This is a genomic window from Inquilinus sp. NPDC058860 (genome assembly GCF_042743185.1).
Taxonomy (GTDB): Bacteria; Pseudomonadota; Alphaproteobacteria; order DSM-16000; family Inquilinaceae; genus Inquilinus.
In genome coordinates this window covers 1-55,831 of record NZ_JBHYMS010000005.1, presented here as the reverse complement: position 1 = coordinate 55,831, position 55,831 = coordinate 1, and the positions used below count along the sequence as shown (strand labels likewise).

General features: G+C 70.1%; 51 protein-coding genes and 1 riboswitch (1 of these 52 cut by a window edge). Of the genes, 29 read left to right on the top strand and 22 right to left on the bottom strand.

Features of this window, described 5'->3' with window-relative positions:
- The 15 genes from ACFW16_RS05105 to ACFW16_RS05035 form a co-directional block, all read left to right on the top strand.
- A protein-coding gene (locus ACFW16_RS05105) for a hypothetical protein (RefSeq protein WP_380302511.1) crosses the window boundary here: on the top strand, positions 1–155 show its final stretch. 238 nt of this gene lie to the left of the window's left edge; only the last 155 of its 393 coding nucleotides appear in the window; the start codon falls outside the window, past its left edge; the stop codon is at positions 153–155.
- Positions 156–314: 159 nt separating this feature from the next.
- Positions 315–2,312, top strand: coding sequence for a PhoX family protein (locus tag ACFW16_RS05100; protein ID WP_380302510.1), 1,998 nt, complete (start codon positions 315–317; stop codon positions 2,310–2,312).
- A gap of 173 nt (positions 2,313–2,485) precedes the next feature.
- Positions 2,486–2,884: a hypothetical protein gene (locus ACFW16_RS05095; RefSeq protein ID WP_380302508.1), complete on the top strand. Its 399-nt coding sequence runs from the start codon at positions 2,486–2,488 to the stop codon at positions 2,882–2,884.
- Positions 2,885–3,371: 487 nt separating this feature from the next.
- Positions 3,372–6,284, top strand: a complete 2,913-nt coding sequence (locus ACFW16_RS05090; protein ID WP_380302506.1) for a phosphoenolpyruvate carboxylase — start codon at positions 3,372–3,374, stop codon at positions 6,282–6,284.
- A gap of 57 nt (positions 6,285–6,341) precedes the next feature.
- The gene (locus ACFW16_RS05085) at positions 6,342–6,623 is read left to right on the top strand and encodes a type II toxin-antitoxin system ParD family antitoxin (RefSeq protein WP_380302504.1); all 282 of its coding nucleotides are present in this window, start codon (positions 6,342–6,344) and stop codon (positions 6,621–6,623) included.
- The gene (locus tag ACFW16_RS05080) at positions 6,620–6,937 is read left to right on the top strand and encodes a type II toxin-antitoxin system RelE/ParE family toxin (protein WP_380302502.1); all 318 of its coding nucleotides are present in this window, start codon (positions 6,620–6,622) and stop codon (positions 6,935–6,937) included. The genes ACFW16_RS05085 and ACFW16_RS05080 overlap by 4 nt, the downstream gene beginning before the upstream one ends.
- 148 nt (positions 6,938–7,085) lie before the next feature.
- A complete protein-coding gene (gene pepN / locus ACFW16_RS05075) occupies positions 7,086–9,731 on the top strand; it encodes an aminopeptidase N (protein ID WP_380302500.1) in 2,646 nt (881 codons plus the stop codon).
- Positions 9,732–9,895: 164 nt separating this feature from the next.
- Complete coding sequence (gene cydD, locus ACFW16_RS05070; RefSeq protein WP_380302498.1) at positions 9,896–11,623, top strand: thiol reductant ABC exporter subunit CydD; 1,728 nt, start codon at positions 9,896–9,898, stop codon at positions 11,621–11,623.
- A complete protein-coding gene (gene cydC / locus ACFW16_RS05065; protein ID WP_380302496.1) occupies positions 11,620–13,371 on the top strand; it encodes a thiol reductant ABC exporter subunit CydC in 1,752 nt (583 codons plus the stop codon). Before cydD ends, cydC begins: the two co-directional genes overlap by 4 nt.
- Before the next feature lie 257 nt (positions 13,372–13,628).
- On the top strand, positions 13,629–14,045 hold the full coding sequence (locus tag ACFW16_RS05060) for a YbaN family protein (RefSeq protein WP_380302494.1): 417 nt from the start codon (positions 13,629–13,631) through the stop codon (positions 14,043–14,045).
- 70 nt (positions 14,046–14,115) lie between these two features.
- Positions 14,116–14,796 carry a winged helix-turn-helix domain-containing protein gene (locus ACFW16_RS05055; RefSeq protein ID WP_380302492.1) on the top strand — a complete coding sequence of 227 codons (681 nt, stop codon included), beginning with the start codon at positions 14,116–14,118 and terminating at the stop codon, positions 14,794–14,796.
- Complete coding sequence (locus tag ACFW16_RS05050) at positions 14,783–16,240, top strand: sensor histidine kinase (RefSeq protein WP_380302490.1); 1,458 nt, start codon at positions 14,783–14,785, stop codon at positions 16,238–16,240. Before ACFW16_RS05055 ends, ACFW16_RS05050 begins: the two co-directional genes overlap by 14 nt.
- 65 nt (positions 16,241–16,305) lie before the next feature.
- Positions 16,306–16,409, top strand: a riboswitch (guanidine-I (ykkC/yxkD leader).
- A 96-nt stretch (positions 16,410–16,505) separates the two neighbouring features.
- On the top strand, positions 16,506–17,570 hold the full coding sequence (locus ACFW16_RS05045) for a putative urea ABC transporter substrate-binding protein (RefSeq protein ID WP_380302488.1): 1,065 nt from the start codon (positions 16,506–16,508) through the stop codon (positions 17,568–17,570).
- A 16-nt stretch (positions 17,571–17,586) separates the two neighbouring features.
- Positions 17,587–18,408: an ABC transporter permease gene (locus ACFW16_RS05040; RefSeq protein WP_380302487.1), complete on the top strand. Its 822-nt coding sequence runs from the start codon at positions 17,587–17,589 to the stop codon at positions 18,406–18,408.
- A complete protein-coding gene (locus tag ACFW16_RS05035; protein WP_380302485.1) occupies positions 18,405–19,193 on the top strand; it encodes an ATP-binding cassette domain-containing protein in 789 nt (262 codons plus the stop codon). Before ACFW16_RS05040 ends, ACFW16_RS05035 begins: the two co-directional genes overlap by 4 nt.
- 74 nt (positions 19,194–19,267) lie before the next feature.
- Here the strand turns inward: ACFW16_RS05035 and ACFW16_RS05030 are convergent, their stop codons facing one another.
- The 6 genes from ACFW16_RS05030 to ACFW16_RS05005 all read right to left on the bottom strand — a co-directional run bounded on the left by ACFW16_RS05030 (position 19,268) and on the right by ACFW16_RS05005 (position 24,702).
- Positions 19,268–19,741, bottom strand: coding sequence for an SRPBCC family protein (locus tag ACFW16_RS05030; RefSeq protein ID WP_380302483.1), 474 nt, complete (start codon positions 19,739–19,741; stop codon positions 19,268–19,270).
- On the bottom strand, positions 19,738–20,064 hold the full coding sequence (locus ACFW16_RS05025; protein ID WP_380302482.1) for an ArsR/SmtB family transcription factor: 327 nt from the start codon (positions 20,062–20,064) through the stop codon (positions 19,738–19,740). The genes ACFW16_RS05030 and ACFW16_RS05025 overlap by 4 nt, the downstream gene beginning before the upstream one ends.
- A gap of 82 nt (positions 20,065–20,146) precedes the next feature.
- The gene (locus ACFW16_RS05020; protein ID WP_380302480.1) at positions 20,147–20,992 is read right to left on the bottom strand and encodes a carbohydrate ABC transporter permease; all 846 of its coding nucleotides are present in this window, start codon (positions 20,990–20,992) and stop codon (positions 20,147–20,149) included.
- A complete protein-coding gene (locus ACFW16_RS05015; RefSeq protein WP_380302478.1) occupies positions 20,992–21,945 on the bottom strand; it encodes a carbohydrate ABC transporter permease in 954 nt (317 codons plus the stop codon). The genes ACFW16_RS05020 and ACFW16_RS05015 overlap by 1 nt, the downstream gene beginning before the upstream one ends.
- A gap of 2 nt (positions 21,946–21,947) precedes the next feature.
- Positions 21,948–23,198 carry an ABC transporter substrate-binding protein gene (locus ACFW16_RS05010; protein ID WP_380302476.1) on the bottom strand — a complete coding sequence of 417 codons (1,251 nt, stop codon included), beginning with the start codon at positions 23,196–23,198 and terminating at the stop codon, positions 21,948–21,950.
- Positions 23,199–23,244: 46 nt separating this feature from the next.
- Positions 23,245–24,702: an alpha-glucosidase/alpha-galactosidase gene (locus ACFW16_RS05005; RefSeq protein WP_380302474.1), complete on the bottom strand. Its 1,458-nt coding sequence runs from the start codon at positions 24,700–24,702 to the stop codon at positions 23,245–23,247.
- 97 nt (positions 24,703–24,799) lie between these two features.
- Here ACFW16_RS05005 and ACFW16_RS05000 point away from each other — a divergent pair, with 97 nt between their 5' ends.
- Positions 24,800–25,729, top strand: a complete 930-nt coding sequence (locus ACFW16_RS05000; RefSeq protein ID WP_380302473.1) for an AraC family transcriptional regulator — start codon at positions 24,800–24,802, stop codon at positions 25,727–25,729.
- Here ACFW16_RS05000 and ACFW16_RS04995 read toward each other — a convergent pair.
- The 3 genes from ACFW16_RS04995 to ACFW16_RS04985 form a co-directional block, all read right to left on the bottom strand.
- Positions 25,726–27,039 carry a hypothetical protein gene (locus ACFW16_RS04995; protein ID WP_380302471.1) on the bottom strand — a complete coding sequence of 438 codons (1,314 nt, stop codon included), beginning with the start codon at positions 27,037–27,039 and terminating at the stop codon, positions 25,726–25,728. The two genes, ACFW16_RS05000 and ACFW16_RS04995, sit on opposite strands and share 4 nt — an antisense overlap.
- 173 nt (positions 27,040–27,212) lie before the next feature.
- The gene (locus ACFW16_RS04990; protein WP_380302469.1) at positions 27,213–29,345 is read right to left on the bottom strand and encodes a glycoside hydrolase family 3 N-terminal domain-containing protein; all 2,133 of its coding nucleotides are present in this window, start codon (positions 29,343–29,345) and stop codon (positions 27,213–27,215) included.
- A 125-nt stretch (positions 29,346–29,470) separates the two neighbouring features.
- On the bottom strand, positions 29,471–31,048 hold the full coding sequence (locus ACFW16_RS04985; protein WP_380302467.1) for a DegQ family serine endoprotease: 1,578 nt from the start codon (positions 31,046–31,048) through the stop codon (positions 29,471–29,473).
- A gap of 429 nt (positions 31,049–31,477) precedes the next feature.
- Here ACFW16_RS04985 and ACFW16_RS04980 point away from each other — a divergent pair, with 429 nt between their 5' ends.
- Positions 31,478–31,633, top strand: a complete 156-nt coding sequence (locus ACFW16_RS04980) for a hypothetical protein (protein ID WP_380302465.1) — start codon at positions 31,478–31,480, stop codon at positions 31,631–31,633.
- 34 nt (positions 31,634–31,667) lie between these two features.
- Here the strand turns inward: ACFW16_RS04980 and ACFW16_RS04975 are convergent, their stop codons facing one another.
- Together ACFW16_RS04975 and ACFW16_RS04970 are read right to left on the bottom strand one after the other, a co-directional pair.
- Positions 31,668–32,162: a hypothetical protein gene (locus ACFW16_RS04975; RefSeq protein WP_380302463.1), complete on the bottom strand. Its 495-nt coding sequence runs from the start codon at positions 32,160–32,162 to the stop codon at positions 31,668–31,670.
- Positions 32,163–32,546: 384 nt separating this feature from the next.
- Positions 32,547–35,057, bottom strand: coding sequence for an FAD-dependent oxidoreductase (locus ACFW16_RS04970; protein WP_380302462.1), 2,511 nt, complete (start codon positions 35,055–35,057; stop codon positions 32,547–32,549).
- Positions 35,058–35,255: 198 nt separating this feature from the next.
- On the opposite strand from ACFW16_RS04970, the gene ACFW16_RS04965 reads away from it, so the two are divergent.
- Positions 35,256–36,242: a D-2-hydroxyacid dehydrogenase gene (locus ACFW16_RS04965; protein WP_380302460.1), complete on the top strand. Its 987-nt coding sequence runs from the start codon at positions 35,256–35,258 to the stop codon at positions 36,240–36,242.
- Positions 36,243–36,488: 246 nt separating this feature from the next.
- Here ACFW16_RS04965 and ACFW16_RS04960 read toward each other — a convergent pair whose 3' ends face one another.
- A complete protein-coding gene (locus ACFW16_RS04960; protein WP_380302458.1) occupies positions 36,489–37,172 on the bottom strand; it encodes a hypothetical protein in 684 nt (227 codons plus the stop codon).
- 210 nt (positions 37,173–37,382) lie between these two features.
- Here ACFW16_RS04960 and ACFW16_RS04955 point away from each other — a divergent pair, with 210 nt between their 5' ends.
- A complete protein-coding gene (locus tag ACFW16_RS04955) occupies positions 37,383–38,369 on the top strand; it encodes an aldo/keto reductase (protein WP_380302457.1) in 987 nt (328 codons plus the stop codon).
- Positions 38,370–38,379: 10 nt separating this feature from the next.
- On the opposite strand, the gene ACFW16_RS04950 is transcribed toward ACFW16_RS04955, so the two are convergent.
- Together ACFW16_RS04950 and ACFW16_RS04945 are read right to left on the bottom strand one after the other, a co-directional pair.
- A complete protein-coding gene (locus tag ACFW16_RS04950; protein ID WP_380302744.1) occupies positions 38,380–39,558 on the bottom strand; it encodes an aminotransferase in 1,179 nt (392 codons plus the stop codon).
- 100 nt (positions 39,559–39,658) lie between these two features.
- Complete coding sequence (locus ACFW16_RS04945) at positions 39,659–40,072, bottom strand: winged helix-turn-helix transcriptional regulator (RefSeq protein ID WP_380302455.1); 414 nt, start codon at positions 40,070–40,072, stop codon at positions 39,659–39,661.
- A 90-nt stretch (positions 40,073–40,162) separates the two neighbouring features.
- On the opposite strand from ACFW16_RS04945, the gene ACFW16_RS04940 reads away from it, so the two are divergent.
- Together ACFW16_RS04940 and ACFW16_RS04935 are read left to right on the top strand one after the other, a co-directional pair.
- Positions 40,163–40,804: a flavodoxin family protein gene (locus ACFW16_RS04940; RefSeq protein ID WP_380302453.1), complete on the top strand. Its 642-nt coding sequence runs from the start codon at positions 40,163–40,165 to the stop codon at positions 40,802–40,804.
- 101 nt (positions 40,805–40,905) lie between these two features.
- On the top strand, positions 40,906–42,117 hold the full coding sequence (locus ACFW16_RS04935) for a lytic murein transglycosylase (protein WP_380302451.1): 1,212 nt from the start codon (positions 40,906–40,908) through the stop codon (positions 42,115–42,117).
- Between the two features lie 193 nt (positions 42,118–42,310).
- Here the strand turns inward: ACFW16_RS04935 and ACFW16_RS04930 are convergent, their stop codons facing one another.
- A complete protein-coding gene (locus ACFW16_RS04930; protein WP_380302449.1) occupies positions 42,311–42,622 on the bottom strand; it encodes a DUF736 domain-containing protein in 312 nt (103 codons plus the stop codon).
- A gap of 374 nt (positions 42,623–42,996) precedes the next feature.
- On the opposite strand from ACFW16_RS04930, the gene ACFW16_RS04925 reads away from it, so the two are divergent.
- The 3 genes from ACFW16_RS04925 (at position 42,997) to ACFW16_RS04915 (ending at position 45,576) form a co-directional block, all read left to right on the top strand.
- On the top strand, positions 42,997–43,641 hold the full coding sequence (locus tag ACFW16_RS04925; protein WP_380302447.1) for a response regulator transcription factor: 645 nt from the start codon (positions 42,997–42,999) through the stop codon (positions 43,639–43,641).
- A gap of 94 nt (positions 43,642–43,735) precedes the next feature.
- Positions 43,736–44,290 (top strand): hypothetical protein, encoded by a 555-nt coding sequence (locus tag ACFW16_RS04920; RefSeq protein ID WP_380302445.1) that lies wholly within the window; start codon positions 43,736–43,738, stop codon positions 44,288–44,290.
- A complete protein-coding gene (locus ACFW16_RS04915; protein WP_380302443.1) occupies positions 44,287–45,576 on the top strand; it encodes a sensor histidine kinase in 1,290 nt (429 codons plus the stop codon). The genes ACFW16_RS04920 and ACFW16_RS04915 overlap by 4 nt, the downstream gene beginning before the upstream one ends.
- Here ACFW16_RS04915 and ACFW16_RS04910 read toward each other — a convergent pair.
- The 3 genes from ACFW16_RS04910 to ACFW16_RS04900 form a co-directional block, all read right to left on the bottom strand.
- On the bottom strand, positions 45,568–46,131 hold the full coding sequence (locus ACFW16_RS04910) for a GNAT family N-acetyltransferase (RefSeq protein WP_380302441.1): 564 nt from the start codon (positions 46,129–46,131) through the stop codon (positions 45,568–45,570). The genes ACFW16_RS04915 and ACFW16_RS04910 overlap by 9 nt on opposite strands.
- 78 nt (positions 46,132–46,209) lie before the next feature.
- On the bottom strand, positions 46,210–47,304 hold the full coding sequence (locus ACFW16_RS04905; RefSeq protein WP_380302439.1) for an ABC transporter ATP-binding protein: 1,095 nt from the start codon (positions 47,302–47,304) through the stop codon (positions 46,210–46,212).
- Positions 47,305–47,461: 157 nt separating this feature from the next.
- Entirely contained in the window at positions 47,462–48,610 is a 1,149-nt protein-coding gene (locus ACFW16_RS04900; protein WP_380302438.1) for a trans-sulfuration enzyme family protein, read from the bottom strand.
- Positions 48,611–48,699: 89 nt separating this feature from the next.
- Between ACFW16_RS04900 and ACFW16_RS04895 the strand changes: the two genes are divergently transcribed.
- From ACFW16_RS04895 to cysW, 5 genes are all read left to right on the top strand, one after another.
- Entirely contained in the window at positions 48,700–48,897 is a 198-nt protein-coding gene (locus ACFW16_RS04895) for a DUF3553 domain-containing protein (protein WP_380302436.1), read from the top strand.
- Between the two features lie 260 nt (positions 48,898–49,157).
- Positions 49,158–50,219 carry a sulfate/molybdate ABC transporter ATP-binding protein gene (locus tag ACFW16_RS04890; RefSeq protein ID WP_380302434.1) on the top strand — a complete coding sequence of 354 codons (1,062 nt, stop codon included), beginning with the start codon at positions 49,158–49,160 and terminating at the stop codon, positions 50,217–50,219.
- An 18-nt stretch (positions 50,220–50,237) separates the two neighbouring features.
- Positions 50,238–51,233: a sulfate ABC transporter substrate-binding protein gene (locus ACFW16_RS04885; RefSeq protein ID WP_380302432.1), complete on the top strand. Its 996-nt coding sequence runs from the start codon at positions 50,238–50,240 to the stop codon at positions 51,231–51,233.
- Between the two features lie 13 nt (positions 51,234–51,246).
- Entirely contained in the window at positions 51,247–52,101 is an 855-nt protein-coding gene (gene cysT, locus ACFW16_RS04880) for a sulfate ABC transporter permease subunit CysT (protein ID WP_380302430.1), read from the top strand.
- Entirely contained in the window at positions 52,085–52,984 is a 900-nt protein-coding gene (gene cysW / locus ACFW16_RS04875) for a sulfate ABC transporter permease subunit CysW (protein WP_380302428.1), read from the top strand. Before cysT ends, cysW begins: the two co-directional genes overlap by 17 nt.
- A gap of 97 nt (positions 52,985–53,081) precedes the next feature.
- On the opposite strand, the gene ACFW16_RS04870 is transcribed toward cysW, so the two are convergent.
- The 4 genes from ACFW16_RS04870 to ACFW16_RS04855 form a co-directional block, all read right to left on the bottom strand.
- Positions 53,082–53,381: a putative quinol monooxygenase gene (locus ACFW16_RS04870; protein WP_380302426.1), complete on the bottom strand. Its 300-nt coding sequence runs from the start codon at positions 53,379–53,381 to the stop codon at positions 53,082–53,084.
- 61 nt (positions 53,382–53,442) lie between these two features.
- Complete coding sequence (locus tag ACFW16_RS04865) at positions 53,443–53,982, bottom strand: cytochrome b (protein WP_380302424.1); 540 nt, start codon at positions 53,980–53,982, stop codon at positions 53,443–53,445.
- Positions 53,979–55,082 (bottom strand): catalase family peroxidase, encoded by a 1,104-nt coding sequence (locus tag ACFW16_RS04860; RefSeq protein ID WP_380302422.1) that lies wholly within the window; start codon positions 55,080–55,082, stop codon positions 53,979–53,981. The genes ACFW16_RS04865 and ACFW16_RS04860 overlap by 4 nt, the downstream gene beginning before the upstream one ends.
- A 93-nt stretch (positions 55,083–55,175) precedes the next feature.
- On the bottom strand, positions 55,176–55,670 hold the full coding sequence (locus ACFW16_RS04855; RefSeq protein WP_380302743.1) for a RidA family protein: 495 nt from the start codon (positions 55,668–55,670) through the stop codon (positions 55,176–55,178).
- Between the last annotated feature and the right edge of the window lie 161 nt (positions 55,671–55,831).

The window sequence follows — 55,831 nt, the reverse complement described above, 5'->3', positions numbered from 1 at the left end:
GGCCGGAGGCCGGGGCCGCGATCGCCCGGATGGTCGCCAAAGCCCGGCCGGTCGAGGCCCGGCTCGGCGGCCGGCCGGCGCTGCTGTGCCCGCTGGCGGACGACACCGGCGCGATCAGTGCCGCACTGGCCGGGCTGGCACCACCGGAGCGCTGATCCCGCCGCGGAATTCCACCACCTCGCATCGTCCCGGCCCGTCTCGCCCGGGTTCATCGAACCGTCATCGATCTGAAACAAATCGAACATTACGGATCGGTAAGGTCCGCCCCGGATTCGAAGCCCGCCGCCACGGCAGCCAGCCCAGAGGGGACCGAGATGGACCAGGATTCCAGCCTGTCGCGCGTTCAGCGCTACGAGCAGCAGGACGACCGCAGCAGCAACCTCTCCGACAACCCGACCATGGGCGATATCGTCAACGCCCGCTTCGGTCGGCGCGGCATGCTGCGCGGCGCCCTGGCGGTCTCGGCGATCAGCGCGGTGGCGGGCCCGGCGGCGTTCCTGTCGAACAGCCGCCCGGCGCAGGCGACCGCCCCTTCCCGCTTCGTCTTCGACGAGCTGGAGGCCGGGGTCGACGCCAAGCACCATGTGGCGGCCGGATACGATGCCGACATCCTGATCCGCTGGGGCGACCCGGTGGCCAAGGGCGCCCCTGCCTTCGACGTGCAGAAGCAGACGGCGGCCGCACAGGAGAAGCAGTTCGGCTACAACAACGACTACATCGGCTACGTGCCCCTGCCGCTCGGCTCGAATTCGAGCGACCACGGCCTGCTGGTGGTGAACCACGAATACACCGACGCCGCGATCATGTTCCCCGGCCTCGCCGACGAGAAGGGCGAGTTCGAGCTGTCGAAGCAGACCAAGGAACAGGTCGACATCGAGATGGCCGCGCACGGCCAGTCGGTGATCGAGGTCAAGCGCGGCGCCGACGGCAAATGGGCGGTGGTGGCGGACAGCCCCTACAACCGCCGCATCTCCGCGCTCTCGACCGAGTTCCTGGTGACCGGCCCGGCGGCCGGCCACGACCGCCTCAAGACCAAGGCCGACCCGACCGGAACCAAGGTGATCGGCACGATCAACAACTGCGCCGGCGGCACCACCCCCTGGGGCACCACGGTGCATGCCGAGGAGAACTTCAACGGCTATTTCGGCGGCGAGCTGAAGGACGACCATCCGGAGGCCCGCAACTACAAGCGCTACGGCATGGGCGAGGCGGAATACGCCTGGAGCCTGCACCATGACCGGTTCGACCTGGTCAAGGAGCCGAACGAGGCCAACCGCTTCGGCTGGGTGGTCGAGATCGACCCGACCGACCCGAACTCGGTGCCGAAGAAGCGCACCGCGCTGGGCCGCTTCAAGCACGAGGGTGCCGAGAGCATCGTCGCCAAGGACGGCCGGGTCGTCTTCTACGCCGGCGACGACCAGCGCTTCGACTACCTGTACAAGTTCGTCACCGCCGGCAAGTTCGACCCGAACAACCGGGCGGCGAACATGGACCTGCTGGACGAGGGCACGCTGTACGTCGCCAAATTCGACGCCGACGGCAAGGTCGCCTGGATGCCGGTGGTGTTCGGCCAGGGCCCGCTGACCGAGGCCAATGGCTTCAAGAGCCAGGCCGACGTGCTGATCGAGACCCGCCGCGCCGCCGACCTCCTGGGCGCCACCAAGATGGACCGGCCGGAGGACGTGCAGCCGAACCCGGTGAACGGCAAGGTCTACGTCATGCTGACCAACAACGACCGGCGCAAGGCCGAGCAGGTCGACGCCGCCAACCCGCGGCCGGAGAACAAGTTCGGCCACATCGTCGAGATCACCCCGGCCGATGGCGACCACGCCGCCACCGGCGGCACCTGGGACCTGCTGGTGAAGTGCGGCGACCCCAGCGTCGCCGAGGTCGGCGCCACCTTCCATCCCTCGACCACCAAGAACGGCTGGTTCGGGTCGCCCGATAATTGCGAGATCGACGCCGACGGCCGGCTGTGGATCTCGACCGACGGCAACAACTACAAATACAGCGGCCGCGCCGACGGCATCTGGGGGCTGGAGACCGAGGGCGAGGCCCGCGGCACCGGCAAGCTGTTCTTCCGCGTCCCGGTCGGCGCCGAGATGTGCGGTCCGAAGATCACCCCGGACATGACCGCCTTCTTCGTCGCGGTGCAGCATCCGGGCGAAGGCGGCAAGGAGTGGCCGGAATTCGGCCGCGCCAGCACCTTCGCCGACCCGTCGACCCGCTGGCCGGACTTCCAGGACGGCATGCCGCCGCGCCCCTCGGTGGTGGTGATCACCAAGCAGGGCGGCGGGAAGATCGGCGCGTAAGTCGCTGAAAAGAAGCGTCATTACGAGTGTAGCCAAGCAATCCAGGCAGAGGCTCAAACCTCCCCGCCCCGGCGGGGAGGTTTTTTGTCGCCGGCCGGCGCTCCATCTTGCGGATAAGCGGGACCCTATCGATAGTGGCGCGGGTTTCGCGAGACGATCGGACCACACGGACCATGAGACGCCTGAACGCGGCCGCCGCGGCCGCCATCATCGCCCTGCTCGGGCTGATCAGCGCCGCCCGGGCGCAGAGCAACGACCTGTATGTGCTGGGCATCGCCCTGTTCGTCGCCTGCATCGGCATCGTCATGCTGCTGGTCAAGCAGCATTTCGACGCCCGGGAGGAGCGGCCGAGCCGCGCCTTCCTGCCGAGCGAACCGGAGTCCTGCTTCGCGGTGACCTTCCTGCTCGGCCTCCTGGCCGTGGTCGGGCTGGTCGCGGCGACCTCGCCCGAGCTGTACCGGGTCGGGCTCGGCGTCTTCGTCATCAGCGTCATCGGCGCCGGCGCGGCGCTGAAACGGGGCTATGACCTGATCGACCGCGGCCATGGCCGAGGTCACGCAGACGCGCATTGAAGCCATGCGCTGCGACGGCCGGTCGCGGCCCCGGCGGACGCCCCCGGTTGCTTGACAATTTCGAATTCGCCCCCAAATCCATACTGCGGCCGGCGATGGTTCGTCCCCCCAGCCATCGCCAAGATCCTCCGATGGGATCGAATTAGCCGTCAGCCGGGCCGGACGCTCCCTCCCCTCCGAGCGGATCGGACCCAGGCGAAGAACGGCCCCGGCGCTTCCCCCCGCGCCGGGGCCACTTCTTTTTCTGCTTCAGGATTCAGCCGCAACGCATTGGATCCGAAGGAATTTTCTGGAAAGGCGTACCTGCCGTCAAGTCGGGTGCTTTCGTTTTCTGTCGCCGATCGGCCGATTTCCTTCGCCAAAGCGATTGACAACCCCTTCGCAGCGCAACATGGATGCGTCACGCACCTGCAGCATCGCGGCTGCCGCACGGGGAGGCACCATGCCGGATACGCGCCAAGCCACGCCTCGGCCGGAGGATCGGACGATGCCCCTCGCCCGCGAGCTGACGCAGCTGCTGAAGCGCTACGAGAAGTCCCAGCGCGAGGATCCCTTCGCCAACCCGATCCAGCACCTGGCGCTGGAGCTGTCGCGACGCCTGGCCGACGGCAAGCTCGACTACCGCGACATCGAGGCGCTGATCGGCCATCTGACGATCGAGGGCTTCAGCCACCGCGCCGCCCGGCTGGGCCGCTATGTCGGCGAGACCGCGCCCGAGGCCAATGACGCGACGCTGCGCGCGCTGTTCCACCGGCTGGCGCAGGACGAGGCGGGCAATGCCGTGCCTTTCGCCGCCTTCCGCCAGCGGGTCGAGAGCGAGGCCTTCGGCGCCGTCTTCACCGCACACCCGACCTTCAACCTGTCCGGCGCCCTGATGGCCGACCTGGCGGCGCTGGCGGTCGGCCGCAGCGCCGACGGCGCGCCCCTGACCGAGGAGGCCGGGGCCGCCCTGCTGGCCCGCGCCGCCGCGGTCGAGCACCGGCCGGACGAGGATCTGAGCCTGGCGCGCGAGCACGCCCTGTCGCTGGACGCCATCGCCAATGCCCGCGCCGCGCTGGGCCGGGCCTGGGGCATCCTGCTGGACGTCACCCGCGACGCCTATCCCGAGGACTGGCGCAGCCTGACGCCGCGGCTGGTCACCCTGGCCTCCTGGGTCGGCTACGATCTGGATGGCCGCTCGGACATCCGCTGGACCGACACGCTGCACAAGCGCCTGCTGGTCCAGGCGGCGCAGCTCGACCATTACCTGTCCGAGGTGCGGGCGATCCGGCCGCAAGTGCCGCGCGGCGCCGCCGACCTGCTGGAGACGCTGGACCTGCTGGAGAGCCGGGTGGCGCTGGCCATCGCCCAGATCCGGGACGAGGTCGCCGCCTTCGCCGTGGCCGATCCCGGCTCCGCCGCCGGGCGCGAGCAGATCCGCGTGATCAGCCAGCGCATCCATGCCGGCCAGGCGCTGCGCCTGACCGAATCCGCCAGCCTGATCGCGATCGTCGACCGGGCGCTGGAGCGCACCGACGACCCCGGCCTGTCGCGCCGCTTCTGCCTGCTGCGGGCCGAGCTGGCGACGCATGGGCTGGGCGCCGCCCACACCCATGTGCGGATCAACGCCACCCAGGTGCACAACGCCATCCGCAAGGCGGTCGGCATGGTGTCCGACCCGAACGACCCGCGCTACCGGCAATCCTATCTCGACCGGCTGAACGCGCTGCTCGACGCGGTCGAGCCGGTGACGGTCAATTTCGGCTCGCTGCTGGCGGAGCGCACCTCGGTCAAGCGCCTGTTCATGCTGCTGGCGCAGATGCTGAAGTACAACGACCGGTCGGCGCCGATCCGCTTCCTGATCGCCGAGAGCGAGAGCGCGCTGACCTGCCTGACCGCCCTCTACTACGCCCGGCTGTTCGGGGTCGACGGCATGGTCGACATCTCGCCGCTGTTCGAGACCGAGAAGGCGCTGGAGAACGGCAGCCGGATCATCGAGCAGCTGCTGGAGAACCCGCATTACCGCGCCTATGTGCGGCGGCGCGGCCGGGTCTGCGTCCAGACCGGCTATTCCGACGCCGGGCGCTATCTTGGCCAGACCCCGGCCGGCGCCTCGATCGAGCGGCTGCGCCTCCGGCTGACCCGGGTGATCGCCAAGGCCGGGCTGCCGGACGTGCAGCTGCTGATCTTCGACACCCATGGCGAGTCGATCGGCCGCGGTTGCCATCCGGGCGGCATCGCCGACCGGCTGTCCTATGTCGACCCGCCGGCGACCCGGGCCTTCATGGCCAGCCAGGGCGTCGGCTTCAAACAGGAGGTCAGCTTCCAGGGCGGCGACGGATACCTGTACTTCGCCCATCCCGACATGGCCTATGCCGTGGTCACCCGGATCCTCGAGCATATCCTGGCCGAGGTGGACGACACCCATGACGGCAAGACGGGGGATGACCCGTTTTACGACGAGGCCTCCTATATCCGCGAGTTCTTCACCACCGTGAAGGAGTTCCAGGTCCGGCTGATGCAGAGCCGCGACTACGGCGTGCTGCTGCAGGCGCTGGGCCCGAACCTCCTGTTCCCCTCCGGCAGCCGCGCCACCAAGCGGCAGCACGAGGACCCGAGCGAGCTTGACCACGCCATGCCGTCGCAGCTGCGCGCCATCCCGCACAACGCGATCCTGATGCAGCTCGGCCTCCTGGCCAACAGCGTCGGCGGTGCCGGCGCTGCCATCGCCAAGGACCCGGAGCGGTTCCGCGAGCTCTACGCCGCCTCGCCGCGGTTCCGGCAGCTGATCGGCATCGTCACCTATGGCGCCTCGGCCAGCAACCCGGCGGCGATGCGGTCCTATATCGACGCGCTCGACCCCGGCTCCTGGATCACCCGCGCCGCCGCCACCGGCGACCGCGAGCTGGCGGACCGGATGGTGGCGCTGTCCGGCCATCTCGAGCCGATGCCGGTGTACGAGCGGCAGAGCCGCGTCTTCCGCGCCCTGCACAAGGATTTCATCCTGCTGCGCGACGGGCTGGACGGCGTCGCCGGCGAGGCGCCGCATGTCGACGCGGCCAGCCGCGACGCGCTGGCCGTGCTGCACGCGGTGCGGCTGGCGCTGATCCAGGAGATCTTCCTGCTGGCGATGCGGATCCCGGAATTCTCCAGCCGGCACAACCTCACCCTGAAGCAGGTGATCGCCCGCGTCCTGCATCTCGACGTGCTGCCGGCGGTGCAGTCGCTGGAGGAGATCTTCCCGCTGACCGAGGACACCATAGCGGTGGCCGATTTCGGCGAGGCCGCGACCTACCGCTCGGACGAGAGCCAGAACTACCAGTTCGAGAACGAGCGGATCTTCCGCCCAATGCGGCAGCTCTACCGCCTGGTGCGCCGGGTCTCGGCCGCGGTGGTGCACCGCACGGGGTTCTTCGGATAGACAGGCAGCCAGGGCGACGGTATGATAATATCATACCGAACGTCTCGAGGAGGCCGCATGTCCGCCACCGAAAAACGCACCTTCAGCTTGCCGGCCGAGCAGGCGGCCTTCATTGACCAGCTTGTTGCCTCGGGCGCCTATGCCACGAGCAGTGAAGTGATCCGTGCAGGCCTGCGCGCTCTCCAGGAACGCGATGCCGCCGTGGAGCGCTGGCTGCGCGACGAAGTGGTGCCGGTCTACGACGCCTGGAAGGAGGACCCTTCTAGAGTCATCCTGATCGACAAGGTGTTCGACAGTCTCCGCGCGCATCACGCCGCCCGCCTCAAGGGGAAGGAGTGAAGCGCCGCCGCGTCGTTCTGTTGCCGGAAGCGCAGGCGGACCTGCGATGGATATACGATACCGTCGATCATGCCGCAGGCCCCGTCACGGCTATGCGCTTTGTCGAGCGCATCGAGACCTATTGCCGTGGCTTTGACTACGCCTCGAAACGCGGCACCCTCCGGAACGATCTGCGGCCTGGGCTTCGCATTGTCGGTTTCGAGCGCCGCGTGACCGTGGCCTTTGCTGTGGAAGCCGACGACGTAGTGATCTTCCGCTTGTTCTATGGCGGCGCCAACTGGGAGGCCGAGCTGGCCGAGGGTGGCGAGAGCTGACCCTGCCCGTTTCGGCGCGCCGCGCCGGAGCATTCGTCTTCAGGCAGACGGGCCGCACGTCGGCAGCGCCCCCGACCGCTCCCCCATTCCACCGCCGGCCGCACTGGTCTAGACAGGAGGCAACAGCTTCTCCAGCGGCCGAGATCCGATGACCGATTCCACCAGCGCCCCGCGCACCGTCCGCCTCGCCGACTACCGCCTGCCCGATTTCCTGATCGATACGGTCGACCTGCATTTCGACCTGCGCGAGGACGGGGCGACGGTGCGGTCGCGCCTGATCATGCGGCGCAACCCGGCGACCTCCGACCCTGCGGCGCCGCTGGTGCTGGACGGCCAGAACCTGAAGCTGACCGCGATCGCCCTCGACGGCGAGGCGCTGGGCGCCAACCGCTATTCGGTCGATGCCGAGCACCTGACCCTGCCCGGCCTGCCCCAGTCCTTCACCCTCGAGATCACCACCGAGATCGAGCCGCAGAAGAACACCTCGCTGCAGGGGCTCTACACCTCCGGCGGCAATTTCTGCACCCAGTGCGAGGCCGAGGGCTTCCGCCACATCACCTACTATCTCGACCGGCCGGACGTGCTGGCCCGCTACACCACCACCATCGTTGCCGACAAGGAGAAGGTCCCGGTGCTGCTGTCCAACGGCAACCCGGTCGGTTCCGGCGAGGTGGAGGGCGGCCGGCACTGGGCGAAGTGGGAAGACCCGTTCCCCAAGCCGTCCTACCTGTTCGCGCTGGTGGCCGGCGACCTGGTGGCGGTCGAGGACAGCTTCACCACCCGGTCCGGTCGCGAAGTCGCGCTCAGGATCTTCACCCGACGGGGCGACGAGACCAAGGTCGGCCACGCCATGCGGTCGCTGAAGGCGTCGATGGCCTGGGACGAGCAGGTCTACGGCTTCGAATACGACCTCGACCTGTTCATGATCGTCGCCGTCTCCGACTTCAACATGGGGGCGATGGAGAACAAGGGCCTGAACATCTTCAACACGGCCCTGGTGCTGGCCAGCCGCGAGACCGCGACCGACGGCGACTTCCAGCGCGTCGAATCCGTGGTGGCGCACGAGTATTTCCACAACTGGACCGGCAACCGCATCACCTGCCGCGACTGGTTCCAGCTGTCGCTGAAGGAAGGCCTGACCGTCTTCCGCGACCAGGAGTTCTCGGCCGACACGAACAGCCGGCCGGTGCAGCGCATCGCCGATGTCCGCCGCCTGCGCGCCATCCAGTTCCCGGAGGATGCCGGCCCGATCGCCCATCCGATCCGGCCGGAGAGCTATATCGAGATCAACAACTTCTACACGCCGACGGTGTACGAGAAGGGCGCGGAGGTCATCCGCATGATCCACGCCCTGCTCGGGCCGGAACGCTACCGGAAGGGCATCGACCTCTATGTCGAACGCCATGACGGCCAGGCCGCGACCTGCGAGAACTTCGTCGCGGCGATGGAGGATGCCAGCGGCGTCGACCTGAAATTGTTCCGCCGCTGGTACTCCCAGGCCGGCACGCCGGAGATCGCGGTCGAGGAGGAATGGGCGGCCGGCCGCTACAGCCTCACTCTCAGCCAATCGACCGCGCCGACGCCGGGCCAGGCGGACAAGCAGCCGCTGCACATTCCGGTCGCGGTCGGCCTGCTCGACGCCCAAGGCCGCGACCTGCCGGTGCGGCTGGCCGGCGAGGCGGAGGCCAAGCCCGGCACCCGGGTGCTGTCGCTGACCGAGGCCCGCCAGCGCTTCACTTTCGAGGGGCTGGCCGAGCGGCCGGTGCCGTCGCTGTTCCGCGGCTTCTCCGCCCCGGTCAAGCTGGCGCCGCAGCCGCGCGAGCGCCTGGCCTTCCTGTTCGCCCATGACATCGACCCATTCAACCGCTGGGAGGCCGGCCAGCAGCTGGCGGCCCAGCTGCTGCTGGAGGGCGTCGCCGCCCGCAAGGCCGGGCGCGAGTGGCGGCTGGATCCGGATTTCGTCGCCGCCGTCGGCCGGCTGCTGGAGGACCCGGCGCTCGACGCCGCCTTCGTCGCCGAGGCGATGGCGCTGCCGAGCGAATCCTTCCTGGCCGACCAGATGGCGGTGATCGACGTCGAAGGCATCCATGCCGTGCGCGAAGCGGCGCGGTCGGCGATCGCCACCGCGCTGCGCGGTCGGCTGCTGGCCGTGTATCAGGCCAATGACGACCAGGGGCCGTTCGACGTCTCCGCCGCTGCCGTCGGCCGGCGCGCGCTGAAGAACGCCTGCCTCGGATATCTCGGCCTGCCGGAAGGCGATGCCGAGGCGACCGGGCTGGTCCTGGCCCAGGCGCGGAGCGGCGGCACCATGACCGACGTGCTGGCGGCGCTGACCGTGCTGCGCGACCGCGACATCCCGGAGCGGAAGGAGGCCCTGGAGGCTTTCTATGCCAAATGGCAGGACGAGCCGCTGGTGGTCGACAAGTGGTTCGCGCTGCAGGCGACCTCCGCCTTGCCCGGCACGCTCGACGCCATCAAGGCGCTGACCCGGCACCCGGCCTTCACCCTGCGCAACCCGAACCGGGCGCGGGCGCTGATCTCCAGCCTGGCCATGGGCAACCCGCTGCACTTCCATGCCGCGGACGGCTCCGGCTACGCCTTCCTGGCCGACCAGGTGCTGGCTCTGAACGGCCCGAACCCGCAGCTGGCGGCGCGCATCCTGGTGCCGCTCGGCCGCTGGCAGCGCCACGAGCCCGGCCGGCAGGCGGCGATGAAGGCCGAGCTGGACCGCATCCTGGCGGCGCCCGATCTGTCGCGCGACGTCTACGAGATCGCGGCGAAGAGCCGGGCTTAGGGCACGGGGCATCAAACCAAGGAACAGGGGGAGGACGATCCGGATGACGCTATGGTCCGAGAGCCATTCCCCCGCCGCGGCGCGAAACAGCTGCTTCATTTCGTGCCGTTGACCGGACCGGGCTGGCGCCCTACCTCGCCTGCAGTCACTGGAGCACCGATCCCTTGGCCCCTACCCCGCCCCGCCCGTCCTCGACCGGCCAGATCGACGACCGCGCCGCCGGCCGCTGGCTGAAGCGGCAGGCCGGGCTGGCGCGCCGGCCGATCGGCCTGACCGCGGCGGCCGGGATCGCCCAGGGCCTGTGCGGCGTCGCCCAGGCCGGGCTGATCGCGCTGATCCTGCAGCGCGTGGTGATGGAAGGCGCCGGGCTGTCCGACCTCTGGCCGCTGTTCGCCGCCCTCCTGGCCGCGGCGCTGCTGCGGGCCGGCGCCGCCTGGGCCTGGGAGGCGCTGGGGGCCGTCGCGGCGACCCGGGTCAAGACCCGGCTGCGGCGGCGGATCCTGGACCGCGTCCACGCCCTGGGGCCCGCCTGGCGGGCGGAGCGGCAGACCGGCGATCTCGCGGTCACGCTGATCGAGCGGATCGAGGCGCTGGACGGCTACTACGCCCGCTTCCTGCCGCAGAGCCGGGTGGCGATGGTCCTGCCGGTCCTGATCCTGGCCGCGGTCTATCCGGTCGACTGGGTGTCCGGCGTGATCCTGACCGTCGCCGGGCCTTTCGTGCCGCTGATGATGGCGCTGATCGGCATGAAGGCGGCGGATGAGAGCCGCAAGCAGTTCCGCACCCTGGCGCGGATGAGCGCCTATTTCCTCGACCGGCTGCAGGGGCTGGCGACGCTGCGGCTGTTCGGCCGGGCCGAGGCCGAGGTCGAGGGCATCGCGCTGGCCGCCGACGCCTTCCGCGACCGCACCATGCGGGTGCTGCGCATCGCCTTCCTGTCCTCGGCCAGCCTGGAGTTCTTCGCCTCGGTCGCGGTCGCGGTCGTCGCCACCTATGTCGGCCTCGGCCTGCTCGGCCATATCGGCTGGGGCACCGCGCCGGAGCTGACCCTGTTCAGCGGCCTGTTCGTGCTGCTGATGGCGCCCGACTTCTTCCAGCCGCTGCGGATGCTGGCGGCCTATTACCACGACCGGGTGGCCGCGATCGGAGCCGCCGAGGGCCTGGCCGAGGTGCTGGACACGCCGGACGAGGCCCCCGCCGGCGGCCGGCCGATGCCGCAAGGCGACCTCGACATCGTGTTCGAGACCGTCTCGGTCGCCTTCGACGGCGGCACCCGCAGCGCCGTGCGGGGCGTCAGCCTGCGGATCGCGCCGGGCGACCATGTCGCCCTGGTGGGCATGAGCGGCGCCGGCAAGTCGACCCTGCTGTCGCTGCTGCTGGGCTTCCGCCGGCCGGATGCCGGCCGGGTGCTGGTCAACGGCGTCGACCTGGCCGAGATCGACCCGGAGGCGCTGCGCCGCCGCATCGCCTGGATCGGCCAGGCGCCGGTGCTGTTCCACGGCACGCTGCGCGACAACATCCGGCTGGGCCGGCCCGAGGCCGACGATGCGGCGGTCGAGCGCGCCGCGGCCGAGGCCCGGGTGACGGAGTTCGCGGCGGCGCTGCCGCAGGGCCTGGACACGCCGGTCGGCGAACGCGGTGTCGGCCTGTCCGGCGGCCAGGCCCAGCGCGTCGCCCTGGCCCGCGCCTTCCTGAAGGATGCGCCGCTGGTGTTGCTGGACGAGCCGACCGCCGCACTCGACCGCGACACCGAGGCGGAAATCCTGGAGTCGATCCGCCGGCTGGCCCGTGGCCGCACCGTGGTGGTGGCGACGCACAGCCCGGCGGCGATGGCGATCGCCGACCGCCGGATCCTGCTGGACCAGGGCCGGGTGCAGGCGGAGGCGGCATGATGGATCGCCGCGACCGCCCCCTCCTCGCCATCCTGCGCCTGGCGCGACCGCAGCGGCGGAAGATGGTGCTCGGCCTGCTGCTCGCCGTCGTCACCGCCCTGTCGGGGCTGGGCCTGCTGGTGCTGTCGGGCTGGTTCATCGCCGCCTCGGCCGTGGCCGGTGCCGTGGCCGCGACCGCCGTGGCCTTCAACTTCGCCAGCCCGTCGGCCGGCATCCGCGGCCTGGCCGTGCTGCGCACCGGGTCGCGCTATGCCGAGCGGCTGGTGACGCATGACGCCACCTTCCGCTTCCTGGCGGGGCTGCGCGTCTGGCTGTTCCGCGCCGCCATCCCGCTGGCCCCGGCCCGGCTGGAGGAACAGCGCGGCGGCGACCTGCTGAACCGCATGACCGCCGATGTCGATTCCCTCGACGCCGTCTATCTGCGGGTGATCGTGCCCGCCGTCGTGGCCGTCCTCGCGGTGCTGCTGGTCGGCGGCGTGCTGCTGTGGCTGGACCCGGCCGCGGCGGCGATCGTGGTGGCGCTGGCGATCTTGGTCGGCATCGCCTTGCCCTGGGCGATGCAGCGGATCGGCGCCCCGGTCGGCCAGGCCATCGCCCTGGCCACGGCGCGGCTGCGCACCCGCATCGTCGAGGGCGTGCAGGGCTTGGCCGAGCTGAAGGTCTATCAGGCCGACGGCCGCCATGCCGAGGCGGTGCTGGCCGAGAACGAAGAGCTGATGGCGGCGCAGCGCCACATGGCCCGGTTGTCCGGCGTCTCGACCGCCCTGTCCGGCTTGGCCGGACAGCTGGCGGCTCTGGCGATCCTGGCGCTGGGCGTCGCCGGGGTCGCCGCCGGGGTGCTGCCGGGGCCGGCCGTAGCGTTGATGATGCTGGGCGCGCTGGCCCTGTTCGACGCGCTGGTGCCCCTGCCGCTGGCCTTCCAGAACCTCGGCCGCACCCGCGCCGCCGCCCGCAGGCTGCTCGATTTCGCCGGGCTGGCGCCGCTGGTGCGCGACCCGGAGGCGCCCGCCCCGGCGCCGGACGGAAACACCCTTATCCTGTCCGGCGTGTCCTACCGGTACCGGCCGGGCGACCGGCCGGCGGTGCGTGACATCGACCTGGAGCTGCCGGAAGGCCAGCGGGTCGCGCTGGTCGGCCCGAGCGGCAGCGGCAAGAGCACGCTGACCGCCCTGATCCTGCGCTTTCGCGACCCGGACGAGGGCACCGTCACCCTGGGCGGCGTCGACCTGCGCCGCCTGCCGCAGGCCGAGATCTGGCGCCGTATCGCCTATCTGTCGCAGCGCAGCCAGATCTTCGCCGGGACGATCCGCGATAACCTGCTGATCGGCGACCCGGATGCGTGCCCGGACCGGCTGGCCGCCGCTGTCGAGGCTGCCGGTCTTTCCGCCTGGGTCGCGGCGTTGCCCCGCGGCCTCGACACCTGGGTCGGCGAGGCCGGGGTCCAGGTCTCCGGCGGCCAGGCGCGGCGCATCGCCCTGGCCCGCTGCATCCTGAAGGACGCGCCGATCCTGGTGCTGGACGAGCCGACCGAGGGGCTGGACGGCGACACCGAGGCGCAGGTGATCGAGGCGCTGGAACGGCTGACCGCCGGCCGCACCACGCTGGTGATCACCCACCGCCCGGCGCTGATGCGCCTGGCCGACAGCGCCGTGCTGATGGCCGAGGGCCGGATCGCGGTGCAGGGCGTGCCGGCGGAGATTCTCGACGCCGCCCTGCCGGGGCCGGCGAAGCGCCATGCCGCGGTCTAAACCGCATATCCCGCCCTCCTTGCGTTCTGCGTCGCCTTGCGGTGAGTCGAATGAGGGCGCGGGCCGCGAAGAGCGTATAGGGACATACGGTCGAGCGGCCCGCGCCCGCAGGCGGCCGCCGCAAGGCGACCCTCCGGGCCGGTTGAACCTGCCGGCTGGGGGCGTCGAACGGCTTGCGCGATGCATCACATCGCGCTGCGCCGCTCTCCTGCCCAGCCGGCAGGTTGAACCGGCGCAGAACACAACGAGGGCGGGATATGCGGTTTAGCCTCAGACGGATCGGGGTCCTGGGCCCGACCACGCTGCGGCTGGTGCTGCAGCTGTTCGGTACGCTCTGCGTCGTCGCCGGCGTCATCGGGCTGTTCGTGCCGCTGTGGCCGACCACGATCTTCATGATCCTGGCGCTGTGGGCCTTCGCCCGCTCCTCGCCGCGGCTGCACAACTGGCTGCTGACCCACCCCCGCTTCGGCCCGACGCTGCAGGCCTGGGAACGGCACGGCGCCATCCCGGCCTGGGCCAAGCTGCTGGCGGTGGTCAGCCTCGGCGCCAGCCTGGCGCTGGTGGTGGTCGCGGTGCATTCGCGGGTGGTGATCGGGATCGTCGCCGCGTTCTTCGCGATCCTGATCCTCTATATCCTGACCCGGCCGAACGCCGCCCCAGACCACAAAATCTAACCGGAGGATGGGCCGGCCATGACATGCTTGTCATTTCCGAACCGCCCCGCCTCGTCGTAAGGTCAGGATCATGCGAATCCTCGTGATCGAAGACGACGCCCAGGCCGCGCAGTACCTGACCAAGGGGCTGCGCGAGAGCGGATTCGTCGTGGACCATGCGCCGGACGGGCCGCAGGGGCTGTTCCTGGCGACCAGCGAGACCTATGACGCGATGATCGTCGACCGCATGCTGCCGGGCATGGACGGCCTGCTGATCGTCGAGACCATCCGGCGCAACGGCAACCAGACGCCGGTCTTGTTCCTGAGCGCGATGGGCCAGGTCGACGACCGGGTCCGCGGCCTGCGCGCCGGCGGCGACGACTACCTGACGAAGCCCTATGCCTTCACCGAGCTGCTGGCCCGGCTGGAGGCGCTGCTGCGCCGCGGCATCGCCCCCGCGGCGGCGCAGACCGAGCTGCAGATCGGCGACCTGAAGATGGACCTGCTGTCGCGCAGCGTCACCCGGTCCGGCCGCAAGATCGACCTGCAGCAGCGCGAGTTCCAGATCCTGGAGTACCTGATGCGCCATTCCGGCCAGGTGGTCACCCGGACCATGCTGCTGGAGAATGTCTGGAACTATCACTTCGATCCACAGACCAACGTGATCGACGTCCATATCAGCCGGCTGCGGCAGAAGATCGACCGGGACTTCGACACGCCGCTGCTGCAGACCGTGCGCGGCGCCGGATACTGCCTCCGTGCATCTGATTAGGGTCCTTCGCAGCTCCACCTTCCGCTACGCGATCATCTATATGCTGGTGTTCGGGGTGTCCGTCGCCGGCGTGATGGGGTTCGTGTACTGGCAGACGGTGCGGGTGATCGGCTCGCAGACCGACGACACCATCCAGGCCGAGATCACCGGACTGGCCGAACAATATCGGCAGTTCGGCCTGGTCGGCCTGATGCGGATCATCCGCGAGCGCAGCCAGGCCGCCCCGGGCCGGCGCGGCCTGTACCTGCTGGCCGACCGCAACTACAACCGGATCGAGGGCAACCTGTCGTCCTGGCCGCCGATCGCCCGCGGCGCCTCCGACAGCACGGTCGATTTCCTGGTGGCGACCGAGGTGGGCGAAAACGCCAGGCCCCAGGTGGCGCGGGCCCGCACCTTCCAGCTGATCGGCGGCTTCTACCTGCTGGTCGGGCGCGACATGACCGAGCGCACCGATTTCACCAAGCTGATGACCGATGCGCTGATCGGCGGCCTGATCCTGACCGCCGTGCTGGGCATCGCCGGCGGCATCCTGATGAGCCGCAGCCTGCTGGCCCGGATCGAGGGCATCAACCGCGGCACCGAGGACATCCTGCAGGGGGACCTGACCCGGCGCATGCCGGTGCGCGGCAACCGCGATGAGTTCGACCGGCTGGCGACCAGCCTGAACGCCATGCTCGACCAGATCGACGGGCTGATGACCGGCATGCGCGGCGTCGCCGACAACATCGCGCACGATTTGCGCAGCCCGATCTCGCGGCTGCGAAGCCGGCTGGAGGTCTCGCTGATGAGCGAGGCCGACGCCGACGGCTTCCGCCGGGCGATGGAGGATGCGATCCGCGAGGCCGACGGCATCCTCGCCACCTTCAACGCGCTGATCGAGATCGCGTTGGCCGAAGCCGGGGCGGTGCGCGACCGGTTCAGCCCGATCGAGCTGTCGGCGCTGGCCGGCGATGCCGGCGAGCTGTACGGCCCGGTGGCAGAGGACAAGGGGCAGACCCTGACGGCCGAGATCGAGCCGGGCGTGACCGTGCCCGGCAACAGCCATCTGCTGGCCCAGGCCGTGGCCAACCTGCTGGACAACGCCATCAAGTACACGCCGGAGGGCGGCCGGATCACGCTCGCCGTCCAGCGCGACGGCGAAGGCGCGGTGCTCGCCATCCGCGACACCGGCCCCGGCATCCCGGAGGAGGCGCGCGGCCGGGTGCTGGACCGCTTCGTCCGGCTCGACGCCAGCCGCAGCGCCCCGGGCGCCGGGCTGGGCCTGTCGCTGGTCTCGGCCGTGGCGCGTCTGCACCGGGCGACGCTGTCGCTGACCGACAACGCGCCCGGCCTGCACGTCGCGATGCGCTTCCCCCAGCTGGCGCCGGCCGGACACCGCGAACTCCAGGACACTGCCCAAAATTCGGGCCTGGCGGGCAAAATCACGTCATCCCATTCATTCTGACCGGCCGCACTCCGCGCGATCCGTGCCGCGACCCGGCTGGCACGGCCCTTGCTTCGCTGCAGACCGTGCAGAGCGTCTAGGGTTCCGGTCGCGTGGCGATGCTGGTCCGAGAGACGCACTTCGGCCCGGCGACGGGCGGGAGACACGGCGGGGCAAAAACCCGGGAGGTCACTGCACGGGTTCGCCGCCGCGGACCGGCCTCCCATGCGCGGCGAACCTCCTTGTGGCGAAACCGGCCGATGGCCGTCCAAGCGAGGAGTTTCCGATGCCGTTGCCGAGACTTGCCGCCCTCCTGCTCACCGCGATCGTCGCCCTGTCCGCCCCGCAGGCCGAGGCCGCGCCGAAGAAGAGCTTCGACGTCGCCTGGACCATCTATGTCGGCTGGATGCCGTGGCCCTATGCGGCCGAGACCGGCATCGTCAAGAAGTGGGCCGACAGATACGGCATCACCATCAACGTGGTGCAGATCAACGACTACGTCGAATCGATCAACCAGTTCACAGCCGGCAAGTTCGACGGCGTGACCCTGACCAACATGGACGCGCTGACCATCCCGGCGGCCGGCGGGGTCGACACCACGGCGCTGATCGTCGGCGACTTCTCGAACGGCAATGACGGCATCGTCTCCAAGACCGCCGGCAGCGTCGCCGCGCTGAAGGGCGAGAGCCTGAACCTGGTCGAGTTGTCGGTGTCGCATTACCTCCTCGCCCGGGCGCTGGACAGCGCCGGGCTGTCGGAGCGCGACGTGAAGGTGGTCAACACCTCCGACGCCGACATCGTCGCCGCCTTCAAGTCGCCGGATGTGGCCAGCGTCGTCACCTGGAACCCGCTGCTGGCCGAGGTGAAGTCGGAGCCCGGCGCCACGCTGCTGTTCGACAGCAGCAAGGTGCCCGGCGAGATCATCGACCTGATGGGCGTCAACACCGAGACGCTGAAGGACAACCCCGATTTCGGCAGGGCGCTGGTCGGCATCTGGTTCGAGACCCTGGCGCTGGTGACCGACCCCGGCGAGAAGGGCCGGGCGGCGCGCGAGGCGATGGCGAGGCAGTCCGGCACCGACCTGGCCGGCTTCGAGGCGCAGCTGGCGGCGACCCGCCTGTTCGCCGACCCGAAGGAAGCGGTGGCGTTCAGCGAGAGCCCGGAGCTGGTGCGCACCATGGACCTGGTGCGCGGCTTCTCCTTCGACCACGGCCTCCTGGGCGAAGGGGCGCGCAGCAAGGACGCCGTCGGCATAGCCTTCGCCAAGGGCGAGGCGCTGGGCGACGCCGGCAACGTCAAGCTGCGCTTCGACCCGTCCTTCATGGCGCTGGCGGCCGACGGCAAGCTCTGACGCGCGGCTGACCGCCATGCGCCGCGCCATGAACATCGCGCCGGGCCGCGGCAGCCGCCTGCTGCTGGCGCTGCTGCCGTTCCTGATCCTCGCCTGCATCTATGTGCTGGGGTCGGCGGAGCGCCGCGCCGCTAACCCGGACGACAAGCTGCTGCCGCCGGTCGCCCAGATGGCGGATACCGCGGCGCGGCTGGCGACCGAGCCCGACCGCCGCACCGGCGAGATCACGCTGCTGGCCGACACCGCGGCCAGCCTGCAGCGCCTGGTCATCGGCCTCTTCGTCGCCACGCTGATCGGCCTCGCCCTCGGCACCGCGCTCGGCATCCTGCCGCTGGCGGACGCGACGCTGGGGCCGCTGGTCGCGGTCCTGTCGATGATCCCGCCCATGGCGCTGCTGCCGATCCTGTTCATCGTCTTCGGCCTGGGCGAACTGTCCAAGGTGGTGCTGATCGTGATCGGCATCGCCCCGTTCCTTGTGCGCGACCTGGCGCTCAGCGTCGGCGCCATCCCGCGCGAGCAGCTGATCAAGGCGCAGACGCTCGGCGCCTCGACCTGGCAGATCGTGCTGCGGGTGGTGCTGCCGCAGATTCTGCCGCGGCTGATCGAGGCGCTGCGCCTGTCGCTGGGCCCCGCCTTCCTGTTCCTGATCTCGTCCGAGGCGATCGCGGCGGACAGCGGCCTCGGCTACCGCATCTTCCTGGTCCGCCGCTACCTGGCGATGGACGTGATCCTGCCCTATGTCGCCTGGATCACGCTGCTGGCCTTCCTGATCGACCTGGCACTGGCCCGCCTGGCCCGCGGCGCCTTCGCCTGGGCCTATGACGGGGGCCGGCGATGAGCGCCATCGCCGTCCGCGACCTCTGGGTCGAATACGGCGACCAGATCGTACTGGAGGCGATCAACCTCGACATCGCCTCGGGCGCCTTCGTCACCGTGGTCGGCCCGTCCGGCTGCGGCAAGAGCACCTTCCTGCGCCTGGTGCTGGGGCAGGAGCGGCCGAGCCGCGGCCGGCTGCTGCTCGACGGCACGACGCTGCCGGACGAGCCGGGCCCGGACCGCGGCATCGTGTTCCAGCGCTATTCCGTGTTCCCGCATCTGACCGTGCTGGGGAATGTCCTGGCCGGCTTCGAATTCGGCGGCAGCCCGGTGATGGGCCGCCTGTTCGGCGCCGCCCGCCGCCGGGCGGTTGGGGAGAGCGAGGCGCTGCTGGCCGCGGTCGGCCTGGCCGCCCATCGCGACAAGTACCCGAGCGCCCTGTCCGGCGGCATGCAGCAGCGGCTGGCCATCGCCCAGGCCCTGGCCAAACGCCCGAAAGTGCTGCTGCTGGACGAGCCCTTCGGCGCACTCGACCCCGGCACGCGGCTGCAGATGCACGCGCTGCTGAAGCCCTTGTGGCGGCAGCACGGCATGACGGTGATCATGGTCACCCACGACCTGAAGGAGGCGTTCGGGCTCGGCACCCGCCTCCTCGCTTTCGACAAGCTGCGCCACGACCCGCAGGCGCCCGGCCGCTACGGCGCCCGGGTGACATACGACCTCGACCTCACCCGCAAGCAACCCCTGCCCATCGCGACGGCGGCGCCGCCCGCCGAAGCCCTCGTCCCGCAAGGAGCGACGCCATGACCGCGTCCTGGCCGACCCGCCTGAAGGCCCTGCGCGCCCTCGTCTACCGGCTGCTGAAGGCCCGGGCCGAGCGGCTATAGCCGCCCGGCGAAATCCTGCCGGATCGCCTCGACCAGCCCGTCGAAGGCGGCCTCGGTGCCGCCGACGCGCTGTCGGCGGGCGCCGTCGCCGCCGCCGAGGAACGCCGCCTGCTCCGTGAACCTCATCCGGCTCCGCGCGCCGGCCGGGACCAGCTCGACCGTCGCCAGTGAGGCCGAGACCCGCTGGCCGCCGAAAGTCATCTCATAGGCGTAGATGATCCGCTGCCCGGCGACGATATCGAGGTAATGGGCCCGGAAGGTCATCTCCTGCCCGTCGGGCATCCGCCAGCGCTTGGCCTCGATGCCGCCGGCCCGGAAGTCGAACAGGTCCTCGAGCACGGCCCAGTCGGGATGGCAATCGGTCCAGCGCCGCTTCAGCTCCGGCTCCGACCAGAAGCGGAAGGCATGGACGGGGCTGCCGGGCAGCTCGCGCTCGACGACGAAGGTGTGATGGTCGACGGTGGTCACGGTTCCTCCTCGGGGATCTCGCGCATCGCGGCGTCCAGGCGGTCGAAGGCGGCGTGCAGGGCGGCCTCGCGGTCCCGCACCCAGTCGGCGATCACGGTCAGGGCGGCGGGCTGCAGGCTGTAGGTGCGGGCGCGGCCGGCCTTGCGCGACACGACGATGCCGCTGTCCTCCAGCACCCGAAGATGCTTGACCGCCGAGGGCAGCCGCATCCCCGCCGGCTCGGCCAGCTGCTTGACCGTCGCCGGGCCGCGGCTCAGGCGTTCGGCCATGCTCCGCCGGTTCGGGTCGGACAGGGCGACGAAGATGCGGTCGAGGTGCTGCATGCCTCAGCCCAACAGTTTCCTTGCATGGAAACTATTCGAAGGCGATCCCGAAGGCAACAACAGTTTCCGCCCTTGGAAACTATCAGCCCTTCACCGCCCCGGCCGACAGGCCCTCGACCAGGAAGCGCTGGAGATAGACGAAGCCGAGCGCGATCGGCACCACGGCGAGGACGGAGGCGGCCATCAGCCCGCCCCAGTCGGTCAGGTGCGAACCCTTGAACAGCATGATGCCGGGGGTCAGGGTCCGCCGCGCGTCGCTGTTGATCAGCACATAGCCGAACATGAACTCGTTCCAGGCGGTGACGAAGGCGAAGACTGCGGTGGCGAAGATGCCGGGCGCCGAGACCGGCAGCAGCACGCGGAGGATGAAGCCGGTGCGGGAGCAGCCGTCGATCTCCGACGCGTCCTCCAGCTCGCGCGGCACGGCGTCGAAAAAGCCCTTCAGCATGAAGGTGCAGAGCGGGATGGTGAAGGTGCAATAGACGATGATCAGCGCCGCATAGGTCGACAGCAGGCCGAGGCGCTGCATCAGGATGTAGAGCGGCACGAGCAGCAGCACGCCCGGGATCATCTGCGACAGCAGCAGCGCCCCGCCGACCAGGCGCGACAGCGACAGGTACGCCCAGCGGCTGAGCGCATAGCTGCAGAACACCGAGATGGTGATGGTCAGGATGGTCGATCCGGCGGCGACGATCAGGCTGTTGCGGAAATAGGTCAGGAACTCGCTGTCCAGCAGCACCCGGGTGAAGTTCGACAGGGTCGGGGCGTCGATCCAGAAGCTGGGATCGGCGCTGCGCACCTCCGCCACCGGCTTCAGGGCCGTGTCGATCATCCACAGGAACGGGAACAGGCTGTAGGCCGCGAACAGGATCAGCGTGCCGTAGGTCAGCACGCTGCGCAGCGACCGCTGGGAGGCGCCGACGACCATCAGCCCTCCCGCCGGCGCCGGGCGACGCCGTAGTGGTAGACGAAGAACAGGCTGGCCAGGAACGCCATCGACATCGAGGCCACGGCGCAGGCGGCGCCGACGTCGAAATCCTGCATGGCGTAGCGGTAGATCATGATCGGCAGCGTCTCCGACGCGTTCAGCGGGCCGCCTTCGGTCATCACCCAGATGAAGTCGAAATTGATCGCGGTCCAGACGATGTGGATGAAGATCAGCGTCAGCGACACGGTGCGCAGATGAGGCAGGGTGATCACCCGGAAACGGCGCCAGGCCCCTGCCCCGTCCACCGCCGCGGCCTCGTGCAGCTCGCGCGGGATCGCCTGCAGCGCCGCCAGCAGGCTGAGGGTGTAGAAGGGATAGCTGCGCCAGATGTTGACGAAGGTGACGGTCAGCAGCGCCGTGTCCATCTGGCCGAGCCAGGGATAGGGCGCGTCGAGCAGGCCCAGCTTGACCATCCAGATGTTCAGGATCCCGTAGTCGGGCGTCAGCATCCAGGTCCAGTTCAGCCCGGCGACGGCGATCGGGATCACCCAGGGGATGATGATCAGGCCGCGGAAGATGGCGCGGGCCCTGACCGGCTGGGCCAGCGCGACGGCGGAGGCGAGGCCGAGCGCGTATTCGCCAGCCACCGACAGCCCGGTCCAGATCGCGGTGTTCCAGAGCGCCGGCAGGAAATCGCCGTCCTCCCACACCGTCAGGTAGTTGTCCCAGCCGGCGAAGCCGGTGACGGAGGGGTTGACTAGGTTGACGTAGCGCAGGCTGTCCCACAGCACCCGCAGCAGCGGATAGGCGACCAGCACCAGGACCAGAATCCCGGCCGGCGCCAGGAAGACCAGCGCAGTGCGCCGGATCCGGGCGGCGCGGGTCGGCGCCCGGCCCGTGGCCCGGAGGGGGAGGATCGGCGCCCGGGCTGCGGCTTCGGCGGCGGCCTTCATGCCTAGGACGAGCTCAGCTCGCCGGACTGGCGCAGGGCGCGGTTGACCTGCTTGCCGAGCCAGGCGGCGACCTCGGCCGGGTCCTCCTTCTTCAACAGCACCCGGCCGATCGATTCCTCCATCGCCCGGGTGATCTGGCCCAGCGCCACCGGCGGGAAGACCACGCCGGTCGGCGCCAAGGAGGAGAAGCCCTCGCCCCACACGCCGGGGCTGACCACATCCTTGCGCACCGAAGTCGTCGGGCGCCCCGCCGCCTGGTAGTCGCGGCCGGTCATGAAGGCGGCAAAGGCCCAGACCTCTTTCGGGTGCTGCGTCGACTTGTAGAGGAAGAAGGGATTGATCTCGAAGAAGGTCGCCGGCTTCAGCCTGTACGGCGGCGGCGCCACCTTGACGTCGGCCATGCTCTCGGGATTCTGCTGGGCGCGCGACTGCATCCAGGCGCCGTCGACCGCCATGGCGTATTTGCCGAGGGCGAAGTTGCTGTCCTCCTGCTCCCAGCCCCAGCCGGCGGCTTCGGGCTGCATCGCGCCCTCGTCCAGCAGGCGGCGGTAGAAGGCGAAGACCTCGGTCGCCCGCGCCAGCTCCGCCGGGTCGTCGGCCCAGCTGTTCTTGTAGCCGCCGTCCGGCTGGCGCCGGGCGATGGCGACGTCGTTCTGGGCCAGGTACATGATCAGCTCCTGCGGCGCCCGCACGCCGGTGCCGGCGATGCCGAAGCCGTATTGCCCGGTGGCCGCCTTGACCTTGGCGGCCGCCGCGATCAGCTCGTCCCAGGTCTTCGGCGGCGCCGCGATCCCGGCCTTCTTGAGCATCTCCTCGTGATAGAGCAGCGCCCGGATGCCGAGGTAATGCGGCATCGCCATCAGCTTGCCGTCGATGGTCAGCGCCTCGATCACATTGGGGTGGATCCCCTCGCGCCCCGGCCAATCAGCGGCGTAAGGCGTGAGGTCGAGCAGCGCGCCCATGCGGTACAGCTCGCCGAACCATTCCGCCAGGCCCCAGCTGATGTCGGGCGCGTCGCCGCCGGCCACCGCCGTCACCAGCTTGTCGTGCAGGGCGCCGAAGGCGATGTTCTGGGTCTCGATCCTGATGTCCGGATGCGCCTGCTCGAAGGCGGCGATCTGCGCCTGCATCGCCTTGGCGTCGGGCTGGGCGGGGTCCCAGGCCACCCAGAAGCGCAGGGTCACCGGCTCGGCCACGGCCGGCAGCGCCAGCAGCAGCCCCGCCAGCACGAGCACGATCTTCGTCAACCTCATGGTCGCCTCCCCTCATTGATGCTCCGCCGGGGCGTTGATCGCCCGGCTAGTTCGCGACTTTGGCCCGGGCCTCGCGCAGCTGGTCGACGCTGCGCACCGACAGGCGGGCGGCGCCGCCCCAGTCGCGCGTCGCCACGCCGCCGCGGGCCAGACGCTGCCGTGCGCCGTCGACGGCATGGGCGTATTGCGGCAGCCATTCGGCCTGGGCCACCAGCAGCTCGTCCACCATCTGCCAGACCTCGTCCGGGTTGCAGACGGCGCCGACCAGCGGATCGTGCAGCACGGCCAGGCGCAGCAGGTCGAGGTCGCCGGTGACCGCCGCCTGCACCGCCATGCGCTGGACGTTGACCGAAGCGCTGCAGGTCGCGGCGCAGCCCAGCGGCAGATCCAGCCCCGCCGCCATGTTCAGGCCGAAGCGGTCGACGAAGCCCGGCGTCTCGACGATGCAGTCCTGCGGCAGGTTGGTGATCAGTCCTTCGTTGCGCCGGTTGAAATGGCCGCGATAGACCCGGCCGGTCTCCAGCGCCTCGATGATGTAGCTGCCGTGCTCGTCGGAGCGGCGGTAGTCGGAGAGCGGCGCCCCGGCCTCGGACAGCCAGCGCGGGAAGTCGGTCTCGAACCAGTTCCGCTGCTCGGTGCAGTGGCGCAGATAGCCGCCGGTCTCGCCGTTGATCCAGTTCGACAGGTCGATCCAGCGGTTGATCTCATCCGGCCGCTTCCGGTACCAGGGCAGGTATTCGCTGAGATGGCCGTTGCTCTCGGTCGAATAGCAGCCGAAGCGGCGCAGCACGTCGATCCGGACCTTCTCCTCCTGGCTGTAGCGCGGATGGCGCTCGAACGCCTCCAGCAGCTCCGCCGCCTCGATCTTCCGGCCGTGGAAGCGGATGTCGATGTACCAGGTCTGGTGGTTGATGCCGGCGCAGATATAGTTGACCTCGCGCGGATCCTCGGCGCCCAGCACCTCGGCGATCTGGTGCCAGCCATGCTGCACGCCGTGGCACAGACCGATTGTGTTGGCGACGCCGCCATGCTCGATCGCGGCCCAGGTGTTCATCGCCATCGGGTTGGCATAGTTCAGGAACCACGCCCCCTCCTCCGCCTCCGCCCGGATGTCGCGGCAGAAATCGAGGATCTGCGGGATGTTCCGCTGGCCGTACAGGATGCCGCCGGCGCAGATGGTGTCGCCGACGCATTGGTCGACGCCGTATTTCAGCGGGATCTCGATGTCGCCGGCGAAGGCGCTGAGGCCGCCGATGCGGACGCAGCTGATGACGTAGCGCGTGCCCGCCAGCGCCCGGCGCCGGTCCAACGAGGTGGTGACCTTCGCTGGCAGGCGGTTGGCCTCGATGTCGCGGCGCAGGATCTGCGCCACCATGTCGAGATTGTCGACGCTGATGTCGTGCAGCGCGAATTCGGTGTCCTGCAGCTCCGGCACCTTCAGCATGTCGCGCACCAGCTTCCGGGTGAAGCCGACGCTGCCCGCGCCGATCACGGCAACCTTCATCGCATCCTCCCGGAGCCTGCCCGGCCCCTCGGCAAGCAGTTTCGTGCTATGGTCTATGAGGCCGGGAAAACCAGCGAAAGAGGAATTTCGTGCGATCATGGGGCATTCCATGCTGTCGATGCTGCGCGACCGCGCTCCGGGCGGGGTCTCGGTGGTGTTCCCGAAGGACCGGTACCGGCTGCACGCCATGGTCACCAGCGCCGGCTACGACCGCTGCACCGACCCCGGCTACGACTGGCACGGGCTGAGGCGCGGCGACGCGCCCTTCGTGCTGCTGCAGCACACGATCGGCGGCCGCGGCCATCTGCGGGTCGAGCGCAAGCGCTGGGAGCTGCGGCCGGGCCAGACCATGCTGCTGCGCTTCCCGCACGACAACCGCTACTGGCTGGGCCGCAACCCGGAATGGGAGTTCTTCTGGCTGTGCCTGAACGGCCGCGAGGTGCTGCGCGTCTGGCGCGAGGTCATGGCCGCGCACGGCCCGGTGGTGACGCTGCCGGAGGCCGCGGTCGAGCGGCTGGCGGGCTCCTGCCTGTCGGCGCTGCAGGGCGAGGCCGGCAGCCCGGCCCGCGCCTCCGCCCTCGCCTATGGCGCGGCGATGGGCCTGGCCGAGGAGCTGCTGCCCTGGGGCGAGATGCCGGCGGATTCGCCCCGGCCAGCGGCGATCGAGCGCGCCGTGTCGCTGTGCGCCGGCCAGCCGGCCGAGCGGATCGACGTCGCCCGCATGGCCAAGGCCGCGGGCTACAGCCGCTATCATTTCAGCCGGGTCTTCGCCGCGCATGAGGGCACGACCCCGGCGCGCTACCTGCTGCGCCTGCGCATGGAGGAGGCGGCGCGGCTGCTGCATATCGAGGAGGCGCCGGTCAAGGTGATCGCCCAGCGCTGCGGCTTCGACGACGCCAACTACTTCGCCAAGGTCTTCCGCCGCTTCTACGGCATCGGGCCGCGCGACTTCCGGCGCAGCGGCATGTATGCCGGGGCGGTGCGGGCCGGCCGGGGGGCAGAGGCCGACCCGCCGCCCCCGGCTTAGCCGGCGTTGCCGCCGCCGGCGATGGCGGAGGGCTTGCCGCCGACCGGGATGTCGAGGCCCTGCTTCAGGCTGTTCAGGTAGAATTCGCGGATGCGGCCGTTCTCCGGGTCGCTGACGAAGGCGCTGTTGCCGATGATGGCGACGGTCGGGGCCGGCGTCGCCGCGTCCCAGGCGCAATCGAAGGCCGGAACGGCATCGAACTCCGCCACCGCCTTCCACTCCGGCGCGATCTCGTAGACGCGCAGCTTGCCGTCCTGGGTCAGGTTGACGACGCGCTTGCCGTCGCCGGTCACCTCGTATTGGCAGACCGCCTGCCCGCCGGGGATCTGGAACACATCCTCGGCGGTCAGCGTCTCGGCCTTCGGATCGATCCTGAGCAGCGCGGCGAAGGGACGCCCCTGGTCGCCGCCGTAATTGGCGACCAGGTGCTGGCCCGTCGGGCCGGCCTTGATCGTGCTGGCGCGGCGGCCGTCGGGATAGGCGAGCTTGCGCGCATCCCACGCCCCATCCAGCCCCGGGCCTACGACCAGGACGCCGCCGTCGCTGGCGGCGTCGCCTTCGATCCGGGCGTTGCAGCCGAAGACATGGACGTCCTGCAGCCCGGCATGGCCATGGAACTCCTTGCAGGAGCGGTCCGGGTCCGCCGTGTCGTTGAAGGACGCGACGGCGGTCCAGCCCTGCGCCTTGTCGAGGATCTGGAAGCCGTTCGGCCGCGACGACACCGTCTTGTCGTCGCCCTTCGCATAGGCCTCTTTCGACACCGAGACCAGGAACCGGTCGCCGCCGAGCGGCACGGCGATGCCGTGCTGCGGTGCGGGCGCCGGCCAGACGGTGGTCTCGACGGTGTCGTCGTCCAGCGCGTCGAGCCGGATCGCCACCACCTTCGGGTCGCTCTCGCCGAGCCAGGGGCGCTGCCCGTCGTAGAAGACGGTCAGCCAGCCCTGCTCCGACACGACATGGGACGGCTTGTCGCCGGTGAGGGTCAGGTCGAGCAGCTTCACCTCGCCCTTCTCGATGTCGAAATGGTCCTCGTGGGACTCGTAGAACAGGCCGCTGTCCAGGACCCGGATGGTGCCGGATTCGTCGCCCGTGCGGATCACGACGAAGCGCCCGCCCTCGGTTCCGATCAGCGTCGGATCGGCCTTCGACACCTCGAAGCTGTGGGTCACCTTCGCGGTGTCGAGATCGAGCACGCTGACGACGGGCTTCTCGTGATCGGCGAAGACCAGGCGCCCACGCGACACGGCATGGTCATGGGCGGAAACGGCATGGGCGGACAGCGCGGTCAGCAGCGCCGCGGCGGCGGACAATCGGGTTCCTGTCATATCGGGTCGGCCTCGTCTGAAATTCGTGATTTGAATTTATGTTATATCATAACACAACAAGGCAGCAAGACGCGGCGGTGCTCGCGATGACGGTTCTGTCGGGCGGAATCAGTCCATCGTAGGTTGGGTTCGCGCCAGCGAACCCAACCTACGAGATCTCAGACCTCGACCCAGATCGTCGCCGACAGCAGCTCGGGCCGTTCGGCCTTGGTGCCGACCAGGATCTCGATGTCGCCGGCCTCCAGCGCCGGCGTCAGGTCGAGGCCCGGGAACTGCAGCGCCGCGGCCGCCAGCGGCAGGCGCAGCAGCTGCTTCTGGCCGGGGGCCAGCGCCGCCTTGGCCATGCCCTTCAGCTCCAGCAGCGGCCGGGCCACGCTGGCGACGGGGTCGCGGGTGAACAGGAACACCGTCTCCTCGCCCGCCACCGTGCCGCTGTTGGTTACGGCGACCTCGACCGTCAGCGTCTCGCCCGGGCGCAGCACCGGGGCGGAGATGCGCAGGTCGCCGAGGGCGAAGCGGCTGTAGGACAGGCCGTGGCCGAAGGGGAATTGCGGCGTCGACGGCAGGTCGATGTATTTGCTGGTGTAGTGCTGGTCCGGGTCGGTCGGGCGGCCGGTGTTGCGCTCGCCGAAGAAGATCGGCACCTGGCCGACATCGCGCGGCCACGTCACCGGCAGCCGGCCGGACGGGTTGACCGCGCCGGTCAGCACGTCGGCGACGGCGTGGCCGGCCTCGTGGCCGAGGAACCAGGTGGCGGCGACCGCCGCCGCGCGCTCGAACAGCCAGGGCAGCATCAGCGGCCGGCCGGAGGTCAGGAGCGCCACCACCGGCACGCCGAGGTCGAGCACCGCCTCGGCCAGGTTGCGCTGCAGGCCCGGCAGCCCGGGGCGGGCCCGGCTGGCCGCCTCGCCGCTCATGATCGCCGCCTCGCCGAGGCACAGCAGCACGATCTCGGCGCCGCGCGCGGCCTCGACCGCTGATGCGATGCCGGCGTCGCCCCCGGTCTCGATCTCGGTGCCGGGGACATAGGCGATCTCGGCCTGCGGCAGGGCCGCCTTGATGCCCTCGAGGATGGTCACCGCCTCCTCCCACCGCCCGGCACCGGCCCAGGAGCCGAGCATCTCCGACCGCGCATCGGCCAAGGGGCCGATCACGGCGATGCGTTTGGCCGACGGCGCCAGCGGCAGCACGCCCTTGTTGGTCAGCAGCACGATCGACTTCGCCGCCGTTTCGCGCGCCAGCCGCCGCCGCTCCGCCGCATGGAAGGCGTCGGGCACGGCGACCACACGGCGATACGGGTCGTCGAACAGGCCGAGCCGCTGCTTCAGCCGCAGCACGCGACGGACCGCGCCGTCGATCTGATCCTGTGTGACCAGGCCGCGCTGCAGCGCCGTCGGCAGGCCGGCGGCGTAGGCGCCGCTCATCATGTCCATGTCGATTCCGGCCTTCAGCGCCAGCGCCGCGGCCTCGACCGCATCGGCGGCGACGCCATGGGCCAGCAGCTCCATGATCGCGTTGTAGTCGCTGATCACCGCGCCCTCGAAGCCGAGCTCGCCCAGCAGCGTGCCGCGCAGCAGAACGGCATTGGCCGTCATCGGCACGCCGGCGACGTCGTTGAAGGCCGGCATCACCGCGGCCGCCCCGGCGGCGACGGCGGCGGCGAAGGGCGGCAGATAGACCTCGCGGATCGCCCGGTCCGACACGTCGGCCGAGTTGTAGTCGCGGCCGGCGAGCGCGGCGCCATAGGCGAGGTAGTGCTTGGCGCAGGCCGCCACCGCATCGGGTGCCGTGAGGTCGGCGGTCTGGTAGCCGCGGACCTTGGCCTCGGCGATGCGGCTGGCGAGCCAGGGATCCTCCCCCGGCCCCTCGGAGATGCGGCCCCAGCGCGGATCGCGGGCGATGTCGAGCATCGGCGAGAACACCAGGTCCAGACCGTCCTCCGCCGCCTCCATCGCCGCCTCGCGCGCCGTGCGCTCCCACAGCTCGGGCGAGAACAGCGCCGCCTCCGCCAGCGGGATCGGGAAGATGGTGCGGTGGCCGTGGATGACGTCGAAGGCGAAGAGCAGCGGGATCTTCAGCCGCGTCTCCTCCACCGCCATTCGCTGGGTCTCGCGCACCCGCCCCGATCCCCAATGGTTGAACAGGCTGCCGATGCGGCCGGCGCGGATGCCCTCGGTGACGTCGCCCGGCAGCACCGGCCCGGTGATCGCCAGGGCCGACGACATCATGGTGAGCTGGCCGATCTTCTCGTCGAGCGTCATCGCCGCGAGCAGGGTCTCGATCCGATCCAAGGGCCGACTCCGCCTTTGCCGCCTCCCCGGGGAGGCCCGCCCGGGATGAAGGCAAAAAAAGCGGGCGCCGGAAAGGGGAATCCGGCGCCCGAAGTCGAGGGGAAGAACGAAGAGGGTTGTGCCGATCAGGCCTTCGGCAGCTTCAGCGCGACGAAGCGCTGATCGCCCTGGTGGTTGATCAGCAGCATCACGGCGTTGCGGTCCGCCTCCTTGGCCGCCTTTACCTGCCTGGCGACCTCGGACGGGGTCTTCACCGCCTCGCTGCCGACCCGGACGATGACGTCGCCGGGGCCGACGCCGGTCTCGCGCGCCGGACCGTCGTCGCGGATGCCGGTGACGAGCACGCCCTCGACCTCGTCCGGCACGCTGAATTCGCGGCGCACCTTCGGCGTCAGGGCCGAGAGCGACAGGCCGAGCTGGTCGTCGACCGCCGGGCCGTTCTCCTCGGCGCTGGCGACCTTGTCCTGCGAGGCCGGCAGCTTGGCGATCTCGACCGAAACGGTCTCGGTCTTGCCGTTGCGCAGCACCTCGACCGGCACGGTCTTGCCGGCGGTGGTGTCGGCGACCAGGCGGGGCAGATCCGACAGCTGGCTCACCGGCTTGCCGTCATAGGAGGTGATCACGTCGCCCTGGTGCAGGCCGGCCTTCAACGCGGGGCTGTCGTCCTGGACGTCGGCGACGAGGGCGCCGCGGGCCTTGTCGAGGCCGAGCGCCTCGGCCATCTCCGGCGTCACCTGCTGGATCTGCACGCCGAGCCAGCCGCGCTGGACGCTGCCGTGCTCGCGGATCTGGGCGATCACGGTCTTGGCCAGGTTCGACGGGATGGCGAAGCCGATGCCGACCGAGCCGCCCGAGGGCGAATAGATCGCGCTGTTGATGCCGATCACCTTGCCGCTGGTGTCGAAGCTGGGGCCGCCCGAGTTGCCGCGGTTGATCGGCGCGTCGATCTGCAGGAAGTCGTCGAACGGGCCGGAATGCAGGTCGCGGCCGCGGGCCGAGACGATGCCCGCCGTGACGCTGCCGCCGAGGCCGAACGGGTTGCCGACGGCCACGACCCAGTCGCCGACCTGGGCGGCGTCGCTGTCGCCCCACTCGACCGCGGTCAGCTTCTTGTCGGTGTCGACCTTGAGCAGGGCGAGGTCCGTCTTCTCGTCGGTGCCCACGACCTTGGCCGGGATCACGGTGCCGTCATTGAGGGTGACCGAGATGTTGTCGGCGTCCTTCACCACGTGGTTGTTGGTGACGATGTAGCCGGCCGGGTCGATGATGAAGCCGGAGCCGGCGCCATGGATCACCTGGTCGCTCTCTCCGCCACCGCCACCGCGCGGGCCGCGGCGGCCGGGCTGCTGCTCGTCGAAGAAGCGCTTGAAGAACTCGTCGAAGGGCGAGCCGGGCGGGAACTGGCGCATCCGGCCGCCGCCCTCATCCTCGTCGGCCATCTGCGAGGCCGACGGACGCTCGGTGGTCGAGACATTGACCACGGCCGGCGTCACCTGGCGCACCAGGCCGGCGAAGGAGCCGGGGGCGGCCGGAACGATCGAGGTCTGGGGCTCGGTCTGGTTCTGCGCCACCGCCGGATGGTCGAAGGTCAGGACAGCCCCGACCGGCACGCCGATCAAGGCCGTGCCGAGCAGCAGCGCCGCCGTCATCCGGCGGAGGCCGGTCCGAGGGCCGCGATCGTCGGAACCGAAGGGGGTCTTCATCTGCATCATCTCCACCACTGTCCAAAGCGCCAGGCCGCGATCGGTCGGCGTGTGATGCACAAGATGGGATGCCGGCGTTTAACCCCCTGTTTCGACGCCATTAATTCGATTTAATAATGATGGCTGGCGGATCGCCCGACAGGCTTTCGGATTCTTTCCCGAACCTTAACGAAAAGTATGTTGCCGGTCCCGGACCCATGGCGCAAAACCAAAGCATGGTTCCAGTCGATGCCCGGCAGAGCACATCCGCTTCTCGCCAGAATCCGGCCACCAGCCTCCGGGTGCGCCCCTAGCATCGGGCAGGCCGGCGACTGGGAACCGAAACGGTTCTTCTTTGAGCCGATCGACCCCATATATCGGATTGTCGGCCGATTCAGTCAGAGGCCGATCCCGATGCTCACCGAACCACGGTGGCGTAAGAGAGATGTCATGGTGACAGCATTCCTGGTCGTCTGGGCCGTGATCGGCCCCTCCGTCGGCCTTGCCATCGGCGCCTGGTGGTGCAGCCGCGAGCGGGAGGAGCCGGACCGGCTCGGTTCCCGCCGCGCAGTGCCGTCCACCGAACGATCACTGGGGTGGCGCTGAGCGGCCCCCGCGTGCTGGCGCCGCGCCGCAGCCGTCAGATGATGGTCAGGATCGACTGAAGCTCGGCCGGATCGATCTCGGGCTGCGGATCCCCCCAATGCGCCGGCGTCTCGTCCGAGATCTGGCTGAGGACGTGCACGCGGACATCGGGGCAGCCGTCGATCCGCTGCTGCACGGCGGCGTCGGCCGGCCAGACGGTGGCGACCAGCATCAGCACATAGGCGAGGTCGTCGGTGGCGTCGGAGAGCGGCAGCAGCAGGGTCCGCTTGCGGACGCTGTCGAGCCCGTCGGACAGCGCGAATTCGGCGTAGAGCGGCCGTTCCGAGAGCTGGACCGACATCAGCGCCCGGCGCATCGCATCATGCCGTTCGCCAGCGCACAGCTCCTCCAGCGGCCGCCCGGGCAGGCTGCGGTCCGAAGGCAGCCCCGCGCCCTGGGCGTCCAGAGCGAAGCGGAACGTTCCCTCGCACGGCATCCAGGCCCACAGCAGGATCGGCGGAGGCAGCCGGCTCAGGCTGGCGAAAATCATGTCGTCGCACGCCGGAAGACGCCCCTTCGCCGCGAGCTGCGCCCATATCCGGTAGACCGTCCGAAGCTGCCGGTCCGCAATCGCCTCGTCGAACGCCACGCTAACCATCCCCCCACAGGAAGCTCGCCGCACACGCGAGAAAACTTTGCGCTCACATCCTCAACTATGCATCCCCCAATTGGAGGATGACATTGAAAGTTTTGATACAAGCGACGGCGATTCGTCGAGACCGTCACTGCGGCGCAACGGGATGATGCCGGCGCCGGGTGTTCCACGCGGCTCTTCCGGGTTTGGGTGAAACAGCTTTGTCATGAACCCCGGCTCTGCGGCGCATCTTCCATGCGGCCGCAAAGCCGGGAGAGGGGGGAAGCGATCAGCGGGTCGTCAGGCCCGCAGCCTTTCGTTGTTCGGATCGAAAGGCGATTCCTCGATCACCACGGCGCGGTGCGGCTTGCCGAGGATGCTGACGTCCAGCTCGGTGCCGATCTCGCCGAGATCCGGCCGGACCATGGCCAGCGCCAGCGACTTGCCGAGGCGCCAGCCATAGCCGCCCGAGGTGCAGCGGCCGACCAGGTCGCCGCCCTTGGTGATCGGCTCGTTGCCGCGGGCGTCGGCATCGCCGACATCCAGTACCTCCAGGGTGACGAAGCGGTTCTTGAAGCCGCGCTCGCGCCAGGCCACCAGCGCGTCGCGGCCGATGAAGTCGCCCTTGTTCGGATGGACGAACCGATCGAGCCCCGATTCCAGCGCCGAATACTCGATCGACAGCTCGCGCGGGATCAGACGGTAGGATTTCTCCAGCCGCAGCGAGTCCATCGTCCGGATACCGAAGGGCTTGAGGTCGAACTCGCGGCCGGCGTCCATCAGCAGGTCGAAGATGGTGTTCTGCATCTCGATCGGGTGATGCAGCTCCCACCCCAGCTCGCCGACGAAGTTGACGCGCAGCGCCTGGGCCTGGGCGATGCCGACATTGATCGGCTTGCCCGACAGCCAGGGGAAGGCGGCGTTGGACAGGTCGGTGTCGGTGACCTTCTGCAGCAGGTCGCGGGAGCGCGGGCCGGCCAGCACGAAGACGCCGGTCTGGGTGGTGATCTTCTGCAGCTCGACCGAGCCGTCGCGCGGCCGCAGCTTCTGCAGCGTGTCCCAGTCATGCCGCTCGAAGGCGCCGGCGCCGACCAGATAGTACCGGTTCGGCGCCTCGCAGTAGATCGTGAACTCCGACCGCACGCCGCCGTTCTTCGACAGCAGGTGGGCCAGGGTCATGCGGCCCGGCTTCTTCGGCACCCGGTTGGCGACGATGCCGTCCAGCCAGGCGGCCGCGCCCGGCCCGCCGACCGTGTATTTGGCGAAGGCCGACATGTCGAGCAGGCCGACGGTCTCGTGCACGTGCCGGGCCTCGCGGCCGACGAACTCGAAATAGTTGGAGCGGCGGAAGCTCCACTTCTCGCGGATCGGCTCGCCCGGCACCACCGGCGGGTGGTTCTCGTTGACCAGCGTGTCGGGCTTGTTCAGCTCCGCCTCGCTCAGGCCGTAGCCCTCGGGCGCGAACCAGTTCGGCCGCTCCCAGCCATAGACCGTGCCGAACACGGCGCCGAGCGCCTTCATCCGGTCGTAGCAGGGCGCGCGCTTCAGCGGCCGGGCCTCCGCCCGCTCCTCGTCCGGGTAGTGGACGGTGAAGACGTTGCGGTAGGCCTCCTCGTTCTTGGCCTTGAGATAGCCGCGCGAGGCGTAGGGGCCGAAGCGGCGCGGGTCGACGCCCATCATGTCGATCGACGGCTCGCCCTCGACGATCCATTCGGCCAGCTGCCAGCCGGCGCCGCCGGCGGCGGTGACGCCGAAGCTGTGGCCCTCGTTCAGCCAGAAGTTCTTCAAACCCCAGGCCGGGCCGATGATCGGGCTGCCGTCCGGGGTGTAGGCGATGGCGCCGTTGTAGACCTTCTTGACCCCGACCTCGCCGAAGGCTGGCACGCGGGCGATCGCGGTCTCGATATGCGGCGCGATCCGCTCCAGATCCTCCTGGAACAGCTCGTATTCCGACTGCTCGTCCGGGCCGTCGACATAGCAGACGGGCGCGCCCGGCTCATACGGGCCGAGGATGAAGCCGCCGGCCTCCTCGCGCAGATACCAGGAGCTGTCGGCCTCGCGCAGCACGCCCATCTCCGGCAGGCCCTGGCGCTGCCGCTCCTGCACCAGCGGGTGCGGCTCGGTGACGATGTACTGGTGCTCGACCGGGATCACCGGGATGTCGAGCCCGACCATGGCGCCGGTCCGGCGGGCGAAGTTGCCCGAGGCCGAGACCACGTGCTCGCAGGTGATGTCGCCCTTGTCGGTCTTCACCAGCCATTCGCCGGACGGGGTCTGCTCGATCCCGAGGACGGTGGTGAAGCGATGGATCTCCGCCCCCATGGCGCGGGCGCCTTTGGCGAAGGCCTGGGTCAGGTCGGCCGGCTGGATGTAGCCGTCATCCGGATGCTGGATCGCGCCGATGATGCCGTCGGTCTCGCACAGCGGCCAGACCTCCTTGACCTGGGCCGGGGTCAGGACGTTGACCTTGATCCCGATCGTGTCGGCCACGCCCTTGTAGTACATGAACTCGTCCCAGCGGTCCTTGGTCCGCGCCAGGCGGATGTTGGAGACCTGGCGGAAGCCGACATGCTGGCCGGTCTCGGCCTCGAGCGCGTTGTAGAGCTTGACCGAGTGTTTGTGGATCTGCCCGACCGAGTAGCTCATGTTGAACAGCGGCAAGAGGCCGGCGGCATGCCAGGTCGAGCCGGAGGTCAGCTCCTTGCGCTCGATCAGGACGACATCCGTCCAGCCCTTCTTGGCCAGGTGATAGAGCGTGCCCACGCCCACCACGCCGCCGCCGATCACCACCACGCGCGCTGTCGACTTCATCTTCGAACCGCTCCCTGCGGGCCCATACGGCCATCCTGAGACGAGTGTCCGGGCGGGGCCGGTTCCGGGCTAACCCAGCCGCGACCTGTGATGTCGCAGGCCCGCCAAACGCCCGTCGGGCACCGCTCATGTCGCAATCGGACTGGCCGCCCGCGCCGGGATCGGCATGCTGGCGTCGAGATTCCTGCGAGGCCGATTATGCCACTGCCGCCCACACCGAAGATCGTCTTCCTCGACCGCGAGACCCTGGCGCCGGCGATCCGCCTGCGCCCGCCCGCCTTCCCGCATCGCTGGGAGGAGCACCAGAGGACCGCGCCGGAGCAGGTGCCGGAGCGGCTGCGCGGTGCGAGCGTCGCCGTGATCAACAAGGTCCAGCTGCGCGAGCCGGTGCTGGCGCAGCTGCCGGATCTCCGCCTGATCGCGGTCGCCGCCACCGGCACGGATTGCGTCGACACCGCCTGGTGCGACCGGCACGGCGTCGCCGTCTGCAACATCCGCGGCTACGCCGTGCACACGGTGCCGGAACATGTCTTCACCCTGATCCTGGCGCTGCGCCGGTCGCTGCTGCCCTATCGCCGCTCGGTCGAGGCGGGGCGCTGGCAGGAGGCGAAGCAGTTCTGCTTCTTCGACCATCCGATCCTGGACCTGCACGGCGCCCGGCTGGGGCTGATCGGCGGCGGGTCGCTGGGCAGCGCCGTCGCCAAGATCGGCCGGGCCTTCGGCATGGACGTGGTCTTCGCCGGCCGCAAGGGCGATGCCGCCCCGGCCGATGGCCGCCTCGCGTTCGACGAGGTGATCGCGACCAGCGACGTGATCTCGCTGCACTGCCCGCTGCGGCCCGAGACGCGCGGCCTGATCGGCGCCGCGGAGTTCGCCCGGATGAAGCCGGAGGCGCTGCTGATCAACACGGCGCGGGGCGGGCTGGTCGACGAGGCGGCGCTGACCGAGGCGCTGCGGGCCGGCCGCATCGGCGGCGCCGGCTTCGACGTGGCGATGCCGGAGCCGCCGCCGGCCGACGCGCCGCTGATGAAGCTGCTGGACCTGCCGAACTTCATCCTGACCCCGCATGTCGCCTGGGCCGCGCGCGGCGCCATGCAGGCCCTGGCCGACCAGCTGATCGACCTGATCGATGCCTTCCAGCAGGGCCGGCCGTTCAACCTGGTGGCGGGCGCGCCGAAGGGCTGAGACGGGCTGCCCTGAGGCGGAGGCGTGTTGCCTCTCGCGCGAGCGGGGCCGTTTCGGATTTCGATCACTTGAGCTGACGCGCGCTTTCCACTCTCCCCCTCCCCTCGCCGGAGGGGGAGAGTGGAAAGCCGGGCAGGCCAATGCATTCGTAGGTTGGGTTCGCGGCAGGCGAACCCAACAGCGGCTCCGCGGCGGGATGTTGGGTTCGCCATGCGAACCCAACCTACGCGTTCGAGCCGACCCTGCTCAGCCGCTGTCGGGCCCGGATGGCCTCGACGGGGGTCGGCTGCCGACGGGAGCATCCGCCGGGCGAAACCAGCCCTCCGCGGGCGCATCTTCGGCGGTCTCCGCCCTCGTCCTGCCGGGCGCCTCTGCCGTCCCGGCGATGGCCGCGGCGATCGCGGTCCGGTCGGGCGGGATGCCGAGGGCACGGCACAGGCTGCGGATCAGGGCCTCGATCGGCAGGGCCCTGTCGGCTCTGTCGAAACGGCCGGCATGGTCGCCGGCCAGCCGGTCCCAGAGATCGGCGGTCAACTGTTCGCGCGTCTCGATATCGGGGGGCGTGGTGCCGGCGGTCGCGGCTGCGATGGAACCTGTGACGCCCTGGGCGACGCGGCGGCGGCGGTCGGCCGCCCGGGCCAGCTGGTCGTCCCGGTCCTGCTCGGCGGCGTGCCGGGCCTCGTCCCGCTGCTGGCGCAGCCGGGCCTTCAGCGCGATGGCGCGGCGGATGCCGAGAAAGAGGCGGCTGAAACGGGCTTCGGCCTTGCAGGCACGGTCGAGGTCACCGGCCTGCAGGGCGGCGAGGGCCTCGGCCTGGAACGCCCGGGCCATCGCCATGCTGAGCTCGATCAGGCCGGACAGGATCGCGTCCTCGTCCGGGAGCGGCGGGGCGGTGGGCGCAGTCTCGGTCCTGGTGTCGGCATCGGCCATCCCGGGATTAGAACATAACAGGAACATTCGAGTCAAGAGAATGCATGCCGATCTCGAACCTCCGGCGGGGTTGGCGGCGGCGCCGTCCGCGAGTCACACTGGCGGCGAACGGCCCGCATGGTGCGTCGCGCCCCTGCCCCACCGGCCGCTCCCACAGATCGCGCCGCCCCGGCGGCGGCTTCAGACCAGCCTGATCGGAAGGACCGACGCATGACCACACCCAGCATCGCGCATCGCCGGCTCGGCGGCCTCAGGGTCTCCGCCATCGGGCTTGGGCTGATGCCGCTTTCGGGCGTCTACGGCGCCGCCGACGACGCGGCCTCGGAGGAGCTGATCCGCCGCGCCATCGACCTCGGCGTCGACCATCTCGACAGCGCCGACATGTATGGCTGGGGCCACAATGAGGAGCTGCTGGGCCGCGCCATCAAAGGCCGGCGCGACCGCGTCGTCCTGGTCACCAAATTCGGCCAGATCCGGCGCGAGGGTGGCCCGAACGGCGTCAACGGCCGGCCGGACTACGTGGTCCAGGCCTGCGAGGCCAGCCTGCGGCGGCTGGGCGTCGACGTCATCGACCTGTACTACCAGCACCGGGTCGACCCGGCGGTGCCGATCGAGGACACGGTCGGCGCCATGGCCCGGCTGGTCGAACAGGGCAAGGTCCGCCATCTCGGCCTGTCCGAGGCCGGGGCGGAGACCATCCGCCGGGCCCATGCCGTGCATCCGATCGCGGCGGTGCAGACCGAATACTCGCTGCTGTACCGCGCCGAGGCGGAGGCGACGCGGGCGGTCACCCGGGCGCTCGGCATCGGCTTCGTCGGCTATTCCCCGCTCGGCCGCGGCTTCCTGGCCGGCGCGATCCGGGATCTCTCCCAGATCGACGGCCGCCGGGCCGCCCATCCGCGCTTCCAGCCCGAGAACTTCGCCCACAACCGCGGGCTGGTCGACCGGTTCGAGGCGCTGGCGGCGGAGAAGGGCTGCAAGCCGTCGCAGCTCGCCCTCGCCTGGGTGCTGGCCCAGGGCGACGACGTGGCGGCGATCCCCGGCACCCGGTCGATCGCGCGGCTGGAGGAGAATCTCGGTGCGCTGCAGGTGACGCTGACGGCGGACGACCTGGCCCGCCTGGACGCCGCCATTCCGCCCGGCGCCGCGGCCGGCACGCGCTATCCGGCCGCCGGGATGACGTCGGTCCAGATCTGAGGCGCCCCGGTCACGACGCCCGGCGCCAGCCCTCCCCGCCTTCGCGCCAGGCGGCGAGGCGGGCGACCGCCGCCTCCAGCGTCTCCTGCCGCTTGGCGAAGCAGAAGCGGATCAGGCGGCGCATGTCGCGGCCGGCATAGAAGGTGCTGACCGGCACCGCGGCGACGCCGGACTGCCGCAGCAGCGCGTCGCAGAAGGCGATGTCGTCCCCGACCGGGTCGAGTGCCGCGATGTCGACGCAGAGGAAATAGGTCGAGGGGCAGTCCAGCACCTCGAAGCCGGCGTCGCGCAGGCCGGCGGCCAGCAGGTCGCGGCGCTGCTGCAGCGTCGCCCGCAGCCCGTCATAGTAGCCGTCGCCGAGCCGCAGCCCCTGCGCCACCGCCGCCTGCAGCGCCGGCGGGGTGGTGAAGGTGAGGAACTGGTGGGCCCGGGCCACCGGGGCCAGCAGGTCGGCATCGCCCATGACGTAGCCGACCTTCCAGCCGGTGACCGAGAAGGTCTTGCCGGCCGAGCCGATGCGCAGGCAGCGGCCCCGCGCCTGCGGCAGCGCCATCAGCGGCAGGTGGCGGCGGCCGTCGAAGGTCAGGTGCTCGTACACCTCGTCGCAGATCGCGACCAGGCCGTGCCGGTCCAGGAGGCCGGCGATGAAGGCCAGCTCGTCGCGGTCGAAGATCTTGCCGCAGGGGTTCATCGGCGTGTTCAGCACGATCATCCGGGTGCGCGGCGTGATCGCGTCGGCCAGCTCCTGCCGCGGCAGGTCCCAGCCCGGCGGCTGCAGCCGCACCGGCACCGGCACGCCGCCGGCGCGGCGGATCATGGTGCCGTAGCAGTCATAGGCCGGCTGGAAGACGATCACCTCGTCGCCCGGGTTGAGCAGGCCGAGGAAGCAGTCGCCGATCGCCTCGGTGGCGCCGGAGGTGACCAGCACCTCCCGCTCCCAGTCCAGATCGAGGTCCCAGAAGCGCTTGGCATGCTCCGCCACCGCCTGGCGCAGCGCCGGCACGCCGAGCATCGGCGGGTATTGGTGCGGGCCGGAGCGCAGGGCGGCGATCGCGGCCTCGACCAGCTCCGGCGGCTCCAGCGCCTCCGGGAAGCCCTGGCCGAGATTGATCGCGCCCAGCTCCGCCGCCAGGCGGGACATGGCTTCGAAGACGGAGGTGCCGCAGTCGCGGAAGATCGTGTTGACCATGATCGGCGACGTAATCACGCGACCGATCCGTGCGTCCAGAAGATTCTCCAGATCCTCTGACGATCAGATCATCATATACAGATTTTCGCGGCTATACCTCTTACAGATCGCGCTCCCGGGCATCGAACGCCTCCCGCGCGGCGTCCAGCGCCGGGAAGTTGCGCTCGGCCCAGCGGTCCAGGGCCGTGAGGGTCTCGCTGAGGGATTCGCCGAGCGGGCTGAGCCGGTATTCGACGCAGGGTCGGGCGGTGTGGAAGTCCTGGCGCAGGACCAGGCCGTTGCGCTCCAGGTCGCGCAGGGTCTGGGCCAGCATCTTCTGCGAGATGCCGCCGATCCGGCACAGCAGCTCGGCGTTGCGCGTCGGCCCGTCGGCCAGGGCGGAGAGGATCAGCACCGACCATTTCGACGCGACCAGCGCCAGCGCATGGCGGGCCGAGCAGGTCTCGTCGAAGACGTCCGGTGCGGCGGGCGGCGCGGAAGCAAGGGCGGGTTCGGGCCGGTCCGGAGGCGCCATGGTTACCTCGAGGTGCGTAATTGCGGGCCGCAGGCCCATTCCCGATAGATGGAACCGTATCGCGGATTGCAAGCCTCGTGAGGAGACGTGATGAAGACCCTCATCCTCAGTTCCAGCCCCCGGCGCGAGGGGAATTCCGCCGTCCTCGCCGGCGCCGTTGCGGCCGGCCTGGCCGAGGCCGGACATGTCGCCGAGACGGTCCATCTGGCCGACGCGGTCGGCGCCTTCCTGCGCGACTGCCGGCAGTGCCGTCGGCCCGACGGCGGCTGCGCCATCGACGACGGGTACCGATCCCTGTTCCTCGACCGGTTCCTCGCCGCCGACGGACTGGTCGTGGCCACGCCGATCTACTGGTACGGCATGTCGGCCCAGCTCAAGGCGTTCTTCGACCGGATGTTCTGCTACGTCGCCGCCTCCTACCCCGAATCCGAGACGGTGAAGGCGCGGATGACCGGCAAGCGGGTCGGCCTCGTGCTCAGCTCCGAGGAGGCCTATCCCGCGGTCGCCGCCGCGATCGTGCACCAGATCCAGGAATACAGCCGCTACACCCGGTCGCGATTCGTCGGGGTGGTGCACGGCTACGGCAATGCCCGGGGCGAGGTGCGGCGCGACCCGCTGGACCCGCTGGCCGAGGCCCGGCGGCTGGGGCGCGGCTTCTTCGACCGCTACGCCTCGGACTACCTGATCGACACCGACCGTCCCGGCCGGGTCTGGCCCGAGGCGGCAGCCTGAACAGGCCGCCGCCGCGCGGGTTGTGCGCACCGCCCGGATGGGACAGGATCGCGCCGCGCCGCACCGAGGCGCGGGTTCCATCGCGTGAAGGAAGGGTACAGATGACGTCTCGCCTGTTCGGATCCGGCCGGAATGTCGGGGCGGCGCTGCTCGGCCTCCTGCCGCTCCTGGCCGCCGGCCCGGCCCTGGCCGATTTCGGGTCCTGCGTCGCCGGCCTGGCCGAGTCCGCGGTGAAGGCCGGGGTCGACCGCGATGTCGCCGCCCGCGCCTTCGACGGGCTGACCCAGCCGGACGACAAGGTGCTGCGCTTCTCGCAGGCCCAGCCGGAATTCGTGACGCCGATCTGGGACTATCTCGCCTTCCTGGTCGACGACCAGCGCATCGCCGACGGGCGGGCGATGATGTCGAAATACGGCCGCGTGCTGCAGCAGGCGGAACAGCGCTATGGCGTCGACCGCACCGTGATCGCCGCGGTCTGGGGCGTCGAGAGCGACTACGGCAAGGAGCGCGGCAACTATTTCCTGCCGCACGCCCTGGCCACGCTGGTCTGCGCCGGCGAGCGGCGCACCGATTTCTGGCGCGGCGAGCTGATGGCGGCGCTGAAGCTGGTCAGCGCCGGCGACCTGCGGCTGGACGAGCTCACCGGCTCCTGGGCCGGCGCCTTCGGCCAGACCCAGTTCATCCCCTCGACCTATCAGCGCCTGGCGGTCGATTTCGACGGCGACGGCCGGCGCGACCTGGTCAATTCGATCGCCGACGCGCTCGGCTCCACCGCCAACTACCTGAAGCGGTCCGGCTGGCAGCAGGGCCAGCCCTGGATGATCGAGGTCAAGGTGCCGGCCGGCTACAACGGCCCGACCGGGCGCAAGGACAAGGACCCGCTGTCGGCCTGGGCCCGGCGCGGCGTGGTCCGGGCCGACGGGGCGCCGCTGTCCGGCAACGCCCAGGCCGGCCTGCTGCTGCCGGCCGGGCCGCAGGGGCCGGGCTTCCTGGTGTTCCGCAACTTCGACGCGATCTATTCCTACAACGCCGCGGAATCCTACGCGCTCGCCATCTCCCACCTCGCCGACCGGCTGGCCGGCGGGCCGGCGCTGCGCACGCCGTGGCCGACCGACGACCCCGGCCTGTCGCGGGCCCAGCGCCTGCGGCTGCAGCAGCTGCTGCTGGCCCAGGGCTACGACATCGGCGGCCAGGCGGACGGCAAGATCGGCCCGGCCACCCGGGCCGCGATCTCGGCGGCGGAGCAGCGCCTCGGCCTGCCGCAGACCGGCCGGGCCGGGCTCAAGGTCTATCGCGCATTGGGCGGGCAGTAGAGACCGTTTGATAACGCTACTGGCGTGGCCGTCTGATGGCGGTTTCTGCGCTTCCGGTGCTCACGGACTCAAACGTCCGCTGCGCGCCGGTTCTCGAAACCACCACCAGCCGACTCACGCCAGCGCGTTCTCAAGCGGTCTCCAAGGACAAGCACGACGGGCAATCAGGGGCCGGCGCGGCGCCGGCCCGCCTTCAGTGCGACCAGAACAGGTCGAACCGATCGCCGTCCTGGTCCGATTGGCACAGCGTCGCATGGATCGGCCGGGAGACGTGCGGATCGCGGATCTGCACGTTGTAGGAGACCGGCTGCTCCTCCCGCCGGCAGGCCCAGGCACCGCCGATCTCGTTCTCGCCCGAATAGACCAGGAGGTCGGGCGCCTTCGGGCTGTCCGCCGCCCGCGGGTTCGGGACCAGCCGGATCCGATCCTGGAACAGCAGCGTCCTGACCGGCCCCTCGATGATGTCGCGGTTGCGGTAGAGCGTGCCTATGCCGATCGTGGTCATGACGGGTCCTCGGTGACGGAGGTGCGTGCCGTCGCGGCCCGGACCGCGAGGCGTTCCGTCCGACCCCTGCCATATGGCGGCCCGCACAAGATGCCACAAAGGAACTCTGCCGGCGCATCAAGGTTCCAGTTGACAAAAGATGTCTCGTTTTTTAGTAAATTTTCCATCCGCGCTACACTTCCACAAACGACAACATGCGGAATCACGACCGTGATCGATTTATCACTTCAGGCCTGATTCCGAAGCCAAAGAAAGGGGGGACATCACCCCTTTTTCGCCAGCGAGATCAATGGCATTCGAGACGAATCCTGGCCTAGCGCGCGGTGGACAGCCGGACTACGATCCTCGGGGACCCCATCGTGGAAGATGTCATCATGACGGCTGGCGATCAGACCTCACGCGCGCTGGTGATCGAGGACCAGGATCTGATGCGGCTGGCCCTGATCAACGAGTTGAAGGCAGCCCTGCGGGACTGCATCGTCCAGGGCGCCGCGACCTGGGAGATCGCCGCCGGCCTGCTGCGGGAGCACAGCTTCGACCTGGTGATCATCGACCCGGGCCTGCCCGGCTTCGACCCGACCTCGCCGCAGCACCGGCTGGCCGTGGTCAAGGCGGTGGTCGACGCCTCGCCCGACGCGCTGCACATCGTCGTCACGGGGTCGGACAGCGTCGAGGAGGGCGAGGCCTGCCGGATGCTCGGCGCCAACGCCTATGTCGGCAAGACCGGCCTCGACCGGGACAAGCTCTCCAGCATCATCGACGAGATCTCGGACACCCGCTTCTCGCTGTCGCTGTCCGCGGTCAAGACGGTGACGCCGGAATTCTACTATTCCGGCCTGACCCCCCGGGAGCAGGAGATCATCGATTTCATGCGGAACCGGCCGAAAGGGGTCAAACGCAAGGAGATCTACGAGAAGATGGGCGACCGGTTCGGCATCGACCCCTACACGGTCGAGAAATACTACAAGCAGGCGCGCGCCAAGCTGCTGAAGAACGGGCTGTTCCCGAAAGGCGCCTGAGGATGACCGCTCCGCCCGCCCGCCTTTCTTCCCCTGCCCGGCCTGTCGCGGCCGGGGCTGCCGGGCTGCCCCGGCACCGTCCGCGGCCACGCTGATGCTTCGTGCCCTCCGCATGGCGCTGCCCGCCGCCATGCTGGCCATGGCCTGCGGCGCGGTCGCGGCCCCGGTGGGCTACGAGGACCCCCATATCCTCCGGATCGAGAGCTCTCCCGGCCAGGCGATCGCGTCCTACACGCCGGAGCAGATCAAGGCCGCCTTCCCGCAGCGGGTGATCGAGACCGGAACGCCGTGGAGCGAGGCTGGGGAGACCATCCGCTACCGCGGCCCGGACCTGAAGGAGGTGCTGGCGCGGAGCGGGCTGGGCGACGCCGGCAGCATCGAGGTCTTCGCCTACGACGATTTCATCACCACCCTCCGGATGGAGGAGATCAAGCAGTACGACCCGATCCTCGCCATCGAACGCGGCTGCACGGCGACCGACCACAAGAACGGGCGGTGCGCGGACGGCCAGGATTACAGGCCGCTGGACCTGGCGGATTCCGGGCCGTACTCGATCATCTGGCCGCTCGACCAGCTGCCCAAATCCAACACCGCCGGACGAAACGCCATCTGGGTCTGGTTCGTCGTCGCCCTGCGGCCCGGCTCATGAGGGCGCTGCGGCGATGGCTGGACATCGTGCCCTATGTCGCGCTGGCCGTCGCCATCCTGCTCGGCTCCTGGTCGTTCATGCAGTCGGAGCACTATCGCGAGGAGACCGACATCCTCCTCATGCAGTCCTACGAGGTGCAGTGGCGGGGATCCCAGATCCGCGAGCGCCTGGCCAACATCGTCGGGCTGCTGCGGCTGTCGATGGCGACGGGGGACCGGCAGCCGCAGCTGGCGCAGGAGGTCGGCCTGCTGCAGTTCAACATGGTGGCGCTGCGCAACCTGCAATACATCGACCACTTCCTCGAGCCGCAGGACTTTTCCCGGCTCGACCGCAGCATCCAGACCATCCGCACCCGGATTCTGCCGAATCTCGGCGCGTCGGCGAACGACCAGGAGACGCTGGCCCTGCTGGCCGACATCCAGCAGGACATGTTCCAGGTCTCGGGCACGACCGGCGCCCACAGCCGCACCCTGAACGAGACCGCGCATATCGCCGAGAGCGCCCTGCGCAACACGGCGATCTTCGTCATGGCGCTGGCCGCCGTGATCGTGGTCGGGGTGATCATCCACCAGCAGTCGATGATGGCGCGGCGGAAGGACCAGCAGATCCGCTCCTTCGCCTCGCTCTTCGCGCATATGACGCGCTCCCGGGTCGCGGCGCTGGCCCTGTTCATCAAGGGGCTGCGCGACGGCCAGACCCCCGATCCGGAGATGGTCGCCGCCGCCTCGCGCGCGGCGGCGGAGCTGGACAGCATCAACAACGGCCTGCTGAAGATCGCCTATTCGGCAAAGCCGACGGGCAGCGTGGCGCTGCAGAGCATCCTGGACGCCCTGTCCCAGGATCACGCGGGCCGGATCCAGTTCGACGTTCCCGAGGAGGCACGGGCGGCGCTGGTGGCGTCGCCGCAGTTCCATCTGATCCTCGACGAGCTGGTCCGCAACGCCAAGCAGGCCGTCGTCGCGGCCGGGAAGCCTGAGTCGCCCGTCGTCCTGCGCGCCCGGCTGACGCGGCGTTTCCCCCTCGGACGCCGCCTGCTTCTCGAGGTGATCGACGAGGGCCTCGGCATGTCGCCGGCGGTCCGGGCGAAGGCGGCGGAGCCGTTCTTCTCGATGCGGGCCGGCAGCCATGTCGGCCTCGGCCTGACCGGCTGCGCCGAGATGGTGAAGGCCCTCGGCGGCCGCTTCCGGATCGACTCCGCGGAAGGCCGCGGCACCTCGGTGCGGATCCTCTACCCGCTTCGCCGCAGGGCCGGGACGGCCGAGCAGGCCGGCCCGGCGTCAGCCTGACGGCCGCCGGCTCCACTCCTCCCGCAGCATGGCGAAGATCAGCTCGTCGCCCCAGACGCCGTTGAACCGGTCGTTCTGGATCAGATGCGCCTCCTGGCGCATGCCGAGCCGCCTGAGGACGTTGACCGACCCGGTGTTCAGCGCGTCGCAGCGGGCGAAGATGCGGTGGAAGTCGAACCGGCCGAAGCCGAGGCCCAGCACCGCCCGCGCCGCCTCGGTGGCATAGCCGCGGCCGGCCGCCTCCGGCGCGAAGGTGTAGCCGATCTCGGCCTGCCGGGCCTCCCGGCTGACCCATTTCAGCACCACATCGCCGAGCAGGGCGCGGGTCTCGCGGGCCTCCACCGCCAGCACCAGCTCGTCGCCCTCGCCCTCGAACTTCAGCGCGCCGAACCGCTCCAGCGCCGCCCGCGACTGCTCCGGCGTTCGCGGGTCGCGGTACAGGTAGCGGGCAACCTCCGGCAGGCGGTGATAGCCGTGGAACGCCTCGAAATCCTCCGGCACGAAGCGGCGGAGGATCAGTCTCTCGGTCTCGACCGGCACGATCGGGTCCGGCATGCGGCGTCCCTGGATGATTCGACGGGAATGATCCGTCCTACAACCGGAACGGCCGGACACCCAATAATTTCGAGCAAGTCACGCGGTCAGCGCCCGGCAGTCGGCGGCGGACCAGCCGACCGTCACCGCCTCGCCCGGCGCCAGGGCCGGCCGGCCGTCGGCATTCGGCAGCTTGAGCACGAAGTCGTCACGGCCCAGCAGCGACAGCCGGGCGCGGGTGTGGTCGCCATGGAAGATCAGCTCCTCGATCCGGGCCGGGAAGCGGTTCGGCCCGACCCCGTCGCCGGGCGACAGCCGCACCCGCTCCGGCCGGATCGACAGGGTGGCGCGGGCGCCCTGCCCGGCCGCGCCCACCGGCGTCGCCAGCACCGAGAAGCCGCCGTCGACCGCCACCGTGCACTGCCCGCCCGCCAGGGCCTCGACGGTTCCGGCCAGCCTGTTGTTCTCGCCGATGAACTGGGCGACGAAGGCGGTTTCGGGCCGGTCGTACAGGTCGTCCGGCGCCGCCAGCTGGTCGATCGCGCCCTCGTGGAACACGGCGATGCGGTCGGACATGGTCAGCGCCTCGCCCTGGTCGTGGGTGACATAGACCACGGTGACGCCGAGCGAACGGTGCAGATGCTTGATCTCGAGCTGCATGTGCTCGCGCAGCTGCTTGTCGAGCGCGCCCAAAGGCTCGTCCATCAGCACCAGCCGCGGCCCGAACACCAGGGCCCGGGCCAGCGCCACGCGCTGCTGCTGCCCGCCCGAGAGCTGGGCCGGGCGGCGGCCGCCGAAGCCGGCCAGCTTGACCATGTCGAGCGCGCGCTCGACCCGCGCCGCGGCATCCGCGCCGCCGACGCCGCGGACCTTGAGCGGGAAGGCCACGTTCTCGCGCACCGTCATGTGCGGGAACAGGGCGTAGTTCTGGAACACCATGCCGATGTCGCGCCGCCAGGGCGGCAGCGCGTCGATCGCCTTGCCCTCGAGCAGGATACGGCCGCGGGTCGGCGTCTCGAAGCCCGCCAGCATCATCAGCGTCGTGGTCTTGCCCGAGCCCGAAGGACCAAGCAGGGTCAGGAACTCGCCCTGCCGGATGGCGAGGTCCAGCCCCCGCACCACCAGCGTCTCGCCGTCATAGGTCTTGGCCACGTCGACGAATTCGACGAAGGCCCCTGCATCCCTGTCCGCCATGCCGTCCCTGTCTGTTCTGTTCTGCTTTTCAGCGCCACTATCCCACGACTGTCATTGCCGGGCTTGACCCGGCAATCCAGAAGATGTCGACAGTCTCTGGATGCCCGGGTCAAGCCCGGGCATGACAATAAGGGGAATCCCAGTCGGTACCGTCGCCCTATTCCTCCGCCAGCGCCTGCTCCAGATCCGCGATCAGGTCCTCGACCGCCTCGATGCCGATCGACAGGCGCAGCAGGTCGTCAGGCACGGTGCCGTCCTCCTTCTCGATCGTGGCGCGGTGCTCGATCAGGCTCTCGACCCCGCCGAGCGAGGTGGCGCGGATGAAGATGCGGACGCGGGAGACCGCGCGCAGCGCCGCGTCGCGGCCGCCGGCCAGGCGCAGCGACAGCATGCCGCCGAAGCCGCCCTCCATCTGCCGCGCCGCGACGGCATGGCCGGGAAAGCCCGGCAGGCCGGGGTAGCAGACCTGGGCCACCGCCGGATGGCCGTCGAAGCGCTCGGCGATGCGCTGGGCGCCGGCGCTGGCGGCGCGCACCCGCACGAACAGGGTGCGCATGCCGCGCAGCAGCAGCCAGGCCTCGAACGGCCCCAGCACCGGGCCGGCCAGGAAGCGGATGCGGCCGATGCGCTGCCACAGCGGGCCGTCGGCCGCCGTCACCACCGCGCCGGCGACGACGTCGGAATGGCCGTTCAGGTATTTGGTGGCGGAGTGCACGACGAGGTCGGCGCCATGGGCGATCGGCCGGCACAGCGCCGGCGAGGCCGAGGTGTTGTCGACCGCCAGCAAGGCCCCGGCGGCATGGGCGATGGCGGCGGCGGCCGCGATGTCGGTGACCGACCAGACCGGGTTGGCCGGGGTCTCGACATAGACCAGCCTGGTCACCCCAGGCCGGACCGCGGCGCGCAGGGCGTCGAGGTCGGCGGTGTCGACCAGGTCGCAGTCCAGTCCCCAGGGGATCAGCAGCTCGCGCAGCAGCTTGGCGGTGCCGAAATACATGTCGCGCGAGCAGACGACGTGATCGCCCGGCGCCAGCGCCTGGAACAGCGCCGCGATCGCCGCCATGCCGGAGGCGAACAGCATCGCCGCCGTGCCCCCCTCCAGCCGCGCCAGCAGCGCCTCGGCCTGCAGATAGGTGGGGTTGTCGTCGCGGCTGTAGCCGCGGCCGCCGACCTGGGCGTAGGCGGCGTCGCGGGCATAGGTCGAGGACGGGTGGATCGGCGGCACGATCGCGCCGGTGTCGCCGCAGAGATAGCCGTCGAGGCGGGCGGCGATGGTTTCGGGGCGGCAGGGCGGCCGATCGACCATGGGAACTCCGGAGTGCCTTCCGGGTGTAACTCCCCTGACGCGGCCCTGCAATCCGTGGCAACGTGGCGGGAGATCGCGGGAGCTTGCTGATGACGTTCGAGAACGGGTTCGGGATCGATCTGGGGCTGGCGCCCGGCATGTGGGTGCGGCATCCGGACCAGCCCGACTGGGGCCCCGGCCAGGTGCAGTCGGTGATCGGCAGCCGGATCACGGTGAACTTCGAGAACCGCGGCAAGGTGCTGATCGACGGCTCGGTGATCCGGCTGGAGCCGGCCGAGGAGGCGTAGCGGACCGCGTTTCCCTCCCCTTGTCATTGCCGGGCTTGACCCGGCAATCCAGGGGCCACCGAGAGCTGCTCTGGAAAGCCCCTGGATCCTCGGGTCAAGCCCGAGGATGACAGCAAGGGGCGGGCGGCGCCCCGTTACACAGTGATGGATTGTGCAATCCAACGGACCTATCCGCGCAGTGCCGGATTTTCCGCTGGCGCGCTTTCTACGCTCCGCTATGATGGAAGCCCTTTATTTACAGTAAAATGCAGGCAAAATCGATGCGGGTCGAGCTTCGCGGGATCGAGAAGCGGTTTCAGGAGTTCACCGCGCTGTCGGGGATCGGCCTCGACATCGAGGCGGGGCATCTCTGCGCCCTGCTCGGCCCCTCCGGCTCGGGCAAGACGACGCTGCTGCGCATCATCGCCGGGCTGGAGCATGCCGATGCCGGCAGCCTGCGGATCGGCGGCACCGACATGTCGGCGGTCGATGTCCGCGACCGTCAGGTCGGCTTCGTGTTCCAGCACTACGCGCTGTTCCGGCACATGAGCGTGCTGGACAATATCGGCTTCGGCCTGAAGGTGCGGCCGCGCCAGACCCGGCCGGAGGCCGAGGCGATCCGCGCCCGCGCCAAGGAGCTGCTGGCCCTGGTGCAGCTGGAAAAATTCGGCGACCGCTACCCCGACCAGCTGTCCGGCGGCCAGCGCCAGCGCGTGGCGCTGGCCCGGGCGCTGGCGATCGAGCCGCGCATCCTGCTGCTGGACGAGCCCTTCGGCGCGCTCGACGCCCGGGTCCGGAAGGATCTGCGCCGCTGGCTGCGCGAGCTGCACCAGACGCTGAAGCTGACCACCGTCTTCGTCACCCACGACCAGGAGGAGGCGCTGGAGCTGGCCGACCAGGTGGTGGTGATGGACCACGGCCGGGTCGAGCAGATCGGCAGCCCGGGCGAGGTCTATGAGCGGCCGGCGACGCCCTTCGTCTACGAGTTCCTGGGCCAGGCCGTGCGCCTGCCCTGCCGCATCGGCCCGGACCGGGTCGATGTCGAGGGCGCGGTGCTGCCGCGGCCGGCGGGCTATGCCGGACCGGACGGCGCCGGCGAGATCTTCGTCCGGCCGCACGACCTGCTGCCGCAGGAGGCGCGCAGCGACGCTTTCCCGATCGCGGTCCGCAGCGTCAACGTCATCGGCCCGCTGGTGCGGGTCGAGGCGGTGACCCAACACGGCGCCATCCCGCTCGACCTGGAATGGCATCGGCGCCAGCTGGCGGCCCGCCTGCCCGCCGCGGGCGAGACGCTGCAGGTCGGCGCCGCCCAGTTCGGCCTGTTCCCCGCGCGCGCCGCCTGATCTCTCTTGGAGTTTCCGATGAAGCGTTCCTTCCTGGCGCTGGCCGTCGCGGGCGGCCTGTTCGGCGGTGCGGCTACGGCGCAGGCCCAGACCACCATCCTCAACGCCTCCTTCGATGTCGGCCGCGAGCTCTATGTCGACATCAACCCGGCCTTCCAGGCCTATTGGAAGGGCAAGTCCGGCCAGGATGTGACGGTCGAGCAGTCGCATGCCGGCACCTCGAAGCAGGCGCGGTCGATCCTGGAGGGGCTGCAGGCCGATGTCGTGACCTTCAACCAGGCGACCGACATCACGGCGCTGGAGAAGGGCGGCGCGGTCAAGCCGGGCTGGCAGTCGGCCTTCCCGAACGGCGCTTCGCCCTACTACTCCTTCCCCGCCTTCCTGGTGCGCCAGGGCAACCCGAAGGGGATCAAGGACTGGGGCGACCTGGCGCGCGACGACGTGCAGATCGTCTTCCCGAACCCGAAGACCTCCGGCAACGCCCGCTACACCTATCTCGCCGCCTATGCCTGGGCGCTGAAGGCGAATGGCGGCGACCAGGCGAAGGCGCAGGCCTTCGTCAAGACCGTGCTGTCGCATGTGCCGGTGTTCGACACCGGCGGCCGCGGCGCCACCACCACCTTCGTCGAGCGCGAGACCGGCGACGTGCTGATCACCTTCGAGGCCGAGACCCGCGGCATCCAGAAGGAATACGGCGACCGCGGCTTCGAGGTGGTGGTGCCGCCGAGCAGCCTGAAGGCCGATTTCCCGGTGGCGGTGGTCGACAAGGTCGCCGACGCCCGCGGCACGGCCGAGGTCGCCAAGGGCTATCTCGACTTCCTGTACCAGCCGGCGGCCCAGGAGATCCTCGCCGAGCATTTCTACCGCCCGACCCTGGCCGAGATCGCCGCTAAGCACCAATTCCCGGCGGTGACGCTGGCCACGGTCGACGAGGTGTTCGGCGGCTGGGACAAGGTGAATTCCGAGCATTTCGCCTCCGGCGGCATCCTCGACACCGTGTTCGTGAACCAGTGAGCCGCGGCGCCCGATGACCAGCGTCGCCCTCGCCGCCCCCCGTCCCGCCCGGCGCCGGGTTCTGCCCGGATTCCGGCTGACGCTGGGCTGCACGCTGGTCTACCTCGTGCTGATCGTGCTGCTGCCGCTGGGCGCCCTGGCGCTGAAGGCGGCCAGCCTGACGCCGGCCCAGTTCCTGGCCATCGTCACCTCGCCGCGAGCCCTCGCCAGCTATGAGGTCACGCTCGGCATGGCGCTGGCGGCGACCGTGTTCAACGGCGTGGTCGGGCTGCTGCTGGCCTGGGTGCTGGTGCGCTACCGCTTTCCCGGGCGGCGGCTCCTGGACGCCATCGTCGACCTGCCCTTCGCCCTGCCGACCGCGGTGGCCGGCATCGCCCTGACCGCGCTGTTCGCCCGGAACGGCTGGTTCGGCGCGCCGCTGGCGGCGATCGGCATCCCGGTCGCCTACACCCCGCTGGGCATCGCCGTGGCCATGGCCTTCACCAGCCTGCCCTTCGTGGTGCGCAGCGTGCAGCCGGTGCTGGAGGATCTGGACGAAGGTGTCGAGGAGGCGGCCCGCACCCTCGGGGCCGGCGACTGGCCGACCCTGCGCCATGTCGTATGGCCGGCGATCCTGCCCGCCTTCCTGGCCGGCTGCAGCCTGGCCTTCGCCCGCAGCCTGGGCGAATTCGGCGCCGTCATCTTCATCGCCGGCAACCGGCCGATGCAGACCGAGATCGCGGCGCTGCTGGTGTTCATCCGGCTCGAGGAATACGACTATGCCGCCGCCGCGGCGCTGGCGCTGACCATCCTGGCCGCCGCCTTCGTCCTGCTGCTCGCCACCAACCTCCTCCAGGCCCGGTTCCTGCGCCATGTCGATCGCCGTTGACCGCGCGCCGGTGGCGGCGCCCGCCTCCGTGGCCAGTTCCCGGCCGCGGCGGTCGCCCCGCATCGGCGAGGGGCGCTGGACCCGCCGCATCCTGATCGGCCTTGCCCTCCTGGCCGCGGCGCTGGTGCTGGTGGCGCCGATCGCGGTGATCTTCGCCCAGGCCTTCTCCGCCGGCCTCGCCGTCTTCGCCCGCAACATCGGCGAGCGCGAGACACTGCACGCCATCGGCCTGACCGTGACCACGGCGCTGATCGTGGTGCCTGTGAACACCGTGTTCGGCATCATGGCCGCCTGGGCGATCGCCAAGTTCCAGTTCCGCGGCCGGCGCCTGCTGACCACGCTGGTCGAGATCCCGTTCTCGGTGTCGCCGATCGTGGCCGGCGTCGTGTACCTGTTCCTGTACGGCGCCAACGGCCTGTTCGGCCCCTGGCTGCAGGACCACGGCATCCGCCTGATGTTCACCCCGGTGGCGATCGTGCTGGTCAGCCTGTTCGTGACCTCGCCCTATGTGGCGCGCGAGCTGATCCCGCTGATGCAGGCGCAGGGGCGCGACGAGGAGGAAGCGGCGGCGACTTTGGGCGCCAATGGCTGGCAGACCTTCTTCCGCGTCACCCTGCCGAACATCAAATGGGCGCTCCTGTACGGCGTGGTGCTGTGCAACGCCCGGGTGATGGGCGAGTTCGGCGCCGTTTCGGTCGTGTCCGGCCATATCCGCGGCCAGACCAACACGCTGCCGCTGCAGATCGAGCTGCTGTACAACGACTACAATGCCGTCGGGGCCTTCGCCGCCGCCTCGACCCTGACGCTGCTGGCCCTGGTGACGCTGGCGGCCAAGGCGCTGGTCGAGCGCCACAGCCGCCGCACGGGCCGGCCGGGGCACTGACGCCGGATCGGATCGCCGATGTAGGTTGGGTTCGCGAGAGCGAACCCAACATCGCGCAGACCGAGCCGTCGTTGGGTTCGCGTGCCGCGAACCCAACCTACGCCGGCGTCAGGACGTGGATGGCGCGGCCGGCGACCAGGTCCTTGGTGCGCTCGCCATAGGCCTTCATGTGCGGCGCGGCGGAATGCGCCTTCAGCGCCTCCGGGCTCTCCCACTTCTCGACCACCACGAAGCTGTCGTCGCCGAAGCGGTCGGGGCTGCCCTCGGCGTCCACCGCGGGCCCGTATTCGATGCAGCCCTGCTCGGCATGGACCTCCGGGACGATCTTGCGGAATTCCTCCAGCACGGCGGCGCGCTTGCCCGGCTTGGCGGTGATCAGGGCGATGACATGGATCACGTCGAGACTCCGTTATTTTGTCCGATCTTATCGCCCCGACCCGCCGGACCGCCAGCCTTCGCTACGGCCTTTTCCACGACGCCATGCTGGCGAAGACGCCGTCGCGATGGATCAGCGCATGCATCAGCGCCGCGCCGAGATGGGCCAGGATGGTCGCGAACAGCAGATAGGCGAGCAGCGTGTGCGCCGACCGCAGCGCGGCGTAGAGCGCCGCGTCGTGCGGCAGGATCGGCGGCAGGTGCAGCGGCCCGTACAGCACGATCGGATAGCCCGCCGCCGACAGCATGCCCCAGCCGATCAGCGGCATGGCCAGCATCAGGGCGTAGAGCACCAGATGGCTCGCCTTCGCCGCCAGCCTCTGCCAGGCCGGCAGGTGGCGCGGCAGCGGCGGCGGCGGGTTGAACAGTCGGTTGGCGATGCGGACCGCCACCAGCAGCAGGATCAGGATGCCGAGCGGCCTGTGGATCGACACCAGCAGCTGGTAGCGCTCGGACACGGTGGCGACCATGCCGATGCCGATGAACAGCATCGCCAGGATCAGCGCCGCCATCACCCAGTGCAGGAGCCGCGAGACCACGGTGAAGCGCGGTTCGCCGGTCATGATCCCTGCCCCGCATCGACCTGGACGGCGCTAGGCGATTTCGGCTCGCCGGCGCGGCGCCGGAAGGATTCGGCGTAGGCCGCCGACCGGGCGCTGAGCAGCGGGTCGTCGGACGGCTCGATGCCCGACGGCAGCACCAGCGGGTCGAAGTTGAGGTCGCGGCAATTGCCCGCCGCCTCGGCCTCGACCCGGTCGATGGTCAGGGTGCCGGCCTCGACGCGCTGCCGGTCCTCAGGCCAGGCGACCGTGGCGTCGACCGTCGGGTCCCCCGGCTGCCCGACGGTGACCACCAGCCGCCATGTCAGCGGTCCTCTGCCGACCTCGGCGGCCAAGGCGTCGAAGAGATAGTTCCTGTCGGTCGGGGCCGCGGTACCCGGAGCGACCGGGGGCCGGTCCGGCACCATCGCCCAGCGCACCGGGGTGGAGGTGCCGGCGGCGTCGACGAAGCGGAAGGCGTTGAGGCTGTTGTAGGCGGCGCCGGCGAAGCCGGAGACAGGGGGCTGCGCCTTGATCAGGGCCAGGGCCCGCGGCGTCTCGGGATGGGCGGCGAGGAACGCCTGCATCTTCGCCGGATCGGGCTTCTGGGTGGCCGGATCGGGCGCCGAGGCCATCAGCAGGTCATAGAAGCCCTGCGGCGTGTTGACCGGGAAGACCGGGATGTCGTTCATCCCCGTCCGCCACTCCTCGCCGTCCGGCAGCGTGAAGCGCAGGGCCATGCTGAGGACCGAGGCGGCGGAGTCGACGGCATCGGGCATGCCGCCGGCGAGAGCGAAGCGTCCGATCACCGGAACACGGCCGGGCGCGAAGACCACGGCCTTGGACAGCCGGGCGCCCTGGCCGTTGCTGTCGAACGAGCCGGCGATGCAGACGCCCTTGGAATGGTTCCGCCGGAACCCGGGATAGACTCCATTGTCCCGCTCGAAGGCGTCGATCACCCGGTCCTGGGTCAGCCGGCCGGGCGACAGCCAGCCGCCGGCATAGGCGAAGCCGCCCGCGGCGACCAGCAGCACGGCGCCGATCGCGCCGAACCGGACCAGCGTCGCGACAGGGCCCAGGGGCGGCGGCGCCTGCCCTGTCGACGATTCAGGATTTCCGGACACCATCCGCTCCTCGGCCGTTGCGATTCGGAGGATTGTCGCCGGACCGATGCGGACCGGCGGGGCCGCCATGGCAAGCCCCGCCTTTCCATTCGCCTATGGCCGCACGGCGGTTACCTCGATCTCGACCAGGTAGCCGGGATTGACCAGGGCGGCGACCTGCATGGCCGAGCGGGCCGGCAGGTTCGGCTGCGCCGCCGTGCCGTAGAACTGGCGGTAGCCCTCCATGAAGCCGGCGAAGTCCATCTTACCGTCCTTGGCCGGGTCGCCGACCAGGAAGACCTGCATCTTCACCACGTCACCCAGGCCGAGGCCGAGATCCTTCAGCGTCTTCTCGATCGATGTCAGCACCGCGATGGTCTGGGCCTTGGTGTCGCCATAGGCGGCAACCGTGTTCTTGGCCGCGTTCGGATCGGCCACCGGCGGCACCGCGCCGCTGACATAGACCGTGGTCTTGCCGGCCGGCACTTCCACCGCCCGGGCGATCGGGAAGTCCGAGTTCGGGATCTTGTGGCGGATCACGTCCTGCGCGGCGGCCTGGCCGATCGTCAGCAGCACCGCCAGGCCGACGGCGGTGGCCGTCTTTATCATCGTCACTCGTTCTCTCCCCTTGGTGAGTTGGTCGTAGGTTGGGTTCGCGGACGCGAACCCAACCTCGCGCAGCCCGAGCCGGTGTTGGGTTCGCAAGCGCGAACCCAACCAAACAACTGGCGTGAGTTTGGGGCGGCGGGCCCCAACAAGGGCGGCACCCG

Bases quoted from the DNA above. Each gene is read 5' to 3' on its own strand.
- ACFW16_RS05100 (WP_380302510.1), top strand. From the start codon at position 315: ATGGACCAGGATTCCAGCCTGTCGCGCGTTCAGCGCTACGAGCAGCAG.
- ACFW16_RS05095 (WP_380302508.1), top strand. From the start codon at position 2,486: ATGAGACGCCTGAACGCGGCCGCCGCGGCCGCCATCATCGCCCTGCTC.
- ACFW16_RS05090 (WP_380302506.1), top strand. From the start codon at position 3,372: ATGCCCCTCGCCCGCGAGCTGACGCAGCTGCTGAAGCGCTACGAGAAG.
- ACFW16_RS05085 (WP_380302504.1), top strand. From the start codon at position 6,342: ATGTCCGCCACCGAAAAACGCACCTTCAGCTTGCCGGCCGAGCAGGCG.
- pepN (WP_380302500.1), top strand. From the start codon at position 7,086: ATGACCGATTCCACCAGCGCCCCGCGCACCGTCCGCCTCGCCGACTAC.
- cydC (WP_380302496.1), top strand. From the start codon at position 11,620: ATGATGGATCGCCGCGACCGCCCCCTCCTCGCCATCCTGCGCCTGGCG.
- ACFW16_RS05060 (WP_380302494.1), top strand. From the start codon at position 13,629: ATGCGGTTTAGCCTCAGACGGATCGGGGTCCTGGGCCCGACCACGCTG.
- ACFW16_RS05055 (WP_380302492.1), top strand. From the start codon at position 14,116: ATGCGAATCCTCGTGATCGAAGACGACGCCCAGGCCGCGCAGTACCTG.
- ACFW16_RS05045 (WP_380302488.1), top strand. From the start codon at position 16,506: ATGCCGTTGCCGAGACTTGCCGCCCTCCTGCTCACCGCGATCGTCGCC.
- ACFW16_RS05040 (WP_380302487.1), top strand. From the start codon at position 17,587: ATGCGCCGCGCCATGAACATCGCGCCGGGCCGCGGCAGCCGCCTGCTG.
- ACFW16_RS05035 (WP_380302485.1), top strand. From the start codon at position 18,405: ATGAGCGCCATCGCCGTCCGCGACCTCTGGGTCGAATACGGCGACCAG.
- ACFW16_RS05025 (WP_380302482.1), bottom strand. From the start codon at position 20,064: ATGCAGCACCTCGACCGCATCTTCGTCGCCCTGTCCGACCCGAACCGG.
- ACFW16_RS05020 (WP_380302480.1), bottom strand. From the start codon at position 20,992: ATGGTCGTCGGCGCCTCCCAGCGGTCGCTGCGCAGCGTGCTGACCTAC.
- ACFW16_RS05015 (WP_380302478.1), bottom strand. From the start codon at position 21,945: ATGAAGGCCGCCGCCGAAGCCGCAGCCCGGGCGCCGATCCTCCCCCTC.
- ACFW16_RS05010 (WP_380302476.1), bottom strand. From the start codon at position 23,198: ATGAGGTTGACGAAGATCGTGCTCGTGCTGGCGGGGCTGCTGCTGGCG.
- ACFW16_RS05005 (WP_380302474.1), bottom strand. From the start codon at position 24,702: ATGAAGGTTGCCGTGATCGGCGCGGGCAGCGTCGGCTTCACCCGGAAG.
- ACFW16_RS05000 (WP_380302473.1), top strand. From the start codon at position 24,800: ATGGGGCATTCCATGCTGTCGATGCTGCGCGACCGCGCTCCGGGCGGG.
- ACFW16_RS04985 (WP_380302467.1), bottom strand. From the start codon at position 31,048: ATGAAGACCCCCTTCGGTTCCGACGATCGCGGCCCTCGGACCGGCCTC.
- ACFW16_RS04980 (WP_380302465.1), top strand. From the start codon at position 31,478: ATGGTGACAGCATTCCTGGTCGTCTGGGCCGTGATCGGCCCCTCCGTC.
- ACFW16_RS04975 (WP_380302463.1), bottom strand. From the start codon at position 32,162: ATGATTTTCGCCAGCCTGAGCCGGCTGCCTCCGCCGATCCTGCTGTGG.
- ACFW16_RS04970 (WP_380302462.1), bottom strand. From the start codon at position 35,057: ATGAAGTCGACAGCGCGCGTGGTGGTGATCGGCGGCGGCGTGGTGGGC.
- ACFW16_RS04965 (WP_380302460.1), top strand. From the start codon at position 35,256: ATGCCACTGCCGCCCACACCGAAGATCGTCTTCCTCGACCGCGAGACC.
- ACFW16_RS04960 (WP_380302458.1), bottom strand. From the start codon at position 37,172: ATGGCCGATGCCGACACCAGGACCGAGACTGCGCCCACCGCCCCGCCG.
- ACFW16_RS04955 (WP_380302457.1), top strand. From the start codon at position 37,383: ATGACCACACCCAGCATCGCGCATCGCCGGCTCGGCGGCCTCAGGGTC.
- ACFW16_RS04950 (WP_380302744.1), bottom strand. From the start codon at position 39,558: ATGGTCAACACGATCTTCCGCGACTGCGGCACCTCCGTCTTCGAAGCC.
- ACFW16_RS04945 (WP_380302455.1), bottom strand. From the start codon at position 40,072: ATGGCGCCTCCGGACCGGCCCGAACCCGCCCTTGCTTCCGCGCCGCCC.
- ACFW16_RS04940 (WP_380302453.1), top strand. From the start codon at position 40,163: ATGAAGACCCTCATCCTCAGTTCCAGCCCCCGGCGCGAGGGGAATTCC.
- ACFW16_RS04935 (WP_380302451.1), top strand. From the start codon at position 40,906: ATGACGTCTCGCCTGTTCGGATCCGGCCGGAATGTCGGGGCGGCGCTG.
- ACFW16_RS04930 (WP_380302449.1), bottom strand. From the start codon at position 42,622: ATGACCACGATCGGCATAGGCACGCTCTACCGCAACCGCGACATCATC.
- ACFW16_RS04925 (WP_380302447.1), top strand. From the start codon at position 42,997: ATGACGGCTGGCGATCAGACCTCACGCGCGCTGGTGATCGAGGACCAG.
- ACFW16_RS04920 (WP_380302445.1), top strand. From the start codon at position 43,736: ATGCTTCGTGCCCTCCGCATGGCGCTGCCCGCCGCCATGCTGGCCATG.
- ACFW16_RS04915 (WP_380302443.1), top strand. From the start codon at position 44,287: ATGAGGGCGCTGCGGCGATGGCTGGACATCGTGCCCTATGTCGCGCTG.
- ACFW16_RS04910 (WP_380302441.1), bottom strand. From the start codon at position 46,131: ATGCCGGACCCGATCGTGCCGGTCGAGACCGAGAGACTGATCCTCCGC.
- ACFW16_RS04905 (WP_380302439.1), bottom strand. From the start codon at position 47,304: ATGGCGGACAGGGATGCAGGGGCCTTCGTCGAATTCGTCGACGTGGCC.
- ACFW16_RS04900 (WP_380302438.1), bottom strand. From the start codon at position 48,610: ATGGTCGATCGGCCGCCCTGCCGCCCCGAAACCATCGCCGCCCGCCTC.
- ACFW16_RS04895 (WP_380302436.1), top strand. From the start codon at position 48,700: ATGACGTTCGAGAACGGGTTCGGGATCGATCTGGGGCTGGCGCCCGGC.
- ACFW16_RS04890 (WP_380302434.1), top strand. From the start codon at position 49,158: ATGCGGGTCGAGCTTCGCGGGATCGAGAAGCGGTTTCAGGAGTTCACC.
- ACFW16_RS04885 (WP_380302432.1), top strand. From the start codon at position 50,238: ATGAAGCGTTCCTTCCTGGCGCTGGCCGTCGCGGGCGGCCTGTTCGGC.
- cysT (WP_380302430.1), top strand. From the start codon at position 51,247: ATGACCAGCGTCGCCCTCGCCGCCCCCCGTCCCGCCCGGCGCCGGGTT.
- cysW (WP_380302428.1), top strand. From the start codon at position 52,085: ATGTCGATCGCCGTTGACCGCGCGCCGGTGGCGGCGCCCGCCTCCGTG.
- ACFW16_RS04865 (WP_380302424.1), bottom strand. From the start codon at position 53,982: ATGACCGGCGAACCGCGCTTCACCGTGGTCTCGCGGCTCCTGCACTGG.
- ACFW16_RS04855 (WP_380302743.1), bottom strand. From the start codon at position 55,670: ATGATAAAGACGGCCACCGCCGTCGGCCTGGCGGTGCTGCTGACGATC.